The sequence below is a fragment of the Pseudomonas sp. UBA6753 genome, assembly GCF_002453565.1.
In the GTDB taxonomy this organism is placed as follows: Bacteria; Pseudomonadota; Gammaproteobacteria; order Pseudomonadales; family Pseudomonadaceae; genus Aquipseudomonas; species Aquipseudomonas putida_Z.
In genome coordinates this window covers 146,344-197,117 of sequence record NZ_DKHD01000006.1, presented here as the reverse complement: position 1 = coordinate 197,117, position 50,774 = coordinate 146,344, and the positions used below count along the sequence as shown (strand labels likewise).

At 64.7% G+C, this 50,774-nt stretch carries 45 protein-coding genes and 1 riboswitch; of the genes, 22 read left to right on the top strand and 23 right to left on the bottom strand.

Translation table 11 applies throughout. The annotated features are described in order from the left end of the window. Positions 1 to 52: 52 nt before the first annotated feature. The 9 genes from B2790_RS04340 to tkt all read right to left on the bottom strand — a co-directional run bounded on the left by B2790_RS04340 (position 53) and on the right by tkt (position 9,634). Entirely contained in the window at positions 53 to 349 is a 297-nt protein-coding gene (locus B2790_RS04340; protein WP_075046570.1) for a winged helix-turn-helix domain-containing protein, read from the bottom strand. A gap of 12 nt (positions 350 to 361) precedes the next feature. Further along, positions 362 to 862: a M48 family metallopeptidase gene (locus B2790_RS04335; RefSeq protein WP_084785286.1), complete on the bottom strand. Its 501-nt coding sequence runs from the start codon at positions 860 to 862 to the stop codon at positions 362 to 364. 39 nt (positions 863 to 901) lie between these two features. Further along, complete coding sequence (locus B2790_RS04330) at positions 902 to 3,034, bottom strand: putative bifunctional diguanylate cyclase/phosphodiesterase (protein WP_286918331.1); 2,133 nt, start codon at positions 3,032 to 3,034, stop codon at positions 902 to 904. Positions 3,035 to 3,342: 308 nt separating this feature from the next. Continuing rightward, complete coding sequence (fba, locus tag B2790_RS04325; protein ID WP_016712383.1) at positions 3,343 to 4,407, bottom strand: class II fructose-bisphosphate aldolase; 1,065 nt, start codon at positions 4,405 to 4,407, stop codon at positions 3,343 to 3,345. 100 nt (positions 4,408 to 4,507) lie between these two features. Beyond that, positions 4,508 to 4,837, bottom strand: a complete 330-nt coding sequence (locus B2790_RS04320; protein WP_013974499.1) for an MliC family protein — start codon at positions 4,835 to 4,837, stop codon at positions 4,508 to 4,510. Between the two features lie 160 nt (positions 4,838 to 4,997). Next, positions 4,998 to 5,249 (bottom strand): hypothetical protein, encoded by a 252-nt coding sequence (locus B2790_RS04315; RefSeq protein ID WP_286918330.1) that lies wholly within the window; start codon positions 5,247 to 5,249, stop codon positions 4,998 to 5,000. Further along, positions 5,249 to 6,412 carry a phosphoglycerate kinase gene (locus tag B2790_RS04310; RefSeq protein ID WP_075046574.1) on the bottom strand — a complete coding sequence of 388 codons (1,164 nt, stop codon included), beginning with the start codon at positions 6,410 to 6,412 and terminating at the stop codon, positions 5,249 to 5,251. Before B2790_RS04310 ends, B2790_RS04315 begins: the two co-directional genes overlap by 1 nt. A gap of 12 nt (positions 6,413 to 6,424) precedes the next feature. Next, positions 6,425 to 7,486 (bottom strand): erythrose-4-phosphate dehydrogenase, encoded by a 1,062-nt coding sequence (epd, locus tag B2790_RS04305; protein WP_013974502.1) that lies wholly within the window; start codon positions 7,484 to 7,486, stop codon positions 6,425 to 6,427. Between the two features lie 150 nt (positions 7,487 to 7,636). Beyond that, on the bottom strand, positions 7,637 to 9,634 hold the full coding sequence (gene tkt, locus B2790_RS04300) for a transketolase (RefSeq protein ID WP_286918329.1): 1,998 nt from the start codon (positions 9,632 to 9,634) through the stop codon (positions 7,637 to 7,639). A gap of 345 nt (positions 9,635 to 9,979) precedes the next feature. On the opposite strand from tkt, the gene B2790_RS04295 reads away from it, so the two are divergent. The 4 genes from B2790_RS04295 (at position 9,980) to B2790_RS04280 (ending at position 14,552) form a co-directional block, all read left to right on the top strand. Further along, positions 9,980 to 10,972, top strand: coding sequence for an ArsR/SmtB family transcription factor (locus tag B2790_RS04295; RefSeq protein WP_025340884.1), 993 nt, complete (start codon positions 9,980 to 9,982; stop codon positions 10,970 to 10,972). Positions 10,973 to 10,990: 18 nt separating this feature from the next. Further along, positions 10,991 to 12,181, top strand: a complete 1,191-nt coding sequence (gene metK / locus B2790_RS04290; RefSeq protein ID WP_015272060.1) for a methionine adenosyltransferase — start codon at positions 10,991 to 10,993, stop codon at positions 12,179 to 12,181. Positions 12,182 to 12,326: 145 nt separating this feature from the next. Next, on the top strand, positions 12,327 to 14,027 hold the full coding sequence (gene ligB, locus B2790_RS04285; protein ID WP_286918328.1) for an NAD-dependent DNA ligase LigB: 1,701 nt from the start codon (positions 12,327 to 12,329) through the stop codon (positions 14,025 to 14,027). A 132-nt stretch (positions 14,028 to 14,159) separates the two neighbouring features. Then, positions 14,160 to 14,552 (top strand): DUF1090 domain-containing protein, encoded by a 393-nt coding sequence (locus tag B2790_RS04280; protein WP_085614684.1) that lies wholly within the window; start codon positions 14,160 to 14,162, stop codon positions 14,550 to 14,552. A gap of 135 nt (positions 14,553 to 14,687) precedes the next feature. Here the strand turns inward: B2790_RS04280 and B2790_RS04275 are convergent, their stop codons facing one another. Next, complete coding sequence (locus B2790_RS04275; protein ID WP_084785287.1) at positions 14,688 to 15,134, bottom strand: c-type cytochrome; 447 nt, start codon at positions 15,132 to 15,134, stop codon at positions 14,688 to 14,690. 119 nt (positions 15,135 to 15,253) lie between these two features. On the opposite strand from B2790_RS04275, the gene B2790_RS04270 reads away from it, so the two are divergent. Beyond that, positions 15,254 to 16,405 (top strand): murein transglycosylase A, encoded by a 1,152-nt coding sequence (locus B2790_RS04270; protein WP_286918327.1) that lies wholly within the window; start codon positions 15,254 to 15,256, stop codon positions 16,403 to 16,405. 49 nt (positions 16,406 to 16,454) lie between these two features. Here B2790_RS04270 and B2790_RS04265 read toward each other — a convergent pair whose 3' ends face one another. Together B2790_RS04265 and B2790_RS04260 are read right to left on the bottom strand one after the other, a co-directional pair. After that, the gene (locus tag B2790_RS04265) at positions 16,455 to 16,841 is read right to left on the bottom strand and encodes an MAPEG family protein (RefSeq protein WP_025340889.1); all 387 of its coding nucleotides are present in this window, start codon (positions 16,839 to 16,841) and stop codon (positions 16,455 to 16,457) included. A gap of 28 nt (positions 16,842 to 16,869) precedes the next feature. Then, a complete protein-coding gene (locus B2790_RS04260) occupies positions 16,870 to 17,703 on the bottom strand; it encodes an EamA family transporter (RefSeq protein ID WP_286918326.1) in 834 nt (277 codons plus the stop codon). Between the two features lie 320 nt (positions 17,704 to 18,023). On the opposite strand from B2790_RS04260, the gene B2790_RS04255 reads away from it, so the two are divergent. Continuing rightward, on the top strand, positions 18,024 to 19,259 hold the full coding sequence (locus B2790_RS04255) for a cation:proton antiporter (protein WP_025340891.1): 1,236 nt from the start codon (positions 18,024 to 18,026) through the stop codon (positions 19,257 to 19,259). Between the two features lie 32 nt (positions 19,260 to 19,291). Here the strand turns inward: B2790_RS04255 and B2790_RS04250 are convergent, their stop codons facing one another. Continuing rightward, positions 19,292 to 19,693 (bottom strand): acyl-CoA thioesterase, encoded by a 402-nt coding sequence (locus B2790_RS04250; protein WP_003257757.1) that lies wholly within the window; start codon positions 19,691 to 19,693, stop codon positions 19,292 to 19,294. A gap of 178 nt (positions 19,694 to 19,871) precedes the next feature. Then, a riboswitch (S-adenosyl-L-homocysteine riboswitch) is annotated at positions 19,872 to 19,968 on the top strand. A gap of 20 nt (positions 19,969 to 19,988) precedes the next feature. Here B2790_RS04250 and ahcY point away from each other — a divergent pair. The 5 genes from ahcY to B2790_RS04225 all read left to right on the top strand — a co-directional run bounded on the left by ahcY (position 19,989) and on the right by B2790_RS04225 (position 26,694). Further along, the gene (gene ahcY, locus B2790_RS04245; RefSeq protein ID WP_025340892.1) at positions 19,989 to 21,398 is read left to right on the top strand and encodes an adenosylhomocysteinase; all 1,410 of its coding nucleotides are present in this window, start codon (positions 19,989 to 19,991) and stop codon (positions 21,396 to 21,398) included. A gap of 165 nt (positions 21,399 to 21,563) precedes the next feature. Then, positions 21,564 to 22,409, top strand: a complete 846-nt coding sequence (gene metF, locus B2790_RS04240) for a methylenetetrahydrofolate reductase [NAD(P)H] (protein ID WP_025340893.1) — start codon at positions 21,564 to 21,566, stop codon at positions 22,407 to 22,409. A 92-nt stretch (positions 22,410 to 22,501) separates the two neighbouring features. Next, positions 22,502 to 23,572, top strand: coding sequence for a hypothetical protein (locus B2790_RS04235; RefSeq protein WP_286918325.1), 1,071 nt, complete (start codon positions 22,502 to 22,504; stop codon positions 23,570 to 23,572). Between the two features lie 227 nt (positions 23,573 to 23,799). Next, a complete protein-coding gene (locus B2790_RS04230) occupies positions 23,800 to 24,588 on the top strand; it encodes a substrate-binding periplasmic protein (RefSeq protein ID WP_286918324.1) in 789 nt (262 codons plus the stop codon). A gap of 219 nt (positions 24,589 to 24,807) precedes the next feature. Then, positions 24,808 to 26,694: a DEAD/DEAH box helicase gene (locus tag B2790_RS04225; RefSeq protein WP_286918323.1), complete on the top strand. Its 1,887-nt coding sequence runs from the start codon at positions 24,808 to 24,810 to the stop codon at positions 26,692 to 26,694. Between the two features lie 158 nt (positions 26,695 to 26,852). On the opposite strand, the gene B2790_RS04220 is transcribed toward B2790_RS04225, so the two are convergent. From B2790_RS04220 to B2790_RS04210, 3 genes are all read right to left on the bottom strand, one after another. Continuing rightward, positions 26,853 to 27,431, bottom strand: coding sequence for a YceI family protein (locus B2790_RS04220; protein ID WP_286918322.1), 579 nt, complete (start codon positions 27,429 to 27,431; stop codon positions 26,853 to 26,855). A 34-nt stretch (positions 27,432 to 27,465) separates the two neighbouring features. Then, a complete protein-coding gene (locus tag B2790_RS04215; RefSeq protein WP_025340898.1) occupies positions 27,466 to 28,017 on the bottom strand; it encodes a cytochrome b in 552 nt (183 codons plus the stop codon). A gap of 273 nt (positions 28,018 to 28,290) precedes the next feature. Next, positions 28,291 to 30,144 (bottom strand): flavin monoamine oxidase family protein, encoded by a 1,854-nt coding sequence (locus B2790_RS04210; RefSeq protein WP_286918321.1) that lies wholly within the window; start codon positions 30,142 to 30,144, stop codon positions 28,291 to 28,293. Positions 30,145 to 30,409: 265 nt separating this feature from the next. Here B2790_RS04210 and B2790_RS04205 point away from each other — a divergent pair, with 265 nt between their 5' ends. Together B2790_RS04205 and B2790_RS04200 are read left to right on the top strand one after the other, a co-directional pair. Beyond that, positions 30,410 to 31,816: an adenosylmethionine--8-amino-7-oxononanoate transaminase gene (locus B2790_RS04205; RefSeq protein ID WP_286918320.1), complete on the top strand. Its 1,407-nt coding sequence runs from the start codon at positions 30,410 to 30,412 to the stop codon at positions 31,814 to 31,816. A 148-nt stretch (positions 31,817 to 31,964) separates the two neighbouring features. Then, on the top strand, positions 31,965 to 32,684 hold the full coding sequence (locus B2790_RS04200) for a 16S rRNA (uracil(1498)-N(3))-methyltransferase (RefSeq protein WP_085691403.1): 720 nt from the start codon (positions 31,965 to 31,967) through the stop codon (positions 32,682 to 32,684). On the opposite strand, the gene trhA is transcribed toward B2790_RS04200, so the two are convergent. From trhA to B2790_RS04165, 7 genes are all read right to left on the bottom strand, one after another. Beyond that, entirely contained in the window at positions 32,685 to 33,302 is a 618-nt protein-coding gene (gene trhA, locus B2790_RS04195) for a PAQR family membrane homeostasis protein TrhA (protein ID WP_286918319.1), read from the bottom strand. It lies immediately after the preceding gene. 157 nt (positions 33,303 to 33,459) lie between these two features. Then, a complete protein-coding gene (locus B2790_RS04190; RefSeq protein ID WP_039612487.1) occupies positions 33,460 to 33,933 on the bottom strand; it encodes a chemotaxis protein CheW in 474 nt (157 codons plus the stop codon). Continuing rightward, positions 33,926 to 38,878 carry an Hpt domain-containing protein gene (locus B2790_RS04185; RefSeq protein WP_286918318.1) on the bottom strand — a complete coding sequence of 1,651 codons (4,953 nt, stop codon included), beginning with the start codon at positions 38,876 to 38,878 and terminating at the stop codon, positions 33,926 to 33,928. The genes B2790_RS04190 and B2790_RS04185 overlap by 8 nt, the downstream gene beginning before the upstream one ends. Before the next feature lie 48 nt (positions 38,879 to 38,926). Then, positions 38,927 to 40,981: a methyl-accepting chemotaxis protein gene (locus tag B2790_RS04180; RefSeq protein WP_025340904.1), complete on the bottom strand. Its 2,055-nt coding sequence runs from the start codon at positions 40,979 to 40,981 to the stop codon at positions 38,927 to 38,929. An 11-nt stretch (positions 40,982 to 40,992) separates the two neighbouring features. Then, positions 40,993 to 41,547: a chemotaxis protein CheW gene (locus B2790_RS04175; RefSeq protein ID WP_025340905.1), complete on the bottom strand. Its 555-nt coding sequence runs from the start codon at positions 41,545 to 41,547 to the stop codon at positions 40,993 to 40,995. Then, positions 41,544 to 41,909 (bottom strand): twitching motility response regulator PilH, encoded by a 366-nt coding sequence (gene pilH, locus B2790_RS04170; protein WP_025340906.1) that lies wholly within the window; start codon positions 41,907 to 41,909, stop codon positions 41,544 to 41,546. The genes B2790_RS04175 and pilH overlap by 4 nt, the downstream gene beginning before the upstream one ends. Positions 41,910 to 41,956: 47 nt before the next feature. Further along, the gene (locus tag B2790_RS04165) at positions 41,957 to 42,358 is read right to left on the bottom strand and encodes a response regulator (protein ID WP_003257770.1); all 402 of its coding nucleotides are present in this window, start codon (positions 42,356 to 42,358) and stop codon (positions 41,957 to 41,959) included. A gap of 239 nt (positions 42,359 to 42,597) precedes the next feature. On the opposite strand from B2790_RS04165, the gene gshB reads away from it, so the two are divergent. The 9 genes from gshB (at position 42,598) to hslU (ending at position 50,741) form a co-directional block, all read left to right on the top strand. Further along, complete coding sequence (gene gshB / locus B2790_RS04160; RefSeq protein WP_025340907.1) at positions 42,598 to 43,551, top strand: glutathione synthase; 954 nt, start codon at positions 42,598 to 42,600, stop codon at positions 43,549 to 43,551. 91 nt (positions 43,552 to 43,642) lie between these two features. Then, positions 43,643 to 44,548: an energy transducer TonB gene (locus B2790_RS04155; RefSeq protein ID WP_286918317.1), complete on the top strand. Its 906-nt coding sequence runs from the start codon at positions 43,643 to 43,645 to the stop codon at positions 44,546 to 44,548. A 169-nt stretch (positions 44,549 to 44,717) separates the two neighbouring features. Then, the gene (locus B2790_RS04150) at positions 44,718 to 45,287 is read left to right on the top strand and encodes a YqgE/AlgH family protein (RefSeq protein WP_286918316.1); all 570 of its coding nucleotides are present in this window, start codon (positions 44,718 to 44,720) and stop codon (positions 45,285 to 45,287) included. Beyond that, complete coding sequence (gene ruvX / locus B2790_RS04145; protein ID WP_013974530.1) at positions 45,287 to 45,724, top strand: Holliday junction resolvase RuvX; 438 nt, start codon at positions 45,287 to 45,289, stop codon at positions 45,722 to 45,724. Before B2790_RS04150 ends, ruvX begins: the two co-directional genes overlap by 1 nt. 49 nt (positions 45,725 to 45,773) lie before the next feature. Next, positions 45,774 to 46,292: a bifunctional pyr operon transcriptional regulator/uracil phosphoribosyltransferase PyrR gene (gene pyrR / locus B2790_RS04140; protein WP_025340908.1), complete on the top strand. Its 519-nt coding sequence runs from the start codon at positions 45,774 to 45,776 to the stop codon at positions 46,290 to 46,292. 12 nt (positions 46,293 to 46,304) lie between these two features. Continuing rightward, positions 46,305 to 47,309 carry an aspartate carbamoyltransferase catalytic subunit gene (locus tag B2790_RS04135; protein ID WP_003257774.1) on the top strand — a complete coding sequence of 335 codons (1,005 nt, stop codon included), beginning with the start codon at positions 46,305 to 46,307 and terminating at the stop codon, positions 47,307 to 47,309. Further along, the gene (locus tag B2790_RS04130; protein WP_015272083.1) at positions 47,306 to 48,577 is read left to right on the top strand and encodes a dihydroorotase; all 1,272 of its coding nucleotides are present in this window, start codon (positions 47,306 to 47,308) and stop codon (positions 48,575 to 48,577) included. The genes B2790_RS04135 and B2790_RS04130 overlap by 4 nt, the downstream gene beginning before the upstream one ends. Positions 48,578 to 48,790: 213 nt before the next feature. After that, positions 48,791 to 49,321, top strand: a complete 531-nt coding sequence (hslV, locus tag B2790_RS04125; protein WP_003249309.1) for an ATP-dependent protease subunit HslV — start codon at positions 48,791 to 48,793, stop codon at positions 49,319 to 49,321. A gap of 76 nt (positions 49,322 to 49,397) precedes the next feature. Further along, positions 49,398 to 50,741 carry an ATP-dependent protease ATPase subunit HslU gene (hslU, locus tag B2790_RS04120; RefSeq protein WP_015272084.1) on the top strand — a complete coding sequence of 448 codons (1,344 nt, stop codon included), beginning with the start codon at positions 49,398 to 49,400 and terminating at the stop codon, positions 50,739 to 50,741. Positions 50,742 to 50,774 lie beyond the last annotated feature (33 nt).

Below are 50,774 nucleotides of genomic sequence, written 5' to 3'. Positions count from 1 at the left end.
GTCAAGACGGTATCTACAAGGGAACGCGATTACCTGTAGCAGCCCCAGTGGATCAGGGATACCCCAGCACTTCGCGAACCTGCCGCAGGTGCCGGATGATCCACTGCTTGTCGATCGCTCCCCAGTCATGAATGCGGTAATGCCCGGCGTGGTTGCGCGCGCCTTCCTGCTGTTCGAACTCGCAGACGATATCCAGGTCGGCTAGCGCCGCAATGGTGTCCTGGGCGGTGCGCCGGGGCATGCCGGTGGCCTCCATCAGGGCCGGCACGCTGGTCGCGGTCTGGCTGTCGATCAGCCAGGCCACGTACAGGCGGCGGTAGAAGCTGCTCTTGGTCTTGCTCACTTCCATGCTGCGTGGTCCTTAACAGTTGCCCGGCAGCTCCCGATAGGTCAGGTAGACGCGCAGGTCGAATTCCAGTTGGTGGTAGTCCGGCTCCATGTGCTGGCAGAGCTGGTAGAACGCCTTGTTGTGGTCGCGCTCGCGCAGGTGTGCCAGTTCGTGCACCACGATCATGCGCAAGAATTGCGGCGCGGCCTCCTTGAACAGCGAGGCAATGCGGATTTCCTTCTTCGCCTTGAGCTTGCCGCCCTGCACCCTTGATATCGCCGTATTCAGGCCCAGGGCCCGATGGGTCAGGTCGAGACGATTGTCGAACAGCACCTTGTCCAGGTTCGGCGCGCTGCGCAGGTACTGCTGGCGCAAATCCTGGGCATAGCCGTACAACGCCTTGTCGTTCTGCACGTCATGGCGGTCGGGGTAGCGGCGCTGCAGGTACTCGCCCAGGCGGTCGCTGTCGATCATCTCCCGCACCTGCTGCTGCAGGTGCGGGGGGTAGGCTTGCAAGTATCGTAATACGGTCATGGCGCTGTATTCGGTGTAACGAATGCCGATTCTAGCCAATCATGGCCCCGGCCAGGAGAAAATCACCGGGAAGCTGCTGGCATCCGTGGCGGTCATCGGGTATGCCACCAGGAACCCCTGCACATACTCACAGCCATTGGCCTTGAGCCAGGCCGCCTGGGCCGGGGTTTCAACCCCCTCGGCGATCACCGTGATGCTGTAGTCGGCGCACAGGCCGATGACGCTGCGCACCAGCGCGGCATCCACCGCCGAGTCGGGCAGGCGCGCGACCAGGTGGCGGTCGAGCTTGAGGGTATCGATCGGCAGGTCGCGCAACATGCGCAACGAGCAGTCGCCCGCACCAAAGTCATCCAGCGCCACCCGCACACCCAACTCGCGCAAGCGGTGTATCTGTTTCACCGCCGCATCGATGTTGTACATCAGCGAGGTTTCCGCCACCTCCACTTCCAACTGCGCCGGGTCCAGCTGGTAAAGCTGGATGACCCGGTGCAGTTCTTCGACCAGGCTGGGCATGGCGAACTGCGCGCGGCTCAGGCTGATACCCAGCACCAGGTCCGCCGGGAAACGCTGGCACCAGGCCTGCCGCTGAGCCGCGCCCTGGCGGTAGATCCAGCTGGCCAGGCGGTTGATCAGGCGCGCCTCTTCCAGCAACGGGATGAACAGCCCCGGCGGAACGTCGCCGACACTGGGATGCTGCCAACGCAGCAAGGCCTCGAAGCCGCGCAGGCGGCCATCGTTGAAGCCAACCTGCGGCTGGTAAACCAGAGTGAAGTCTTGCTGCTCCACCGCCGTGCGTACGCTGTCCTCGAGCATCAGTCGCGAACGCGCCCGGCCGTTGAGCTCCTGATCGTAGAAGCGATACTGCTGGCGCCCCGCCTGCTTGGCCGCGTACATCGCCGCATCGGCCGCACGCAAGAGGCCTTCGACATTGGCGCCGCAATCCGGATAAGTGGCGATGCCGATGCTCACCCCAAGGCTCACATCCAGCCCTTCCACCTGGTGGCTGATGGAAATGCGTTCCAGCAACCGCTCGGCATAGCGCCCGGCCTGCTCCGGGTAAGGCAGGCTGTCGAACAGTGCGGTGAACTCGTCCCCGCCCATGCGCGCCAGCAGCGCTTCACTGCCCAGGCAATCCTTGAGCTGTTCGGCTACCCAGTGCAGCACCCGGTCGCCCGCGTCGTGGCCGAGCGAGTCGTTGATGCGCTTGAAGCCATCCAGGTCCATGTACATCAGCGCCTGCGCCTTGTCCGAACGCTCGTTGCGCAGCAGCGCACCTTCGGCGGCCTGGTAGAACCCGCGGCGGTTGAGCAGGCCGGTAAGCGGGTCGGTGACGGCCTGGTACTCCAGCTGCTGGTGCAGGTTGCGCACCACCGACATGTCCAGCACGGTGACCACCATGGCCTGCTGCTCGGCCGGCAGTGGCGCACAGGACAACGCCACCGGCACCAGCTCGCCGCCAAGGGTACGCAGCTGGGCATCGTGCACGCGGAAGATGCGCCGCCCCAGGTAGGCCTGGTAGAAGTCCGATTCGTTCCACAGGCTGGCACTGGTCAGTTGCACCAGGTCGAGCAGATGGGCGCCCTGCAACTCCTGCACCGGCGCTGACAACAAACGGGAAATGGCCGGGTTGGCAAAGCTGATGATGCCCTGGGCATCCACCACCAGAATGCCCTCGGCGGCGTTCTCCAGGATCGATGCGTTGAAGGCCCTGGCCGCTTCCAGCTCGCGGGTCAGCCGCTGCAGCATGCGCCGGTTGCGCTGCTGGTCGAGCAGGGCCTGGACCTTGGGCTTGAGGATTTGCGGGTCGAACGGTTTGAACATGTAGTCCACGGCGCCGCTGGCGTAGCCCTTGAGCACGGCCGCTTCGGACTGTTCGTTGGCGGTGAGGAAAATGATCGGGGTCAGCCGGGTACGCTGGCTGCCGCGCATCAGCCGGGCGACTTCGAAGCCGTCCATCTCCGGCATCTGTACATCCAACAGGACCAGGTCGACATCGTGCTCGAGCAACGCGCTCAGGGCTTCCATCCCCGAGCTTGCCGTCAGCACCTGCCAATCCTGACGGGCCAGCAATGCCCGCATGCTGATGAGGTTTTCGGGGTAATCGTCTACCACCAGAAGAACCGAGCTGCCATCCAGTGGCTGAGGTTGGGGGTGAGGGTGAGCGCCATCCATGCTGCTTCTCTATTATGTGACCGACTTCAAGATACGGTTGGATCCACTAGTACTCTAGACCTGAGCGGATAACACGCAATGCAATCAGAACGCTATCAGTGCCTCAACTATACGGTAGCCGACTAACGGTCGCTTTGCCGGGAATATGTGCCGGCCTCTTCGCGGGCATGCCCGCTCCCACATGGACGGTTTGCATGCGCCCTGTGGGAGCGGGCGTGCCCGCGAAGAGGCCATCACAGATGCAAGGTTCTAACACCAAAAAATGAAAAAACCCGCATTTCTGCGGGTTTCTTGTGTAGCCAGTGCGATCAGTTGACCTTGGCGGCCAGCTCACCTTTCAGGTAGCGCTGGTACATGCCTTCCAGGGAGATCGGCTTGATCTTCGAGGCATTGCCAGCGGTGCCGAAGGCTTCGTAACGGGCGATGCACACGTCACGCATGGCCTTGACGGTTTCACCGAAGAACTTGCGCGGGTCGAACTCGCTCGGGTTCTGCGCCATCAGGCGGCGCATGGCACCGGTGGAAGCCAGACGCAGGTCGGTGTCGATGTTGACCTTGCGCACACCGTACTTGATACCTTCGACGATTTCCTCGACCGGTACACCGTAGGTTTCCTTGATGTCGCCGCCGTACTGGTTGATGATCGCCAGCCACTCTTGCGGTACCGAGGACGAACCGTGCATCACCAGGTGGGTGTTGGGGATGCGCTTGTGGATTTCCTTGATGCGGTCGATGGCCAGCACGTCACCGGTTGGTGGCTTGGTGAACTTGTAGGCACCGTGGCTGGTACCGATGGCGATCGCCAGGGCGTCGACCTGGGTCTTCTTGACGAAGTCGGCAGCCTCTTCCGGGTCGGTCAGCATCTGGCTGTGGTCCAGCACGCCTTCGGCGCCGATGCCGTCTTCTTCACCGGCCATGCCGGTTTCCAGCGAACCCAGGCAGCCCAGTTCACCCTCTACCGAAACGCCGCAGGCGTGGGCCATGGCAACGGTCTGCTGGGTAACGCGGACGTTGTACTCGTAGTCGGTCGGGGTCTTGCCGTCTTCACCCAGCGAGCCGTCCATCATCACCGAGCTGAAGCCCAGCTGGATCGAGCGCTGGCAGACGTCAGGGCTGGTGCCGTGGTCCTGGTGCATGCACACCGGGATATGCGGGAATTCTTCGATGGCCGCCAGGATCAGGTGACGCAGGAACGGGGCACCGGCGTATTTGCGGGCACCGGCCGAAGCCTGGACGATCACCGGGGAGTCGGTCTTGTCGGCCGCTTCCATGATGGCGCGCATCTGCTCGAGGTTGTTGACGTTGAAAGCTGGTACGCCGTAACCGAACTCGGCGGCGTGGTCCAGCATCTGGCGCATGCTAATGAGTGCCATTGTGTATCTCTCTCCCGACAAGCGTCGTTTGTTTCGTGCAAGCCTGCCGCAGGGGCGGTTGCTGTTCAAGTAGTGTGGGCCACCCTCGCGGCCCGGCCAGTCACGGTGCCTTGCAGCCCCGCCCAATCAGATCGTTGGTTGCCACCCAGTACACCAGGCCTTCTTCGCCCTTGGTATGGAAGGCCAGCATGCCATCGCTGTACAGCGCACCCGAGGCACCCGGCTCGGCCTTGAGCCGGTAGACCTGGTCGCCGCCACCAAGGCGCACATCGACCTGGTCGCGCTGCGCATCGGCGAAGCGCCACAGCACTTCAGCCTGTGTGTCGCAGACCCAACGGGTCCAGTCGTCTGCCGGGGCGGGTTGCGCCGGCTTCAGCAGCGAGCATCCTGCCAGTGTCGCCAGGGCCGTCACGGCCAAAAGCGCTTTCATTCAGTTTCCTCGATTGGGGGCTGCTGTGCAGCCCTTCGCGGGCTTGCCCGCTCCCACAGGTCAAGCGCCGTACCTGTGGGAGCGGGCAAGCCCGCGAAGGGCCGCACAGCGGCCCCTACCTCAAGACCACAAATCAGCCTTCAGGTTGCCTGTTACCCGATCAAGGGCAACCCGGCGCCTTGCGCTGGTGGTCTTCGTCGTACTTTTCCAGGCCTTCCGGGCCCACGCGCTTGCTGATGACCGGCACGGTCTCGGCCTGCCACTCGGACTGGTAGCAACCGCCCTTGGGCGGCTGCGCCGGGTCGGCATCCGAGGCCGGGCCGCCGGCGCATGCGCTCAGCAGGCCAGCCAGCATCATCACAGGCAATTGCTTGACCATCAGGCCGCTCCCTTTGCCAAGCGCCGACGTCATCAGGCCTTGGCCCGCTCTTCCAGGATTGCCACGGCCGGCAGGACCTTGCCCTCGACGAACTCGAGGAAGGCGCCACCACCGGTAGAAATGTAGGAGATATCGGCGCCAACGCCATATTTGTCGATGGCTGCCAGGGTGTCACCGCCACCGGCGATGGAGAACGCGGCGCTGTCGGCGATGGCCTTGGCCAGCACCTTGGTGCCGTTGCCGAACTGGTCGAATTCGAACACGCCGACCGGGCCGTTCCACAGGATGGTCTTCGACGACTTCAGCAGCTCGGCGAAATTGGCTGCGGTTTGCGGACCGATGTCCAGGATCATGTCGTCAGCGGCAACGTCGGCAATGGCCTTGACGGTGGCTTCGGCGCTCTCGGCGAACTCCTTGGCGACCACCACGTCGACCGGCAGAGGCACGCTGACCTTGGCGGCGATGGCCTTGGCGGTGTCGACCAGGTCAGGCTCGTACAGCGACTTGCCCACCGGGTGGCCGGCTGCGGCCAGGAAGGTGTTGGCAATGCCGCCACCGACGATCAGCTGGTCGCAGACCGAGCTCAGGCTGTTCAGCACGTCCAGCTTGGTGGAGACCTTGGAGCCGGCAACGATGGCTGCCATCGGCTTGGCCGGGGCCTTCAGGGCCTTGCCCAGGGCATCCAGCTCGGCTGCCAGCAGCGGGCCGGCAGCAGCGACTTTGGCGAACTTGGCAACGCCATGGGTCGAACCTTCGGCACGGTGGGCAGTACCGAAAGCGTCCATGACGAACACGTCGCAGAGGGCGGCGTATTTCTGCGCCAGCTCGTCGGCGTTCTTCTTCTCGCCCTTGTTGAAGCGCACGTTCTCGAACAGCACCAGGTCACCAGCCTTGACCTCGACACCGTCCAGGTAGTCGGCAACCAGCGGCACCTCGCGGCCCAGGGCCTTGCTCAGGTAGTCGGCGACCGGCTTGAGGCTGTTCTCGGCAGAGAACTCACCCTCGGTCGGGCGGCCCAGGTGCGAGCAGACCATTACCGCCGCGCCCTTCTCCAGGGCCAGCTTGATGGTCGGCAGCGCTGCCAGGATACGCGCGTCGCTGGCTACCACACCGTCCTTCACAGGCACGTTGAGGTCTTCGCGGATCAGTACGCGCTTACCTTGCAGGTCGAGGTCGGTCATCTTCAACACGGTCATGAATGCAGTCCTTCAGGGCTGTTTGTTGCGGGTTGGGTGGACGACGTGCAGATAGTGTTCGGCAACGTCGAGCATACGGTTGGCGAACCCCCATTCGTTGTCGAACCAGGCCAGCAGGTTCACCAGCCGAGGGCCGGAAACACGGGTCTGGCTGGCATCGACGATCGCCGAATGCGGGTCATGGTTGAAATCACAGCTGGCGTGGGGCAACTCGGTGTAGGCCAGCAAGCCTTTCAGCGGGCCTTCCAGCGCCGCCTCGCGCAGCACCCGGTTGACTTCGGCCGCGCTGGTATCGCGGGCGGTCTGCAGGGTGATGTCCAGGCACGAGACGTTGACGGTCGGTACGCGTACCGCTTTGGCCTGGATTCGTCCGGCAAGTTCCGGAAGCAGGCGCTCGATGCCACGCGCCAGACCAGTGGACACCGGGATCACCGACTGGAAGGCCGAACGCGTGCGGCGCAGGTCTTCGTGGTGGTAGGCGTCGATCACCGGCTGGTCGTTCATCGCCGAGTGGATGGTGGTGATCTGCACGTACTCGATGCCGAATGCCTGGTCCAGCACGCGCAGCAGCGGCACGCCGCAGTTGGTGGTGCACGATGCGTTGGACACCAGGCGCTCGTTGCCGGTCAGGCAGGCCTGGTTGACGCCGTAGACCACCGTGGCATCGACGTCGGCCTCGCTGGCCATTGGCTGCGAGAACAGCACCCGCGGCGCGCCGGCGTCGAGGAAACGCTGGCCATCGGCGCGGGTGTGGTAGGCGCCGGAGCACTCCAGCACCAGGTCGATGTCCAGGGCGGCCCAGTCGATGCCTTCGGGGGTGGCACTGCGCATCACCTTCACGCAGTCGCCATTGATATGCAGACAGTCGCCATCGACCTTCACCTCACCGGGGAAACGCCCGTGGGTGGAGTCGAAGCGTGTCAGGTATTCCAGGCTGGCCTGGTCGGCCAGGTCGTTCAGCGCAACGATCTCGAAACCGGCTTTTGCCCCCCGCTCGAACAGCGCGCGCAGGACACAGCGGCCGATACGGCCATAACCGTTGAGTGCAACTTTGTAGGGACGCAGGTGGGGCATTCGTTGGCTCGCTAACGCATGATGGCTGTTGGGGCCGCGTTGCGGCCCATCGCGACGCAAGGCCGCTCCCACAGGGAACGCGTACGCAGTACCTTGTGGGAGCGGCCTTGTGTCGCGAAACGAGGGCGAAGCCCTCGCCTTACGCCTGTATCAGTCTTCCAGCAGCTCTTCGGCAGTACCGAGGATGTTCTCCAGGGTGAAGCCGAACTCTTCGAACAGTGCCGAAGCCGGCGCCGACTCACCGTAGGTGGTCATGCCGATGATACGACCTTCCAGGCCGACGTACTTGTACCAGAAGTCGGCGTGAGCGGCTTCGATGGCGATACGCGCACCTACTTCCAGCGGCAGCACGGACTGCTTGTAGGCAGCGTCCTGGGCATCGAACACGCTGGTGCACGGCATGGAAACCACGCGCACCTTGCGGCCTTGTTCGGTCAGCTTGGCGTGCGCCTGAACAGCCAGGCCCACTTCGGAACCGGTGGCGATCAGGATCAGCTCAGGCTCGCCGGCGCAGTCCTTGAGCACGTAGCCACCGCGGCTGATGTCGGCGATCTGCTGGGCATCGCGGTCCTGATGCTGCAGGTTCTGGCGCGAGAAGATCAGCGCCGAAGGGCCGTCCTTGCGCTCCAGGGCGTTTTTCCAGGACACGGCGGATTCCACCGCGTCGGCTGGGCGCCAGGTGTCCAGGTTCGGCGTGCTGCGCAGGCTGGTCAGTTGCTCGATCGGCTGGTGAGTCGGGCCGTCTTCGCCCAGGCCGATGGAGTCGTGGGTGTAGACGTGGATCACGCGCTGCTTCATCAGTGCCGACATGCGCACTGCGTTGCGGGCGTACTCCATGAACATCAGGAAGGTCGCGCCGTAAGGCACCAGGCCACCGTGCAGGGCAACGCCGTTCATGATGGCGGTCATGCCGAACTCGCGCACGCCGTAGAACACGTAGTTGCCGCTGGCGTCGTTGGCTTCGACACCCTTGCAGCCCTTCCACAGGGTCAGGTTGGAACCGGCCAGGTCGGCCGAACCGCCGAGGAACTCTGGCAGCAGCGGGCCGAAGGCGTTCAGGGCGTTCTGGCTGGCCTTGCGGCTGGCGATGGTTTCGCCCTTGGCGGCCACTTCGTTGATGTAGGCCTGGGCCTTCTCGCTGAAGTCGGCCGGCAGCTCGCCGCTGTCACGGCGCTTGAACTCGGCAGCCAGCTCCGGGTAGGCCTTGGCGTAGGCGTCGAAGCGCTGGTTCCAGTCGGCTTCGGCCTTGGCACCGGCAGCCTTGGCGTCCCACTCGGCGTAGATCTCGGCCGGGATTTCGAACGGGCCGTGGTTCCAGTTCAGTTCCTTGCGGGCCAGGGCGATTTCGTCGTTGCCCAGCGGTGCGCCGTGGCAGTCTTCCTTGCCCTGCTTGTTCGGCGAGCCGAAACCGATGATGGTCTTGCAGCAGATCAGGGTCGGGCGATCGCTCTTGCGAGCGGTCTCGATGGCGATCTTGATCTCGTCGGCGTCATGGCCGTCGACGTTGCGGATCACCTGCCAGTTGTAGGCTTCGAAGCGCGCCGGGGTGTTGTCGGTGAACCAGCCGTGCACTTCGCCGTCGATGGAAATGCCGTTGTCGTCGTAGAAGGCGATCAGCTTGTTCAGGCCCAGGGTGCCGGCCAGCGAGGCGACTTCGTGGGAGATACCTTCCATCATGCAGCCGTCGCCGAGGAACACGTAGGTGTTGTGGTCGACGATGTTGTGGCCGTCACGGTTGAACTGGGCGGCAAGCACTTTTTCGGCCAGGGCGAAGCCCACGGCGTTGGCGATACCCTGGCCGAGCGGGCCGGTGGTGGTCTCGACGCCTGGGGTGTAGCCGTATTCCGGGTGGCCCGGGGTGCGGCTGTGCAACTGGCGGAAGCCTTTGATGTCATCGATGGTGACGTCGTAGCCGGTCAGGTGCAGCAGCGAGTAGATCAGCATCGAGCCGTGGCCGTTGGACAGCACGAAGCGGTCACGGTCGGCGAAACTCGGGTTGCTCGGGTTGTGCTTCAGATAGTCGCGCCAAAGCACTTCGGCGATATCCGCCATGCCCATGGGGGCACCTGGGTGGCCGCTGTTGGCCTTTTGCACGGCATCCATGCTAAGGGCACGAATGGCGTTGGCACGTTCACGACGGCTGGGCATCGCTGATCTCCTGGGGGGCTTGAATAGGTGGTGTCACGAAAAAAGGCGGCCATTTTCGCCCACTGGGGGGGCTTGGGGCAATGACGTATGGTCGCAGTCGGGGGATTTTCCTCTGATTGGCACTGATTTCGGGTAAAAATCCGGGGAACGGTGCTGGCTTCTTCGCGGGCTCGCCCGCTCCCACAGATTCATCACGGGGCTTGGGAGCTGTGCCGAACCTGTGGGAGCGGGCGAGCCCGCGAAGAAGCCAGCAATGGCAACCCCGCACTCCGCCCATCAGCCAATATCAAAACTTTTTGATATTGGCCTTGCTAGGGCAACGATGCCTGTCTAGACTGCCGCACCATGAACCTCCGTGCGCAATCGATCCCCGAGCAACGCGAAGCATTGGCAGCCCTGTGCAAAGCCAGTGGCGACGAGTTGCGCCTGAACGTATTGCGCGCCTTGGCCAACGATTCGTTCGGCGTGCTGGAGCTGGCGCAGATCTTCGACGTGGGCCAGTCGGGCATGAGCCACCACCTGAAGGTGCTGGCCCAGGCCGAGCTGGTGGCGACCCGCCGCGAGGGCAATGCCATCTTCTACCGCCGCGCCCTGCCCGACAGCCTGCGCCTGGGCGGTCGGCTGCACGCGGCGCTGCTCGAAGAAGTGGACGACCTGGCCCTGCCGCCTGACGTGCAGGCGCGCATCGCCCAGGTACAGCAACGCCGCGCAGCCACCAGCCAGGACTTCTTCCTGCGTGTGGAAGAGAAATTCCGCGCCCAGCAAGACCTGATCGCCGGCCTGCCGCAGTACCGCGAAAGCCTGCTGGCGCTGCTCGACAAACTGAATTTCGACCCGGCCGCCAGCGCCCTGGAGGTCGGCCCCGGTGACGGTGGCTTCCTGCCCGACCTGGCCCGGCGCTTCGCCCAGGTCACCGCCCTGGACAACAGCCCGACCATGCTCGAACTGGCGCGCCAGGTGTGCCAGCGCGAAGGGCTCGACAACGTGAACCTGCAGTTGGCCGATGCACTGGGTGCAACGGATGTGGCCGCCGACTGCGTTGTGCTGAACATGGTGCTGCACCATTTCAGCGACCCGGCCCTGGCCTTGCGCCAGCTGGCCAAACGGGTGAAGGCAGGCGGCAGCCTGCTGGTAACCGAACTGTGCAGCCATGACCAGGGGTGGGCGCGCGAAGCCTGCGGCGACCTGTGGCTTGGCTTCGAACAGGACGACCTGGCCCGTTGGGCCAACGCCGCCGGGCTGGCCCCCGGGGACAGCCTGTACGTGGGCTTGCGTAACGGTTTCCAGATCCAGGTCCGCCATTTCCAGCGGACGGCTGGCGACATACAACATCGGTAAATTTCAGGAACCTTCGAGATGAGCGAATACTCCCTTTTCACCTCCGAGTCCGTGTCCGAAGGGCATCCGGACAAGATCGCCGACCAGATTTCGGACGCCGTCCTTGATGCCATCATCGCCCAGGACAAATACGCCCGCGTAGCCTGCGAAACCCTGGTCAAGACCGGTGTCGCCATCATCGCCGGCGAAGTCACCACCTCCGCCTGGGTCGACCTGGAAGAGCTGGTGCGCAAGGTCATCATCGACATCGGCTACAACAGCTCCGACGTCGGTTTCGACGGCGCCACCTGCGCCGTGATGAACATCATCGGCAAGCAGTCGGTGGACATCGCCCAGGGCGTCGACCGCTCCCGCCCGGAAGACCAGGGCGCCGGTGACCAGGGCCTGATGTTCGGCTACGCCAGCAACGAGACCGACGTGCTGATGCCGGCACCGATCTGCTTCTCGCACCGTCTGGTCGAGCGCCAGGCCGAAGCGCGCAAATCGAAGCTGCTGCCATGGCTGCGCCCGGACGCCAAGTCACAGGTCACCTGCCGTTACGAAAATGGCAAGGTGGTCGGTATCGACGCCGTGGTGCTGTCGACCCAGCACAACCCTGAGGTTTCGCAGAAAGACCTGCAGGAAGCCGTGATGGAGCTGATCGTCAAGCACACCCTGCCTGCCGAACTGCTGCACAAGGGCACCCAGTACCACATCAACCCGACCGGCAACTTCATCATCGGTGGCCCGGTGGGTGACTGCGGCCTGACCGGGCGCAAGATCATCGTCGACTCCTACGGCGGCATGGCCCGCCATGGTGGTGGCGCGTTCTCCGGCAAGGACCCGTCCAAGGTCGACCGTTCCGCCGCCTACGCCGGCCGCTACGTGGCCAAGAACATCGTCGCCGCCGGCCTGGCCGAGCGTTGCGAGATCCAGGTTTCGTACGCCATCGGCGTGGCCCAGCCGACCTCCATCTCGATCAACACCTTCGGTACCGGCAAGGTCTCCGACGACAAGATCATCCAGCTGGTGCGCGAGTGCTTCGACCTGCGTCCTTACGCCATCACCACCATGCTCGACCTGCTGCACCCGATGTACCAGGAAACCGCTGCCTACGGCCACTTCGGCCGTACCCCGCAGCAGAAGACGGTCGGCGACGACACCTTCACCACCTTCACCTGGGAGCGCACTGACCGCGCCCAGTCGCTGCGTGACGCTGCCGGCCTGTAAGTTTCCTACGGCGCTGGACGAAAGCCCCTGCCGAGCAATCGGCAGGGGCTTTTTTGTGACATATGGGCTGACAAACGCTGCATGGCGACCCGCACGCTACCTGCCTAGGCTGAGGGCTCCCACCCGCCATGCAAGGATGCTGGCCATGCCGCTCATGCTGTTGTTCGCCGTACTGCTCGCACTCCAGGCCCCACTGATTTGGGCCGGCCAATGCCCCAAGTGGAACCCGCAACAAGTTGAAACTGAAGTGGCCCAACTGCGTGCCACGCTCGCCCACTGGGACGACCACTACCATCGCCAGGGCATTGCGCTCGTACCCGATGAACTCTATGACCAGAGCCGCCAGCGCCTGGCGCACCTGCAGCAATGCTTTGGCATTGCGACCACCCCGTCCCCGCTGGCCAGCGCTGGCGGGCCAATCCCGCATCCGGTGCCACATACCGGCGTCGACAAGCTGGCCGACCGCCTGGCTGTAGAACGCTGGCTGGCCGGCAAGGCCGATGTCTGGGTGCAGCCAAAGGTCGATGGCGTAGCGGTATCCCTCATCTACCGACAGGGCCGGCTGGTGCAGTTGATCAGCCGGGGGGACGGCGTGCAGGGGCACGACTGGAGCCGCCACATCCCCCTGCTCGACGCAATCGACCGGCAGCTGCCCCAGGCCATCGACCTGCAACTGCAGGGCGAACTTTACCTGCGCCTGGATGCGCATGTGCAAGCCCAGGCAGGCAGCGCCAACGCCCGAGGGACGGTAGCCGGGCTGCTGGCTCGCAAGCAGCTGAGTGGTGAGCAAGGCGAGCGCATCGGCCTGTTCGTGTGGGACTGGCCGCAAGGCCCCGAGCAGCTGGCCGAACGCCTCGCGAAGCTGGCGGAACTGGGTTTTGCGCACAGCCAGGATTACAGCGTCGCCATAGAAACAGCGGACGATGCCGCGCACTGGCGTGAGTACTGGTACCGCTCACCCCTGCCCTTCGCCACCGATGGCGTGGTGTTGCGCCAAGGCGTCCGGCCGCCGGCCGAGCGCTGGCAGGCCAAGGCACCCTACTGGATCGCGGCGTGGAAGCACCCGTACACGCAGGCCCTGGCTGAAGTGCGCGAAGTACGCTTCCGCGTTGGCCGCACAGGCAGGGTCACGCCAGTGTTGCACGTGCTGCCGGTTACCCTGGACGACCGGCGAATCACCCAGGTGAGCCTGGGCTCGCTGGCACGCTGGCTCAAGCTCGACATCCGCCCCGGTGACCAGGTGGCCGTCAGCCTTGCCGGGCTGACCATCCCACGCCTGGAGCAAGTGGTGCACCGCGCCGCCGAGCGCCAACCGGTAACCGCACCAGCGCCCGGCCAACATCATGCCCACAGTTGCTGGCAGGCCAGCGAAGGCTGCGAGGACCAGTTCATCGCCCGCCTCACCTGGCTCAGCGGCAAGCAGGGGCTGGCCCTGCCGCGCACCGGCCCCGGCACCTGGCGCCGACTGGTGGCTGCCGGGCTGGTGACCTCGATGACCGACTGGCTGCATCTGGATGCCGAGCGCCTGAGCCAGGTAGCCGGTATCAGTGACGCAACGGCTGCGCAGTTGCTGGGCAGTTTCGAGCAAGCCCGCTCACGACCCTTTGCCCAATGGCTGCGCGGGCTGGGCACACCCACGCCCACCGGCATGCAGGTGACAGGCGACTGGCTGGAGCTTGCTGCCCGCACAACCCTTGAATGGCAAGCCATGCCCGGTATCGGCGAAAAGCGCGGGCAACAGCTTGCTGGATTTTTTGCAACCACCGAGGTTCAAGCCATTGCAACGCAACTGGCGACGGCAGGGATCGACGGATTCCGGATCGACAGGCAAAGCATCGAGCAATGATTATTTACCAATTTACCCGTAGGAAAATCCCGAGATTAAGCCGGAAAACCCCAACAAGGGTTTCTAAATGGACAAAACCAAGGCAGGATTTCCCCCAACTTTTGCTGCCCCGCCCCGTCAAGGAGGCTTTTAATGAAACGTATTTCGACCCTTTTCCTGCTCGCGACACTGGGCCTGGCCGCTGGCGCCGTACAAGCCGCCCAGCCGGATGCCGGCCTGACCGGTTGCGCCGCCAAGCGTAGCGCCATCGAGAACCAGTTGAAGATTGCCCGTGACCACGGCAACAACGATCAGGCCGCGGGGCTTGAAGAGGCGCTGCGAGGGGTCGACAACTGCACCGATGCCGGCCTGCGCAAGGAACGTGAGCAGAAGGTGCTCGACGCCCGTCACGAAGTGGCACAGCGGGAAAAGGACTTGAAGAAAGCCGAGAAGAAAGGCGATTCGGAGAAGATCAACAAGCGCAAGGACAAGCTGGCCGAGTCGCGCAAGGAGCTGCAGGAAGCGGTGGAAGATCTGGATCGCTGACAGAGATTCGAATACTGCGTTGCCTTTACTGGCCTCATCGCCGGCAAGCCGGCTCCCACAGGTACTGCATTGCACTCAAGGGCAGCGTGATACCTGTGGGAGCTGGCTTGCCGGCGATGAGGCCGCAACAGGCCATCAATGATTACGAAACTCAGAATGACAGGCCTTGCAAGCCGCTTCGACCTTGTCCATCGGCGCCTTCAGCTGCGCAGCGTCCAGCGGCTGGCCGCGGGTGACATCGACCAGTTCGCCAGTGACGCCTTCCAGCTGCCGGGCCAGGTCATGAAAGCGTGCCTGACGTTCCCATACCTCGGCACGCGCGCTACTGTCGCCACCATCACGCGCCTGTGGGAAGTGCTGCCAGGGCTGGTGCGAAAGGTTGTCCAGCTTCAGCGCACCGTCGGCAAACTTCACCCCGTCGAACGGCAACCGCCCACGCAACATGCCGCCCAGGTCTTCGCTGGTCTTGAGCATGTCCTTGAAGATCACCTTGCGCTTGCCCAGCGGGGAGTTCGGGTCAACCCGGTCACAACCACCCAGGGCCAGTGCTGCCAGCAGAACAACGGTCAATCGCTTCAACATCACGGTCACTTCGGCCTACGCAAATGGGCGGCCAGTATCGCTGCCCAGCGGCCAAAGACCAATAGCCACATAAAAAACAGGGGCGAATATCCGTGTTCACCCATGACAGGAACGTACTCATGAAATCTGCCCTGCGCCATCTGGCCTGGACACTCCCGGCGCTGGCCCTGCTGGCCGGCTGCAACGGTGGCGAAAGCGCCAAACCCGAGCCCCATGCCATCGCCACCTACGCCAATGCCACCTGGCAGGACCTGCCTGCCGTCAGCGACAGCGACCTGGTGGCGGGCTTCCAGGCCTGGCGCAACGGCTGTGAAAAGCTCAAGCGCGACAGCGTCTGGGCCAGCACCTGCGAAGCAGCCGCCAGCGTGCCCGACAATGCCTTGCAAGTGCGCGCCTTCCTGCAACAGAACCTGCAGGTATACGGCCTGCGTTCGGCCGAAAACAATGCCAACGGCCTGATCACCGGTTACTACGAACCGGTCTACCCTGGCAGCCTGAGCCAATCGACAACCAACCACGTGGCGGTCTACGGCATTCCCGACGACATGATCGTGGTCGACCTGGCCAGCGTGTACCCCGAACTCAAGGGCAAGCGCCTGCGCGGTCGCCTCGATGGCCGGGTGCTAAAGCCTTACGACACCGCCGAGGTGATCAACCGTGACGGCGTCAAGGCACCGGTGCTGGCCTGGCTGACCGACCCGATGGACCTGCAGTTCCTGCAGATCCAGGGTTCCGGCCGGGTACAACTGGAAGATGGCCGCCAACTGCGCCTGGGTTACGCCGACCAGAACGGCCACCCCTACCGGCCGATCGGGCGCTGGCTGGTGGAACAAGGCCAGTTGAAGAAGGAAGAAGTGAGCATGGGCGCCATTCATGCCTGGGCCCAGGCCAACCCGCAGCGGGTGCCGGAACTGCTCGCCAGCAACCCCAGCTACGTGTTCTTCAGCACACGCCCGGACAGCAACGAAGGGCCGCGGGGCTCGCTGAACGTGCCGCTGACCGCTGGCTACAGCGTGGCCATCGACCGCAAGGTGATTCCGCTGGGCAGCTTGCTGTGGCTGTCCACCACTCGCCCGGACGGTACGCCGGTGGTACGCCCGGTGGGGGCTCAGGATACCGGTGGGGCAATTACTGGCGAGGTGCGCGCCGACCTGTTCTGGGGCACTGGGCCGGAAGCTGGAGAACTGGCCGGGAACATGAAGCAGCAGGGGCAGATCTGGATGCTGTGGCCCAAGGGCAAGCCGCTGCCCGAGGTGCCGAAAGTGCCTTGATCGGCGGGCGATTCTTCGCGGGCTCGCCCGCGAAGAAGGCGACGCGATCTCAGATGGAAACCACGAAGAAGGCCACGATCATCGCCATCCCGGCAAACCACACCAGCGATCGCAGCATGGCCCAGTCGGCCAGGTAACAGATGATGTAGAGCAACCGGCTGGTGATGTACATCACCCCCAGCACATCCTGGGTCACCTGCTCGGCATTGCCGACGATATCCGCCACCAGCACCGCCGCGGCAAATGCCGGGAAGGCCTCGAAACTGTTCTGCTGGGCAGCATGCGCGCGCCGCGGCAACCCGGACAGGGTATCCAGGAACGCGCGCGGGTCGTGGTTGTCACGCAAGCGGAAGCGGCCACTACCGACTTTGGCGATCAACGCACACAGTGGCGGCAAGAACAGCGCGATCAGGATGCACCACAGGGCAACAGTCATGGACAGGACTCCTTGTTCAGTCTTCGGGTCAAAGCTTCATTACCAGCATGCCGGCCAACACCAGCCCGCAAGCTAGGAGTCTCGGTCCGCCAAAAGGTTCTTTCAGGTAGCGCATGCCCAGCAGCACCACCAGGATCACGCTCAACTCCCGCAACGCCGCCGCTTCGGCCACCGACCCCAGGTGCATGGCCCACAGCACCAACGCGTAACTGAGCAATACACACAGCCCAACCGCCAGCCCCAGGCGCCACTGCAGGCGCCAGAACAACACGAACGGCGTACGCCGCGTCACGCTGGCAAGCAACGGGAAGGGCCAGGCACTGAGCAAGGTCAGCCACACCAGGTAATCCCAGGGTTTGCCCCACAAGCGCACGGCCTGGCCGTCGAACCAGGTGTAGCAGCCAATGCATAGGCCGATCAGGGCAACCACCGGCAGCATCGACCAGGGCAGCCGGTCACCGCCACCGCCCTGCCACAACAGGCAGGCCATGCCACAGGGGATCAGCAGGATGCCGATGATCTGCTGCTGGCTCAGCGATTCGCCGGCAAAGGCCAGGGTCAGCCCCAGCACCACCAGCGGCGACAGCCCGCGCATCAGAGGATAGACCAGCCCCAGGTCGCCCACGCGGTAGGCCTGGATCAACAGGAAGCGATATAGCTGCTCAGCCAGCGCCGACGCCAGCAGCCAGGGCCAGATGTTGGCCGGCGGTACCTCGACGAAGGGCACCGCCAGCACCGCGAAGGCCAACGCCACCGTATCCATGCTGGCGATCACCAGCAGGCGCTCGCCGCTGAATTTGATCAGGGTATTCCAGGTCGCATGCAGCAGGGCAGCGACCAACACCAGGGAAGTTGCCAGCACGCCTTCTTATCCTTGTGGCTTTTTATGTTGGTGAATATACAGCGCTCGAGGGGACCATTGTGGGAGCGGGCATGCCCGCGAAGAAAGCAACTTGGTGCATGTCACCGGCTTTGCCGGTGTTCGCGGGCATGCCCGCTCCCACAGAGACCGCGCCAGCCTTCGGGTTTTGCACAAGCCAGGGTATGCGATACAACCTTCTGGATGGGAACGTTTCAAACGAATCCGGTCAAACCCTGTGTCCCGAACCCCGCGCCAGGTCATCAAAGAACTGCTCGAGCCATTCGGGTTACGACTTGGAAGCCACTGTTACAGGATTCGGGATGCTTGAACTAGTTGCCGCGTTTATCTGCCTTACCACCCTCCTCACCTATGTAAATTACCGTTTCATCGGCCTGCCCCCTGCCATCGGCGTGATGGTCACGGCGCTGCTGTTTTCCCTGATGCTGCAGGGCTTGAGCCTGATCGGCTTCCCTGGCCTGGAAGCGCGCGTCGAAGGGCTGATGAACCAGATCGACTTCAACGACCTGCTGATGCACTGGATGCTGGCGTTCCTGCTGTTCGCCGGCGCCTTGCACGTCAACCTCTCCGACCTGCGCAGCTACCGCTGGCCCATCGGCCTGCTGGCCACCGTCGGCGTACTGATTGCCACCGTGGTCATCGGCTACCTGTCGCACTGGGTGTTCGCCCTGTTCGGCTGGCAGGTGCCGCTGATCTACTGCCTGCTGTTCGGTGCGCTGATCTCGCCCACCGACCCGATTGCCGTGCTGGGCGCGCTACGTACAGCCAATGCCTCCAAACCGCTGAAAACCACTATCGTCGGCGAGTCGCTGTTCAACGACGGCACTGCGGTGGTGGTGTTCACCGTGTTGCTGGGCATCATCCAGCTGGGCGAGACGCCGAGCATGACCGACACCGCGATCCTGTTCGCCCGCGAGGCCATCGGCGGCGTGGTGTTTGGCGGCCTGATCGGCTACGCCACCTACCGCATGATCAAGAGCGTCGAGCAATATCAGGTGGAAGTGATGCTGACCCTGGCGCTGGTCATTGGCGGCTCGGCGATGTGCTACGAGCTGCACGTTTCGGCGCCGATCGCCATGGTGGTGGCCGGGCTGATCATCGGCAACCTGGGGCGCAACCTGGCAATGAACGACATGACCCGTCGCTACATGGACGGCTTCTGGGAACTGATCGACGACATGCTCAACGCACTGCTGTTCGCGTTGATCGGCCTGGAACTGTTGCTGCTGCCATTCAACTGGATGCACCTGGCGGCCGGCAGCGTGCTGGCGCTGGCGGTGCTGCTGTCGCGGCTGCTGACCGTGGCCCCGGCGATCGTGCTGCTGCGCCGCTGGCGCCCGGTGCCCAAGGGCACGGTACGGGTGCTGACCTGGGGTGGCCTGCGCGGTGGGGTGTCGGTTGCCCTGGCACTGTCGCTGCCACTGGGCGAGGAACGTGACCTGCTGCTGTCGATCACCTACATCGTGGTGCTGTCGTCGATCCTGGTGCAGGGGTTGAGCATTGGGCGAGTGGTGCGCAAGGTGAGCGCTCAGCCTTGAGATCCTGGGGCCGCTTTGCGGCCCCAGAATGCTCACTCCACTGCCGAATCCGGGAACTGGTCCTGGATGTACTTGATCTCGGTCCGCCCATGCGCCGCCGGCAACCCATCCTCGCCAAGGTTGACGAAGACCATCTTGTCGACTGTGAGGATGGCCTTGCGGGTGATCTTGTTGCGCACTTCGCACTTGAGTGTGATCGAGGTGCGGCCGAACTCGGTGGCGGTGATGCCCAGCTCGATGATGTCGCCCTGGCGCGAGGCACTGACGAAGTTGATTTCCGATATGTACTTGGTCACCACGCGCTGGTTGCCCAGCTGGACGATGGCATAGATCGCCGCCTCTTCGTCGATCCAGCGCAACAGGCTGCCACCGAACAAAGTGCCGTTTGGGTTGAGGTCTTCGGGTTTAACCCACTTGCGGGTATGAAAGTTCATCTGTACTCCTGACCTGCTTGGCTAACGTGTAGCAATGATGGCAGAGCGGCCGCTGTCGCTCCATTGAACATCGACTATCGTCGCGATTAATCGACAGAAAACCTTGGGCAAGCCGGCGGGCGCGGCTATAATCTCCGCCGCTTCACATGGCCGCCCACAGCGGCGCCATGCCCGCCACCCGTCCGAGGGGCGCTGCAGCAGGCTAGGCCTGTCAGGCTCGGATGGGGCGTTGCTCGCTCTCGCGGGCGCTTAACGCACAACGGCGCCCATTCGCACACTACGAATGGAGGCTCTCATGAGCGCTGCAAACATGCCTGCTGGTTTTACCGATTACAAAGTCGCCGACATCTCCCTGGCCGCCTGGGGTCGTCGCGAAACCATCATCGCCGAATCGGAAATGCCTGCACTGATGGGCCTGCGTCGCAAGTACCTGGCCGAGCAACCGCTCAAGGGTGCGAAGATCCTGGGCTGCATCCACATGACCATCCAGACCGCCGTGCTGATCGAAACCCTGGTTGCCCTGGGTGCCGAAGTGCGCTGGTCGTCCTGCAACATCTTCTCCACCCAGGACCAGGCCGCCGCGTCCATCGCCGCCGCCGGTATCCCGGTGTTCGCCTGGAAAGGTGAAACCGAGCAAGAGTACGAGTGGTGCCTGGAGCAGACCATCCTCAAGGATGGCCAGCCATGGGACGCCAACATGGTCCTCGACGACGGTGGCGACCTGACCGAGCTGCTGCACAAGAAGTACCCGCAAGTGCTGGAGCGCGTGCACGGCGTGACCGAAGAGACCACCACCGGCGTGCACCGCCTGCTGGACATGCTGGCCAAGGGCGAGCTGAAAGTCCCGGCGATCAACGTCAACGACTCGGTTACCAAGAGCAAGAACGACAACAAGTACGGCTGCCGTCACAGCCTGAACGACGCCATCAAGCGTGGTACCGACCACCTGCTGTCGGGCAAGCAGGCCCTGGTGATCGGCTACGGTGACGTGGGCAAGGGCTCGGCCCAGTCCCTGCGTCAGGAAGGCATGATCGTCAAGGTCACCGAAGTAGACCCGATCTGCGCCATGCAGGCCTGCATGGACGGTTTCGAAGTGGTTTCGCCGTTCATCGACGGTATCAACAACGGCACCGAAGCCAGCATCGACAAGGCCCTGCTGGGCAAGATCGACCTGATCGTGACCACCACCGGTAACGTCAACGTCTGCGACGCCAACATGCTCAAGGCGCTGAAGAAGCGTGCCGTGGTGTGCAACATCGGCCACTTCGACAACGAGATCGACACCGCCTTCATGCGCAAGAACTGGGCCTGGGAAGAGGTCAAGCCGCAGGTGCACAAGATCCACCGCACCGGCGCTGGCAGCTTCGACCCGCAGAACGATGACTACCTGATCCTGCTGGCCGAAGGCCGCCTGGTAAACCTGGGTAACGCCACTGGCCACCCAAGCCGCATCATGGACGGTTCGTTCGCCAACCAGGTACTGGCGCAGATCTTCCTGTTCGAGCAGAAGTTCGCCGACCTGTCGGCCGAAAAGAAAGCCGAGCGCCTGACCGTTGAAGTACTGCCGAAGAAGCTCGACGAAGAAGTGGCCCTGGAAATGGTCCGCGGCTTCGGCGGCGTGGTCACTCAGCTGACCAAGCAGCAGGCCGACTACATCGGTGTCACCGTCGAAGGCCCGTTCAAGCCGCACGCCTACCGCTACTAAGCGGCAGCTTGAAGCTCCAAGCGGCAATCAAAGGCAGACCATGCCGTTGCCGCTTGCAGCTCAAGCATAAAGGATCTTGAACGATGCCCAAGCCAGGCCGGCCATAACCGATCTGGCTTTTACTTGCAGCCTGCCGCTTGAAGCTTGCTGCCAGAGGAACGCCTGATGTCCCAGGAACGCCGTTACAGTTTCGAGTTCTTCCCGACCAAGACCGATGCCGGTCACGAAAAGCTGATGGGCGTCGCCCGCCAGCTGGCCGCCTACAACCCGGACTTCTTCTCCTGCACCTACGGTGCCGGTGGCTCGACCCGCGACCGCACGCTGAACACCGTGCTGCAGCTGGAAAGCGAAGTGAAGGTACCTGCCGCACCGCACCTGTCGTGCGTAGGCGACACCAAGGCCGAACTGCGCGCCCTGCTGGCCGAATACAAGGCTGCAGGCATCAAGCGCATCGTCGCCCTGCGTGGCGACCTGCCATCGGGCATGGGCATGGCCAGTGGCGAACTGCGCTACGCCAGCGACCTGGTCGAATTCATTCGCCAGGAAACTGCCGATCACTTCCACCTGGAAGTGGCCGCCTACCCGGAGATGCACCCCCAGGCCCGCAACTTCGAGGCTGACCTGGCCAACTTCGTGCACAAGGTCAAGGCCGGTGCCGACAGCGCCATTACCCAGTACTTCTTCAACGCCGACAGCTACTTCTACTTCGTCGAGCGCGCGCAGAAGCTGGGCGTGGACATCCCGGTGGTACCCGGCATCATGCCGATCACCAACTACAGCAAGCTGGCGCGCTTCTCCGACGCCTGTGGCGCCGAGATCCCGCGCTGGATCCGCAAGCAGCTGGAAGCCTATGCCGACGACACCGCCAGCATCCAGGCATTCGGCGAAGAAGTGATCACCCGCATGTGCGAACAGCTGCTGCAAGGCGGCGCACCGGGCCTGCACTTCTACACCTTGAACCAGGCCGAGCCGAGCCTGGCGATCTGGAACAATCTGAAGCTGCCGCGCTGAAATTTTTTGCAAAATCTGTTTAAGATTTGATTAAGGCTTTGGTCATAGACTAAAGCCTTATTCATTTTCCGGTTACACAGGTCTTGCCTGCCATGCAGCCCCTCCAGCCATCGCGTCCACAGCTCGTCTACCTGGCTTTTGGCCCGGCAACCTACCATCAGGAAGCTTGCTTCAGCATCATCAGCGCCCTCGCCCATCTAGGCACGGGCGAAGCCATGGACATTCAGGTTTACACCGACAACCCACAGCCCTATGCCGGTCTGCCGGTCACCGTACACCTGCTGGACGAAGCCACACGCCAGGCATGGAACGCGCCTCACGGTTATCACTTTCGCAGCAAGCATGTGCTGTTGCGCCAGGTGCTGCAGCAACATCCGCTGGCAGTGCTGATCGACACCGACACCTTCTTCCGCAAGTCGCCGCTGGAGCTGTTCGCCCGGGTGGCCCCAGGCCGCCTGCTGTGCAATGCCATCGGCGCGCGCTACGGCAGCAACCAGAAGTGTCTGCTGTACAAGAACCTGCTGGCCATACTCGAGTCCAGGGGCCTGGCCGATTGCCAGATGCCACTGGTCAACTCCGGGGTCATCGGCCTCACCGCAGAAGACGCCGGCACCCTGGACCGCTCCATCGCCATGATGGACGAGTTCCACCCCCTGGCTCGCGAGGCCTATACCCTCGAGGAGTTCTGCCTGGCAGTGGCGGCCTACCGCACGCTGGAACTGGCCGAATGCACAGATGTCATCCACCACTACTGGAGCCGCAAGGCGCAGTTCCGCGCCAAGATCCAGGCCTGGCTGCGCAAGCACGGCGATGACCCGCTGAGCCACGCGGCGCTGGCCGACGTGTCCCTGGTCAATGACCAGCTGCCACGGCCGCCGACCCTGCAACGCCTGGGTTACAAGGCGCTGAGCATGACCCTGCCCAGCCACGAGCGCCAGTTCGCCCGCGAGCTGCTTTATGGCTGCTACCCCTACCCCAATGAGTTCGACCGCGCCTGCGCGCCGGCCTGGTGGGACAAGGCCCTGGAAAACCTCAACGCCCGCCATGGCCAGGTGGAGCCCGAGCAACTGCGCCAGTGCCTGCGTCACCCGGGGTTGCGCCTGTCGCTGGGCGAGCGGCGCAAGGATATCGAGGCGCATCTGCTGCGCACCTCCCAAGGCTGAGGTACCCGCAAAACCACTGCCTTGTGCAATTCCTGTGGGAGATTGCCCAGCCCTTTGGGCTGCGCTGTCGCGCAGAGAACTCAGTGCGCAAGCGGTCCGCGTACCGTGTGGGAGNNCCCCCCCCCCCCCACAGGGGCCGCGCATGCCTTTCAGTATTCGATCATGGCAATTGCCACGTTCAATCTCGGGCTCTGGCCATGCAACGGCCGAGCGCGTAATCTCCGGCCATGCCACACGTCGCCCGTCTGTTCTGGATCCTGTTGCTCGCCTGCCTGAGCCCGCTGGCCCTGGGCGAGCGCCTGCGCCTGGTGACCGACGACTGGGCACCCTATGCGTACCAGCACGACGGCCAGCCGCGCGGCATCGACTACGAAGTCACCACCCTGGTGTTCGAACGCCTTGGCGTCGAGGTGGAGTGGGAGTTCCTGCCATGGAAGCGCTGCCTGGCAATGATCGAGCAGGGCTCGGCCGACGGCATCATGGACATCTTCCAGACCGAGTCGCGCCAGCCCTACCTGGTGTACGCCCCCGAGCCCATGTCGGAGGTCGAGTTCGTCCTGTTCCAGGCCCGCGCACGTCGCCATGCCGTCAAGGCGCTGGATGACCTTGCCGGCCTCACCGTCGGCACCTCACCCGGCTACGCCTATGGTGCCGCGTTCAACGAGGCCGTACATTTCAGGCGCGAAGCAGCGCCTACCCATGAAGCCAACTTCGGCAAACTGATGCTGGGCCGCATCGACCTGGCAATCACCGACCGCAGGGTCGGACACTACCTGCTGCGGCATCTGGGCCTGCAACAGCAGGTCGAGGAGCTGCCGCTGGTGATAAGCCGCCAGGCGCAGTACCTGGGGCTGGCGCGCAAGCCGGGGCGGGAGGCATTGGCCCAGGCCTTCGCCGTGGAACTGCGGCGCTTCAAGCAGGAACCGGCCTATGCAGCGATCAGCAACCGCTACACAGGCGACATCGGAAACATTCTCAACGCCGTTGAGCAGCAGGAAAGCAGCACAGCACGATAGCTCTGTTATACTCGGGCCTTCCCGCCCGGCTCACGCCCGGACGCTCGGCCTCGCAACAGGCATCCCGATCGGCATCGACGCGCCTTCGCGTCCACCCTCCGCTAACCGGATGTGCAGTGAAAGCCCAGCTGGACCGGACGCGATCGCATCCCACCGATGCCCGTCGCGCCAGGCAGAACATCCCAAACGGGCCCAGCCCACACGAGAACAGGATTGCCCATGTCCTTTGCTTCCCTCGGTCTCTCCGAGGCTCTTGTCCGCGCTATCGAGGCTGCGGGCTACACCCAGCCGACCCCCGTGCAACAGCGGGCGATTCCCGCCGTGTTGCAAGGCCGCGACCTGATGGTCGCCGCACAGACAGGTACTGGTAAAACCGGCGGCTTCGCCCTGCCGATCCTCGAGCGCCTGTTCCCGGCCGGCCACCCCGACAAGTCGCAGCGCCATGGCCCGCGCCAACCTCGCGTGCTGGTCCTGACCCCGACCCGCGAACTGGCAGCCCAGGTGCATGACAGCTTCAAGGTCTATGCCCGTGACCTGCCACTGGTCAGCGCCTGCATTTTCGGCGGCGTCGGCATGAACCCGCAGATCCAGGCCATTGCCAAGGGTGTGGACGTGCTGGTCGCCTGCCCGGGCCGCCTGCTCGACCTGGCCGGCCAAGGCAAGGTTGACCTGGCCCACGTGGAAATCCTGGTGCTGGACGAAGCCGACCGCATGCTCGACATGGGCTTCATCCATGACGTCAAGAAGGTCCTCGCCCGTCTGCCGGCCAAGCGCCAGAACCTGTTGTTCTCGGCCACCTTCTCCAAGGACATCACCGACCTCGCCGACAAGCTCCTGCACAACCCGGAGCGTATCGAGGTCACCCCGCCGAACACTACCGTCGAGCGTATCGAGCAGCGCGTCTACCGCCTGCCCGCCAGCCACAAGCGCGCGCTGCTGGCGCACCTGATCACCCAGGGTGCCTGGGAACAGGTACTGGTGTTCACCCGCACCAAGCACGGCGCCAACCGCCTGGCCGAGTACCTGGAAAAGCACGGCCTGACCGCCGCTGCGATCCACGGCAACAAGAGCCAGAACGCCCGCACCAAGGCTCTGGCCGACTTCAAGGCCAACAGCGTGCGCGTGCTGGTCGCCACCGACATCGCCGCCCGTGGCCTGGACATCGACCAGTTGCCGCACGTGGTCAACTTCGAGTTGCCGAACGTCGAGGAAGACTACGTCCACCGTATCGGCCGTACCGGCCGTGCCGGGCGTTCGGGCGAGGCCATTTCCATGGTCGCGCCGGATGAAGAGAAGCTGCTCAAGAGCATCGAGCGGGTGACCAGGCAGAAGATCCCGGACGGCGACCTGATGGGCTTCGACGCCAGCCAGGTAGAGGCCGAGAAGCCTGAAGTACGCGAACGCCAGCAGAACAACGGCCGTGGTGGCCGCAACCAGCAGGCCCGCGGCGAAGGCGGCAAAGACGCCAACGGCGGCCGCAAGGACAAGGGCAAGGATAAAGGCAAGGCCAAGCAACAGGCTGCTGACAAGCCGGCCGACAAGGAAAAGAGCGGCGACAAGCAACAGCAGCAACGCAAGCCGCGTGACAAGAAGCCGCGCCAGCAGCAACAGCAGGCCAGCAACAGCAGCGCGCCGAAAGTGCCTGTCGACCGTGATCCGGAAGAGTTCCTGGACGACGATATCGACAACTTCGGCAACCGTGCCGACTATGTCAGCCCGTACCAGGGCAAGAACCAGGGCCGCAATCGCCGCCCGGGTGGCAGTGCCGGCCAAGGTCAGGGCCAGGGTAATGGCCAGCGCAGCAACGCCGGTGGCCAGGGTCGCAATAGCGGCCAGCCGCGCAGCAGCGGTGGCGGCGAGAAACGTCCGGCCCGCGCCAACAATGGTGGCGGCGCCCGTCGTGATGGTGGTGGCCGTGGGCGCCCGGCCCGTGACGATGCTGCCCGGCAGGAACCGGCCGTGCGCAACCCGCGCCAGCCGGAAAAACAGCCAGTGATCATCCGCAAGGAATCCAAGCTCGACCGTTATCCGACGCCAGAGCAACTGGATGACCTGCCGAGCCGCCCTCGCGGTGAGCGCCCGGCGCTGCTGACCCGCAAGGGCTGACAAAAAGTATGAGGGGGCCGCTTTGCGGCCCTTTCGCGACACAAGGCCGCTCCCACAGGTATTGCGCAGATTTCACTTGCAGCGCAATACCTGTGGGAGCGGCCTTGTGTCGCGAAAGGGCTGCGAAGCAGCCCCCTCGGTACTTCAGCTAAAGCAAATTACTTCTGCTTCACGCCTTCAACACTGATATCCAGGTCCAGGGTCTGCGAGGTAGCGCCCGGGCCCTTGATGCCGAAGTCGTTCAGGTTCAGCGTGGTGGTGGCGTTGAAACCAGCGCGCTCGCCGCCCCATGGGTCCTTGCCTTCACCGTTGAAGGTGGCCTTGAAGGTGACCGGCTTGGTCACACCGTGCATGGTCAGGTTGCCAGTCACGTCAGCAGTCTTGTCGCCAGTCGACTTGACGCTGGTGGAGACGAACTTGGCTTCCGGGTACTTCTTCACATCGAGGAAGTCGGCGCTGGAAATGTGCTTGTCACGCTCGGCGTGGTTCGACCACAGGCTGGCGGTTTTCAGGTCGACGTTGATCTTGCTGGCTTCAGGCTTGGCGCTGTCCCAGGTGAAGTTGCCGTCGAAGTCCTTGAAGGTACCGTGAATGAAGCTGTAGCCCAGGTGGCTGATCTTCCAGTCAACGAACGCGTGCTGGCCTTCCTTGTCGATCTTGTACTCGGCAGCCGTGGCCTGGCCGGCGGAGAGCAGAGCGGTACCGAGCGCCAGAGCGGCAAAAGTCTTTTTCAACATCCTTACTTCCTTCCTATGCAATTGAGGTTGAGAGTCAAGCTTTGCGGCCCAGCATGCGGGTCAGGGTCGCGTCACGGTCGATGAAATGGTGCTTGAGCGCTGCCAAGCCATGCAGCACGGCAAAAATCACCAAGCCCCAGGCCAGCCAAAGATGAATCACGCCAGCCAGGTCTGCCTGGTCGGGCAGGTCGCTGACCAGTGCCGGCACTTCGAACAGGCCGAACACCGGAATGCCGACACCGTCGGCGGTAGAAATCAGGTAACCGGCAATCATTACCGCGAACAGCCCCAGGTACAGGGCCAGGTGGCCCAACTTGGCTGCCAGGCGGGTAAGTGCGCCGTGGTTGGCCGGTGCCGGTGGTGGCGGGCTGATGAAGCGCCAGACCACCCGCAGCAGCATCACCGCCAGCAGCACCAGGCCGATGCTCTTGTGCAGGTCCGGGCCGGCCTTGCGCCAAGGGCTATAGTAGTCGAGGCCGACCATCCACAGGCCCAGGCCGAACAGGCCGAAGACTGCCAGAGCCACGCCCCAGTGCAGGACGATGCTGACCACGCCGTAGCGAGAAGATGAATTGCGCAGTTGCATGTTGACGTGTTTCCCCGTGAAAGCTGTGCACAGACTAACGCGTAATGCATCGAATAAAAGCGTAAAAAATTGCTTTGGATTATCGAGAAATCCGATATGTATTCTGTAAGCTTCCCATTAAGGAAACATTAACGATAGTTGGGTAATCAGCGGTTGCCAGTGCCGGCCCTATCGCCGGCAAGCCAGCTCCCACAGGTATTGCACAGGCCTTCGAACCTATGATGATCCTGTGGGAGCTGGCTTGCCGGCGATAGGGCCAGCAAAGTCAACAAATCAACCAGCCTTGGCCTGGGTATTGGCCACAGCTTTCTTGGCCGGTTCGGACTTGGCAGTCGCCTTTTTGGTCTGGGCTGGCTTGTGCTTCGGTGCACGCTTGGCAGGTGCAGCCTTGGTAGCAGCAGGCTTGGCCGCCGCTTCCTTGACCACAGGCGCTGGCGCAACCGGGGCCGGTGCGGCTTGCGGCGCTGGCGCAGGTGCCGGCGCCACTTCCTCGGCCTTGGCAATCGGCTCGGCCTTCACCTCAGGCTTGTCCGACCCGCCAAACAGGCGCTTGAAGAAGCCCGGCTTGTCCTGCTTGGCCTCATCGACCGGCTTCGGCTCGGCCTTGACCGGGGCCTTGTCAGCCTTGTCGCCCTTGTCGGAAGAACCACCGAACATGTTGGAGAAGAACCCGCCCTTGCTCTCCTTGGCCGCCACGGCGCCTGCAGCTGCTGCCGCCGCCACCGGTGCCGCCTTGGCCGGGTCGAACGACTTGCCGGCCAGCAGGTCCTGCACCTGGCTGGCCGCGCGCTGGCCACTGCGCAGGGCGCCTTCCAGGGTGCCTGGGTAGAGGGCGTCGGTATGCTCACCGGCAAAGGTGATGCGCTGCACCGGGCGCTCCCACAGGCGCCAGTACTTGCTGATCTGGCCCGGGCCATAGGCCAGGTAGGCGCCGCCGGTACCGGCGTCGGTGCTGTAGCGCTTGACCTCGTAGCCGGTGAACGAGCCACGGGCCTGTGGGTAGAACGCATGCAGGCGGATCAGCACCTGATCGACCATCTGCTTGTCGCCGAACGCCTGCAGCAGACGGGCGTTGTCGCCCGACAGGTTGATCACCACGTTGGCGCCACCCTTGAGCGCGGGTTCGATCCACAACATGCCCAAGCCTGCGTTACTGAAGATTTCGCCCGACATGCGCGCGCGGCTTTCCCACACCGGCTTCTTGAACTTAAGCATCAGCTGGTCGCGCCAGCCATAGTTGGTGCCCTTCAACGCCGCCAGGTGCTGGCTGTCCAGGCCCGGGGTCATCTGGATCTTGGCCAAGGCGCGCAGGGGCACGGCCATGACCAGGTAATCCGCCTGGTAGCCGACGCTGCCGACCTTGACCGTGACACCATCCTTGTCCTGAACGATGGAGGTCACAGGCGAACTGGTCTTGATGGTCTTCAGTTGCTTGACGAAGGCCTGGGCCAGCACCGGGCTGCCGCCGGGCAGGCGCGCGGCACGCAGGTCACGGTCGCTGACGCCACGATACACGCGGTTCTGCTGGGCAAAATACAGCAGCGACAGGCGCGATGGCTCATCGTAGCGGGTACGGATCTGCTGGTTGACCAGCTGACGGGCGGTGGTCGGCAGTTGCAGCTTGTCCAGCCAGGTAGAGACGTTGATCTGGTCGAGGGCGAACAGCGTGCTGTTGGCTTGCGGGTTCAGCGGGTCGTCGATCGAACGGGCCAGGTCATCGAGGGTTTTCTCGTAACGTTTGAGCGCATCGGCAGTAGCCGGCTGCTTGGTGGCCAGGTCGGTGGCGCTGAAATACTCGCCGTCGATCAGGTAACCGGGAGTACGCACAAACTCCGGTGCCGGCAGTGTTTCAAGTTTGAAACGGTCGAGGTACTGGTTGAGCACCGGCTGCGCCTTGGCGTTGCCGATCCACTCGCTGGTGGCCAGGCCCGAGCGCCCGCCCATGCCCGCCTTGGCTTCCAGCAGCGTCACCTGCCAGCCTTTATTCTGCAGCTCGTAGGCGGCCGTCAGGCCCGCCAGGCCGCCACCCACGACGATCGCCGAAGGTGTCTTGTCCTTTGCCAGCGCGGCGCCGCTGGACACACCAATCAATACCAACGCGCACAGGCGCACCCAAGCAGCAGCCATGTCGGCGAACTCCGAGTCAGGGGGTTACAGAAACGGGGAGAGGCAGGAATGCCCCGGGAGAGATGCGTTAAGAATACGTCAGGTCCGCCGACCCTGCCAGCGCAGTGACATCAAGTCCTTTTCGCCACTGACATTTTTGCCTGCAGCGATTCCACGCGGTGGCAAGCTCAGCTGGCAAGCCGATGAAAAGCGGCGGTTGTCCTGCCCTGCGGCATTGCTTAGGCTTACGCGGTCGAACCAAGCCGCAAAGCCAGGAGAAGTGCCCATGGGCCTCAATGATCAGTGGATGCAACGCGACCTCAAGGTCCTGTGGCACCCCTGCACCCAGATGAAAGACCACGAGCAGCTGCCGCTGATCCCGATCAGGCGCGGCGAAGGCGTGTGGCTGGAAGACTTCGAAGGCAAGCGCTACCTGGATGCGGTGAGCAGCTGGTGGGTCAACGTGTTTGGCCACGCCAACCCGCGTATCAACCAGCGCATCAAGGACCAGGTCGACCAGCTGGAGCACGTGATCCTGGCCGGTTTCAGCCACCAGCCGGTGATCGAGCTGTCCGAGCGCCTTGTAGCCATGACCCCCGCCGGCCTCGACCGGGTGTTCTATGCCGACAACGGTTCGTCGTGCATCGAAGTCGCGCTGAAGATGAGCTTCCACTACTGGCAGAACGTCGGCAAACCGGGCAAGAAGCGCTTCGTCACCCTGACCAACAGCTACCACGGCGAAACCATCGCCGCCATGTCGGTCGGTGATGTGCCGCTGTTTACCGAAACCTACAAGGCGCTGCTGCTCGACACCCTCAAGGTGCCCAGCCCCGACTGCTACCTGCGCCCCGAGGGCACGAGCTGGGAAGAGCACTCGCGCACCATGTTCCAGGCCATGGAACAGACCCTGGCCGAGCACCACGCCTCGATCAGCGCGGTGATCGTCGAACCGATGATCCAGGGTGCCGGCGGCATGCGCATGTACCACCCGGTGTACCTCAAGCTGCTGCGCGAGGCCTGCGACCGCTACGACGTGCACCTGATCCACGACGAAATCGCCGTGGGCTTCGGCCGCACCGGCACCATGTTCGCCTGTGAACAGGCCGGCATTCGCCCGGACTTCCTGTGCCTGTCCAAGGCCCTGACCGGCGGTTACTTGCCGCTGGCCGCCTGCCTGACCACCGACAAGGTGTACCAGGCGTTCTACGACGACTACCCGACCCTGCGCGCGTTCCTCCACTCGCACAGCTACACCGGCAACCCGCTGGCCTGCGCCGCGGCGCTGGCGACCCTGGACATCTTCGAGCAGGACAACGTGATCGAGGCCAACAAGGCCCTGGCCACCCGCATGGCCAGCGCCACCGCGCACCTGGCCGACCACGCGCATGTGGCCGAGATTCGCCAGACCGGCATGGCCCTGGCCATCGAAATGGTCCAGGACAAGGCCGGCAAGGTTGCCTACCCGTGGCAAGAGCGTCGTGGCCTGAAAGTGTTCGAGCATGCCCTGACGCGTGGCGCCCTGCTGCGCCCGCTGGGCAGCGTGGTGTACTTCCTGCCGCCGTATGTGATTACGCCAGAGCAGATCGACTTCCTGGCAGAAGTGGCCAGCGAAGGCATCGACATTGCCACCCGCGATAGCGTCAGCGTGGCCGTACCGGCCAACTTCCACCCCGACTTCCGCGACCCGGGCTAAGCCCGGACAGTTAGCCATACCATGTTCCCTGTGGGAGCGGGCATGCCCGCGAACAAGGGCGAAGCCCTTGCCATGCACCGCGGTGCCTGCTTCGCGGGCACGCCCGCTCCCACAGGGGGTCTGCGTCTCTCTTCTACCGAGCAAACCCATGAGACTGTCCCGCTTTTTCATCGACGCCCCCCTGAGCCTTGGCGAGCATGACCTGCCCGAAGCCCAGGCCCACTACATCGGCCGCGTACTGCGCATGGCCCCCGGCGACGCCGTGCAGCTGTTCGACGGCAGTGGCCAGGAATACCGCGGCCAGTTGCTCGAAGTGGGCAAGAAAACCGTGCGCGTCAGCCTCGACCAGGCCCTCGCCGGCCAAGCCGATTCACCACTGCACGTGCACCTCGGCCAAGGCCTGTCCCGTGGCGAGCGCATGGACTGGGCGATCCAGAAAGCCACCGAACTGGGCGCCAACGAAATCACCCCGATCGTCAGCGAACGCTGCGAAGTGCGGCTGAAGGACGAGCGCGCCGACAAGCGCCTGGCCCACTGGCGCCAAGTGGCCATCAGCGCCTGCGAACAATGCGGCCGCTCGACCTTGCCGGTCATCCACCCGCCAGTGACCCTGGCCGAGTGGCTGAACAGTGCCAAGGCCGACCTGAAACTGGTCCTGCACCCGGTGGCCGAACCGCTCACCAGCCATGCCAAGCCGGCCACGCTGGCCTTCCTGATCGGCCCCGAAGGCGGCCTGAGCGAGGCGGAGGTCGACCAGGCCAAGGCTGCCGGTTTCCACGCAGCACGCCTGGGCCCACGCGTGCTGCGCACCGAAACCGCACCGGTGGTGGCACTGTCGGTGGCACAGCAACTATGGGGCGACTTTTAACTAGCGCACGTAGAACGACACCGCCACGAAGTGCATGAGGCTGCCGGCGATCACGAACAGGTGCCAGATACCATGCCAGTGGCGGAAGCGGCTGTCGAAGGCGAAGAAGATGATGCCGACGGTGTAGAACACCCCGCCGGCGGCCAGCCAGGCAAAGCCTGCGCTGCCGAGCGAGTGCAGCAATGGCTTGACCGCCACCAGCACGATCCAGCCCATCACCGCATAGATGATGATCGACAGGATGCGCGCCTCGGAGCGCGGCTTGATCTCCTGCAGCATGCCGATCACCGCCAGCCCCCAGACCACCCCGAACAGGCTCCAGCCCCAGGGTCCGCGCAGGCTGACCAGGCAGAACGGCGTGTAGCTGCCGGCGATCAGCAGGTAGATCGACAGGTGATCGAGCTTGCGCATGATCACCTTCGCCCGCCCGCGAGTGCTGTGGTACAGGGTAGAAATGCTGTACAGCAACAGCAAGGTGCCGCCGTAGATGGAGAAACTGACGATCTTCCAAGGGTCGCCCTGCAGGCCCGCGACCACGATCAGCCAGATGGCACCGATACAGGCCAGGACGGCACCGACCAGGTGGGTCCAGGCGTTGAAGCGTTCACCGTAGTACATGCAAACACAGACCTCCTGAGGTGGGCTGGGTTCCTGATGTGATGCTGATGGCCTCTTCGCGGGCATGCCCGCTCCCACAGGTTATCTACTTGCCTTGAAGTGTATGTTTTTCCTGTGGGAGCGGGCGCGCCCGCGAAAGGGCCCTGTGCGTTGCATCCTACCCAAGCTCAGGTTGCAGTTCCGCGTCACGCACCAGCCGTTCCAGCCCGACCAGGTCCGGCACCCGTGCCACCTGCTCACCCACCTGCACCGCCGCCAGCTCCAGGCGGCCCAGCGCCACGTCCACGTAGTTCAGCTGGCTGTCGAGCTTGCACGAGCGCGGTATGTCCTGCAGCAACAACGCCAGGTAGCGCAGGCCGGTATCACCCAGGGCATTGAGCACCACCACGCGGGCCCGCTCGCCGCAGGGGGTCTCGCCACCGCACGCGGCTTCGAAGCCGATCAGCGGCAGGCGCTGCTGGCGCCAGTCGATCCAGCCCAGGTGCCAGGCCGGCTCGCCGCGTTGGCACACCAGGTTGCGCTGGCCACTCAGTTCGGCCACCGCCACGTTGGGCAACACCAGGGTACGGTCGCCCAACGGCAGCAAAAGCCCGGTCAGGCTGCTGCGCTGGCCGGCGATCAGTTCAAGCATGGGTCTGGCTCCAGTGGGCAATGCTCTGCAACAGGACCGACTCCTGGTACGGCTTGCCCAGGTATTCGTTGACGCCGATGGCCATGGCACGGTCGCGGTGCTTCTGCCCGGTGCGCGAGGTGATCATGATGATCGGCAAGTCTTTCAAGCGCTCGTCACGGCGGATGCGTGTGGCCACCTCGAAGCCGTCCATGCGCGGCATCTCGATGTCCAGCAGCAACACATCGGGGCGGTGTTCTTCCAGCAGTGCCATGGCATCGACCCCGTCCTTGGCCGTCAGCACACTCATGCCGTGGCGCTCCAGCAGGCGGCTGGTGACCTTGCGCACGGTCACCGAATCGTCCACCACCATTACCAGCAACGCCCGCCGTGGCGCCGGGCCGAACACCTGGCGCCGGGCCGCACCGCCGCCCGGCAGGCGCGCCAGGCGCCGCTGCTGGCCACGCAACTGGCCCAGCAGGTCGAGAATCAGTACCACCCGGCCATCGCCCAGCAGCGTCGCCCCCGATAACCCGGCAACCGCGGCAAACTGCGGCCCCAGGCTCTTCACCACGATCTCGCGGCTGGGCGACAGGCTGTCGGCCTGGATGGCGAACGACTGCTCCTGGGAATGCACCAGCAGCACCGGCAGCGGCACGCTCTGCCCGAGCAATGCCGGGCGCGGCATGCCCTGCAGCAGCTCACCCAGGTAGCGCAGCTCGTATTCGTGGCCGGCGTACACATAACGCGGGGCGTCCAGCTGGTAGCACGCCGCCAGTTCGGCCGGCGGCACGCGAACTATGCCCTCGATGGTGTTCAGCGGAATGGCGTACTGCTCTTCGCCCAGGTGCACCATCAGCGCACGGTTGACCGACACGGTGAACGGCAGGCGGATCAGGAAGCGCGCGCCCTTGCCCTGGGCCGACTCGATACTCATCGAGCCACCCAGTTGCTTGACCTCTTCGTGTACCACGTCCATGCCCAGGCCACGCCCGGAAATCTGGGTGATCTTCTCGGCAGTGGAAAAGCCCGGGCGCAGGATGAACTGGAGGATCTCGTGATCGCTCAACTGCGCCTGCGGGTCCAGCAGGCCGCGCTTGATGGCCTTGCGGCGCACCGCTTCCAGTGGCACGCCGGCACCGTCGTCGGTCATTTCGATAACGATGTCCGCGCCTTCGTGCAGCAGATTCAGGTGAATGGTGCCCTGCTCCGGCTTGCCGGCGGCCAGGCGCATTTCGCGGCTTTCCAGGCCATGGTCGACGGCGTTGCGCAGCATGTGCTCCAGCGGCGCCACCATACGTTCGAGCACGCTGCGGTCCAGTTCGCCCTCGGCATTGCCCACCACCAGCTCCACCTGCTTGCCCAATTCGCTGGCCACCTGCCGTACCACGCGCTGCAAGCGTGGCACCAGGCGCTCGAAGGGCACCATCAGGGTCGCGGTCAGGCCTTCCTGCAACTGGCTGTTCACCCGCGCCTGCTGCTGCAGCAGGCTGTAGGCCTCCTGGGCGCGCTGTGCCAGGGTTTCCTTGAGGTCGAGCAAGTCCGAGGCAGACTCGAACAGGGCCCGCGACAGCTGCTGCAGTTGCGAGTGGCGGTCCATTTCCAGCGGGTCGAAGTCGTCATAGGCATCGCCTTCGAACTGCTGCCGGCTGGACATCCGCCCTTGGGTCTCGATATCCAGGCGCAGCAACTGGTCGCGCATGCGCTCGAGGGTGGTTTCCATCTCGTTGAGGGTGAACTGCGCATCGTTGACCTGCTGCTCGATGCGCCCACGGATGATCGAGTGCTCACCGGCCAGGTTGCCCAGTTCGTCGAGCAACTCGGCATCGACCTTGACCATGTCGCCCGGCGCCCGCTCCGGCGCCGCCGCCGGCGCCTCACTGATCGCGGCCTCGACCGGCCCCTGGCCAGCGGCGCTGTCGGCCAGGGCCGAGAAGCTGAAGTTGCGGATGTAGTCGATCAGCGCAGTGGCGGCATGCAACGGCTGCCCCAGGCGCACGGCATCGAGCATGTGCGCCAGCCGGTCATGGCAGTTCTGCAGCAAGGCGAACAGTGGCGCGCTCGGCGGCATACGGCCTGCGGCCAGCAGCTCGTAGAGGAACTCCAGTTCGTGGGCCAGATCGCCGATCGGCGCAATTTCGACCATGCGTGCCACACCCTTGAGGGTGTGCAGGTCGCGCATCAGGTTGTCCACCTCGACGCTGTTGCGCGGGTCGGCCTGCCAGCGCGCCAGGGCTGCGGCGGCACTCTCGACGATGTCCGAGCTTTCTTCGAGGAAGACTTCCAGCAGCTCTTCGCCTGGGCTTTCCGGCTCTTCGACCAGCGGCTCGGCCACAGCCGGCAGCAAAGGGTTGTGCGCCGCCCCCAGGCCAAGGGTGTCGGCCAGGTCCATGTCCGGGTGCAGCGGCGTGACCGTGTCGATGCCTACCAGGCCAGTGGCCTCCGGTGCCAGAGCCTGGCCCAGCAGGTTGCGCAGGCTGTCGACCAGCTCCGGCCTTGGCGGGATGTCCTGCCCCGCCGCCACTTCGTCGAGCATGTCCAGCAGGGCTTCATGGGCCCGCTGCACGTGGGCGAAGAAGCGCGCATCGGCGGGCAGGCTGCCCTCCTCCACGGCGCCGTACAGGTCGAGCAAGGCCTCGCACACGTCATCCATCTGCCACAGGTCGGCCAAGTGTGCGGCGTGGCCCAGGGTGGTCAGCTCGTCGAGCAGGGTGTCCAGCGCATCGCGCTGGCCGGGCTGTTCCTGCCAGCGCGACAGCAACGACTCGGCATCCAGCAGGATATCCATGGCCTGGGCCAGGAAACTGGCGATCAACTGCGGGTCGCGCTTGCTGCGCCGCGCATGCTGCGGGTCGCCATGCAAGCTGGCCAGGTGCGCGTCCACAGCCTGGCCGACCTGCTCGATCAGCTCCGCGGCACCGGGGATGGCCGCCAGCGGCGTGCTGTCGAGTTGCGCCAGGCCAAGGTGGAACAGCGAGCGAGCAGCTTCCAGCCATTCGATCTCGGCCATTTGCAGGGGCAGCTGGTGGCCCTTGTATTCACGAGCCAGGCGGTCGAAGGCGGTGGCCAGTTCGGCGACCGGCAACACCCCGGCCATGGCGGCACTGCCCTTGAGCGTATGCAGGGCGCGCTGCAGGCCATCGCTGACCTGCGTATCGTGGCCGTCGGCGCCCTGCAGGAAAGCATCCAGGCTGGCCAGGTGGCCCTGCGCCTCGCTGCGGAAGATGTCGAGCAATTGCGGGTCGAGGCCGTCGATGTCGGCCGCCACCGGGGCATCGTTTTCGGCCAGGGCATGCAGGTGCCCGGCCAGCTGCTCGATTTCCGTCAGTTGTGGCAGCTGGCCGGCGGCAAAGTCGGCCAGCAGGTCGGGCAGGTAGACGAATGCCTGCTGCAGGGCCACCACGCCTTCCGGGCTGAGCACGCTGCGGCCCTCGAGTACCCGGTTCAGCAGGTGCTCGGCGCCCCAGGCCAGCTCGGCCACCGCCTCGGCATGCACCATGCGGCCGCTGCCCTTGAGCGTATGCAAGGCGCGGCGCACTTCTCCCAGTGCCTCGCGCTGCTGGTTGTCGGCACGCCAGCGCAGCCAGTGGCGCTCGATTTCCGGCAGCAGCTCACCAGCCTCGTCGAGAAACACTTCACGCAACTCGTCATCGATGCCATCAGCGCTGCCATCGTGACCTGCGGTGGCCTCGACCAGCGAGCAGTGCACACCCAGCGTCGCCAGGCTGGCGCGCGCCATGTCGATGAAGGGCTGGCCATCCGCCAATGGGTCCGCCACCCGCCATTGCAGGTAGCATTCGGCAGCGCTCAGGGCCTCGGCCAGGTGCGTCAGATCGTCGGCAGGCGGCTCCACTTCCAGGTGCTGCAGCCAACGCTGCACATAGCTGGCGCAACCGGCAAACAGCTCGGCCACGGCCGGCAGCATCAACATCGCCAGCGCACCGCGAATCTGCTGCAACAGCCCTGGCAAGGGTTGCAGGCGTTGCCGCGGCCAGCCGGACTCCAGGCAATCACCGATCAGGTCCTTGGCTTGCTGCAGCACGTTCAGCGACTCGTTCAACACCAGCTGGCGGATTTCGGCCAGGTCCGAGCCCGGCAGGCCGCCCTGGCCGTTTTCCTCCAGCGGGCCGACCATGCCATTGAGCGTGGCCTCCACGTACAGCAGGGCCCCCGCTACATCCATCAACACCGCGTCGTCCACGGCCCGCTCGCCCTGGGCCAGGGCCTGCAACGCCAGCACCTGGTCGATGATCACCCGGCGTGGCTGCTGGAAGCCCAGCACCGCCAGGGTGTCGGCCACGTGGCGCAGCGGTGCCAGCAGGGCATCGAGCTGCTCGCTGTGCTGGCGGTCGCCACGCACGAACTGGTCCAGGCGCTCCTTGATGCGCATCAGGTCGTCGCACAGCGCGGTCACCACCGAGCGCAGGGCATCGCGGCCCGGCCCGGCCTGCAACTGCTCGCGCCAGTTGCCCAGCGACAGGTCGAGGTTGGCCAGGTCGTCGGCACCGGCAAAGCGTTGGGTGGCACCGCTGATCAGGCTGGCCTGGGCCAGCGGCTCCTCGCCACGGCAGGCACGCAGCTGGTTGAGCAGCGGCAGCATCACCAGTGGCAGGTCGTGGCGGGCGCCGCGCAGGCGCTCCAGATACGACGGCAATTGCTCCAGGCCGCGGAACAACGCGCCCAGGCAATCACCGCGGGGGCTGACCTGGCCATCGGCCAGGGCCCTGGCGAACAGCTCCAGTTCTTCAGCCAGGCGCGTGGCGCCGCGCAGTTCGAGCATGCGCAGGCAGCCGTGCACCTGGTGCAGGTTGTCGACCACGAATGCCAGCATCGACAGGTCGCCAGGCTCGCCGGCAAAGCGCTCCAACGCCTGGCGCGCCTGGCCCAGGCAGTCGAGGATGGCGGCCTTGGTCCAGGACAGCGCCACTGTGTCGTGGCGCTCGGGGCTTACTGCAGCTACAGCCATGGGCACTCCTCGGCGCGGCTTTTCAGTAGAGCTCATCAGTAGGGCTCTTCACTTGGGCTCTGCTGGCGGCGGCAGGGTGAACCCGGACACCGAACGGCGCATCTCGCTGGCCATGCGTGCCAGGTGGCGGATGCTGTCGGCGGTGGCGCCGGAGCCGGCGGAGGTCTGCGCGGTAATCTGCTGGATGACTGCCATGGTGTGGGAGATCTGCCCGGCAGACGAAGTCTGCAGCTGGGCGGCATCGGAGATGCTGTGGATAAGGTCGGCGAGGTTCTGCGATACGCCTTCGATCTCGGCCAGCGCCACCCCGGCATCCTGGGCCAGGCGGGCACCGCGCACCACTTCGGCGGTGGTCTGCTCCATGGAGATCACCGCCTCGTTGGTGTCGGCCTGGATGGTGCGCACCAGCGCCTCGATCTGCCGGGTGGCCGACGACGAGCGCTCGGCCAGGCGCTGCACTTCGTCGGCGACCACGGCGAACCCACGGCCGGCCTCGCCGGCCAGCGAGGCCTGAATCGCCGCGTTGAGGGCGAGGATGTTGGTCTGGTCGGCAATGTCGTCGATCAGGCTGACGATATCGCCGATTTCCTGGGAAGACTCACCAAGGCGCTTGATCCGTTTGGCGGTATCCTGGATCTGCTCGCGAATGTTGTCCATGCCGTTGATGGTGTTGTGCACCACCTCGTTCCCCTTGTTGGCGATCGCCACCGAGCGCTCGGCAACCTTGGCCGACTCGTAGGCATGTGCCGAAACCCGGTCGATCGACTCGACCATGTCGCCGACCGCCTCGGATGCCTCGCTGATCTGCTCGGCCTGGTGTTCAGAGGCCTTGGCCAGCTGGCGTGCGGTGTTCTGTGTGTCCTGTACGGCGGCAGCGACCTGCACGGCGCTGTGGTTGATGGTGGCAACCAGGTCGCGCAATTGGTCCACGGAATAGTTGATCGAATCGGCAATGGCGCCGGTGAAGTCTTCGGTCACCGATACGGTCACGGTCAGGTCACCGTCAGCCAGCTCTTCGATTTCGTCGAGCAGGCGCATGATCGCCTGCTGGTTGCGTTCGTTCTTTTCCGCCGTCTCGCGCAGCTGTCGGTTGGTGGTGCGCACCATGACCAGGCCGATGAGGATGATCGAAGCCAACGCCAGCAGGCCCAGGACATAGCCGCCGACAGTGTCGAGGGTGCGCCCGCCGGCCAGGTTCTCGAAACCGTTGGCCAGGTGCGAGGCCTCGTCGAGCAGGGTCTGCGACAGGCTGAAGATATTGCCGGCAGCCTCGCGCACGCGGAACAGTTCCGGCGAGGTTTCGAGGATTTCATCCACCGAGCCGGCAACGAACTGGAACAGCTCGGCAATTTCAGCCAGGCGCGCACGGGCGTCGGCGTCCTCGACACGCGTCACCTGAATCGCCGCGCTGCCACTGAGCATGCCTTCCAGCACCTGGCCGAAGCGCCCGGCATCACGGCCAAAGGCATCCGCCGCCTGGGCCGCGGTGTCGTCACCGGCCAGCACAGTGTTGACCGACCCAAGGATGCGTTCGGCCAGCAGCAACTGGCGCTGGGCCACCGCCACCTGGCTGGCCGGGGCGCCGCTCTGCAGCAGGATCTCGACCACTTTCTCGTATTCCACCTGCAATTGCGGCACGGTCTCGGCCAGGGTCGCCGCCACCTGGTGCAGCGACAGCACGGTCTGCTCGCTTGCCAGGATGGTATCGGTGTTCTTGCGCAGGTTTTCCCAGTCGCGGCGTACCGCTTCCATCTCGTCCCGCACCATGGGCGGCGCGGGTGGCAGGCCGGTGGACTTGTCACCTTCACGCAGGTAGCCCCAGCGCCGTTCGAAATCGTTGCGCGCGTCCGACAGCAGCTTGAAGGCCAGGGCCTTGCCGGTGGCGGCTTCGGTGGCGTTCTTGGCGATGCGCTGCGACAGCACCCGCAGTTCGCCGGCGTGGCCGATGTACTGCTTGTCGTAGTTCGACTGGGTGTTCAGGTAGGCAAAGTTGGCGAACAGCAGGATGATCGACAGGATCAGGATCAGGAACAGCACGGTGATCTGCGCGATGCTGCGGGTACGTGGGGTCACGGTGGTGACGGGGGTGGCAGGCTTGTTCACGTTCGCAGGTCCTATAACGCCACATCGAGAAAGCCCGGCGCCTGGGCCAGGGCGAAGGGGCTGAAGATCGCCCAGTTGCGTTCACGCGGGAAGTGCCCCTGCACGAAACGTGCAGCGGCGCGAATCAGCGGCTGTGGTGGCGACAGTTGCAGGCTGTCCAGGGCAAAGTGCTGCAGGCCCAGCACCTCGTCCACCAGCAGGCCGACGAACAGGTCCTCGTGGTCCAGCACCAGCACCCGCCGCTGCTTGCCCGGGGCGGCGTGGCCCAGGCCGAAGAAGCTGCTCAGGTCCATCACCGGCAACAGCCGGCCGCGCAGGTTGGCTACCCCGCACACCCACGGCTGCACACCGGGGACGCGGCTGCTGCGCGGTTCGCGCAGCACCTCGGCCACCTCGCCCATGGGCGCGACGAACCATTGCCCGGCAATACGAAAGCCGATGCCGCTCCACTGTTGCAGGCGGTTGTCCTGCGGCGGCTGGTCGGCGACCAGCAGGCGGCAGCGCCGGTCGATGTCCAGCAACAACTCGAAGGCGGTCAGCGACGCGCCCTGCGGGCGGGTGGTCAAGCCCCCAGCACTTCTTTGAGCTTGGCGATCAGCGCGTCCTCTTCCACCGGTTTGGTCAGGAAGTCACGAGCGCCCTGGCGCGTGGCCCAGATACGGTCGGTTTCCTGGTCCTTGGTGGTGACCACGATCACCGGGATGGCGCTGGTTTCCGGGTCCTTGCTGAGCTGGCGGGTGGCCTGGAAGCCATTCATGCCGGGCATGACGATATCCATCAGCACCGCGTCGGGCTTGTCCTGCCGGGCCAGGGCCACGCCATCGGCACCGTTGTTGGCCTTGAGCACCTGGTAGCCGTGCTTTTCCAGCCATTCGGTCAATCGGTACATCTCTGTCGGCGAGTCGTCGACAATCAGAACTCGGGCCATGCTGGTTCCCCATCAGGAAAGAAAGACCGTGCCATGGCGGGGCGCGGTCAGGGTGCGTGTTGTTGGGCTGCGGCAAAACCGGGCACGTGGGCGCGGATCGCGTCGAGCAGTTCTTCCTTGCTGAACGGTTTGGTCAGGAACTGGTCGGAGCCGACCACCCGGCCGCGGGCCTTGTCGAACAGGCCGTCACGTGACGACAGCAGAATGACCGGGGTGTCCTTGAAGGCACTGTTGTGCTTGATCACCGCGCAGGTCTGGTAGCCGTCCAGGCGCGGCATCAACACATCGACGAAGATGATGCTGGGCTGGTGGTCGACGATCTTGGCCAGGGCATCGAAGCCATCGCTGGCAGTGATCACCTCGCAGCCCGCTTCACCGAGCAACATCTGCGCGGTGCGGCGGATCGTGCGCGAATCGTCGATCACCATCACCTTCAGGGGTTGTTCCATCTGTTGGGCTACCATTTGCCGAAATCCTGGGGCCGTTGTGGGAGCGGCCTTGCGTCGCGATAAGGGCTGCGCAGCAGCCCCCATGGGCCTGTCATTCAGCGCTATGACTGGCATTTTTAGCACACTCCGGGTGGCCGTTCCATCTGCGGCGCCCCTTGACCGGCGGCGTTCACGGCGCCACCCTGAGCCACTTTTCTTTCGATCCATCGCGGCCACGCGCCGCCAAGAGGAACCACCCCATGAGCGTTCGCCTCGGCATTGTCATGGACCCCATCGCGTCCATCTCCTACAAGAAGGACAGCTCGCTGGCCATGCTGCTGGCCGCCCAGGCACGCGGCTGGAGCCTGTTCTACATGGAACAGCGCGATATGTACCTGGGCGCCGGCCAGGCGCGTGCGCAAATGCGCCCGCTGAAAGTGTTCGCCGACCCGGCCCGCTGGTTCGAGCTGGGCGACGAGCAGGACAGCGCGCTGGCCGAGCTGGACGTGATCCTGATGCGCAAGGACCCGCCCTTCGACATGGAGTTCGTCTACAGCACCTACCTGCTGGAGCAGGCCGAGCGCGAAGGCGTGCTGGTGGTCAACCGCCCGCAGAGCCTGCGCGACTGCAACGAAAAACTGTTCGCCACCCAGTTCCCGCAGTGCATGGCGCCGACCCTGGTCAGCCGCCGCGTCGACATCCTGCGCGAGTTCGCCAACAGCCGTGGTGACGTGATCCTCAAGCCGCTGGACGGCATGGGCGGTGCCTCGGTGTTCCGCCACCGCAAGGACGACCCGAACCTGTCGGTGATCCTGGAAACCCTGACCCAGCACGGCAACCAGCAGATCATGGCGCAGGAATACCTGCCGCAGATCGTCGACGGCGACAAGCGCATCCTGATGATCGACGGCGAGCCGGTGGACTACTGCCTGGCGCGTATCCCGGCCAGCGGCGAAACCCGTGGCAACCTGGCCGCCGGTGGCCGTGGCGAGGCACGCCCGCTGACCGACCGCGACCGCTGGATCGCCGCCCAGGTCGGCCCGACCCTGCGCGAGAAGGGCCTGATGTTCGTGGGCCTGGACGTGATCGGCGACTACCTCACCGAAATCAACGTCACCAGCCCCACCTGCATCCGCGAGATCGATGCCGCCTACAACACCGATATCGGCGGGCAATTGATGGATGCCATTGATCGCCAGCTGAAGGCGCGCTGACCGCCGACGCACGGCAACAACCCAGAGTGGGGTATGATGCGGGTCCTTTTGGCCTGGCCTGCTACCCCGCCCTGCGGTTGCTGGAAACCTGATGACGCTGCCCGCTGACATCCCCGCCGACCTGCTGCCCCCCCGTGTTCGCCCGGTGGACCGGCTCGGCTTTACCCTGTTCCTGGCTGTCCTGGTGCACCTGGCGCTGATCCTCGGCGTCGGCTTCAGCGTGGTCAAGCCTGCCGAAATCCGCCACACCATGGACATCACCCTGGCCACCTTCAAGAGCGAGAAACCGCCGGAGAAGGCCGATTTCCAGGCCCAGGACAACCAGCAGGGCAGCGGCACCCTGGACAAGAAAGCGGTGCCCAAGACCACCGAACTGGCACCCTTCCAGGACAGCAAGATCAACAAGATCACCCCGCCACCCGCCGCGAAGCCCGAGGTGGTACCGCCCCCTGTACCGCAGAAGTCGGCGGTAGTGACCACGGCGCCCAAGCCGCAGAAGGTCGAGCCCAAACCCAAGGAAAGCAAGCCGCAGCCCAAGCCGGCAGCCCCGGCACCGGACTTCGACAGCTCGCAGTTGTCCAGCCAGATCGCCAGCCTGGAGGCGGAGCTGTCCAACGAACAGCAGATGTACGCCAAGCGCCCGCGCATCCATCGGCTCAATGCTGCCTCGACCATGCGCGACAAAGGTGCCTGGTACAAGGAAGAGTGGCGCAAGAAGGTCGAGCGGGTTGGCAACCTGAACTACCCCGACGAAGCGCGCCGGCAACAGATCTACGGCAACCTGCGCATGATGGTGTCGATCAACCGCGATGGCTCGCTGTACGAGGTGCTGGTGCTGGAGTCGTCCGGGCAACCGGTGCTGGACCAGGCGGCGCAGCGCATCGTACGGCTGGCGGCGCCGTTTGCGCCGTTTACCGGGGACCTGGCCGAGTTTGACCGGCTGGAGATCATCCGCACCTGGCGCTTTGCCCGTGGGGACCGTTTGTCCAGTAACTGATTTGCTGGCTTACCGGCCCTTTCGCGGGCATGCCCGCTCCCACAGGATCTCCGCTGGGTTCAGCTAATGTGAGGTTCCTGTGGGAGCGGGCGTGCCCGCGAAGAGGCCGGCACGATCGACACAAAACCGCACCTTGTCAGCCTCGCCACCTGGCGCCACACTATCCCCCATGAAAACCCTCACGCCGAGCTACCTCAAGCATCAGTTCCTGATCGCCATGCCGCACATGGCCGATCCGAACTTCGCCCAGACCCTCACGTACATCGTCGAGCACAACGCCCATGGCGCCATGGGCCTGGTGGTCAACCGGCCGCAGGAGCTGAACCTGGCCGACATCCTCGAGCAGCTGCGCCCGGACGAAATGCCACCGGCCAGCACCTTGCAGGTGCCGATCTACCAAGGTGGCCCGGTACAGACCGACCGTGGCTTCGTGCTGCACAGCAGCGAATGCAGTTTCCAGGCCACCGTGGCGCTGGAAGGGCTGTCGCTGACCACCTCGCAGGATATATTGCTTGCCATCGCCGCCGGGGTAGGCCCGAAACAGAGCCTGATCACCCTGGGTTATGCCGGCTGGGAAGCGGGCCAACTGGAAGCGGAGCTTGCCGACAACGCCTGGCTCAACTGCCCGTTCGACCCGGAAATCATCTTCGGCCGGACCAGCGACCTGCGCCTGGAAGCCGCCGCTGCCAGCCTGGGGATCAACCTGAACCTGCTGACCAGCCAGGCGGGCCACGCCTGATGGCCGAACTGCACCCTGAACTGCGTCTGCTGCTGGGCTTCGACTACGGCAGCAAACAGATCGGCGTAGCCGTCGGCCAGGTGGTCACCGGCCAGGCCCGCGAGCTTTGCACCCTGAAGGCACAGAACGGCGTGCCGGACTGGGCCCAGGTGGAAAAGCTGATTGCCGAATGGAAGCCCGACGCCATCGTCGTCGGCCTGCCGCTGAACATGGACGGCACCCCCAGCGAAATGAGCGCCCGCGCAGAAAAGTTCGCCCGCCGCCTGAACGGCCGCTTCAACCTGCCCGTGCACACCCACGACGAACGCCTGACCACCTTCGAGGCCAAGGGCGAGCGCATGGCCCGTGGCGGCCAGCGCGGCAGCTACCGCGACAACCCGGTCGATGCCATCGCCGCCGCCCTGTTGCTGCAAGGCTGGCTGGAGGCCAATACCTGATCATCTTTGCCGCCGGGCCCGCCCGGCGCACCCTTCCGAGGAGCCTGCAATGAGCCTACCCGATCCAGCCGAACTGATTCGGCAGATGGCCGTCGACCTTCGCGCCCACCTGGCCCGCCGGGCAATTACCGAACCGCGCTACATCGGCATCCGCACCGGCGGCGTCTGGGTTGCCCAGGCCCTGCAGGAAGCCATGGGCGACACCAGCCCCATGGGCACTCTGGACGTGTCGTTCTATCGCGACGACTTCAGCCAGAACGGCCTGCACCCGCAAGTGCGCCCGTCCGAGCTGCCGTTCGAGGTCGAGGGCCAGCACCTGGTGCTGGTGGATGACGTGCTGATGAGCGGCCGCACGGTGCGCGCCGCGCTCAACGAACTGTTCGATTATGGCCGCCCGGCCAGCGTCACCCTGGTCTGCCTGCTGGACCTGGATGCCGGCGAACTGCCAATCCGCCCGAATGTACTCGGCGCCACCCTGTCGCTGGCCGCCCATGAACGGGTAAAATTGACCGGACCCGCACCGCTCGCCCTCGAGCGCCAGGACCTCGCCTCCGCTTCCGCCCTTTAAGAGTCCCCCGCGATGACGCCAATCGACGCCAAGCGCCCGCTGCAGCTCAATGATCAGGGCCAGCTGCGCCACTTCCTCTCGCTCGACGGTTTGCCCCGCGAACTGCTCACCGAGATCCTCGACACCGCCGACTCCTTCCTGGAAGTCGGTGCCCGGGCCGTGAAGAAAGTCCCGTTGCTGCGCGGCAAGACCGTGTGCAACGTGTTCTTCGAGAACTCCACCCGTACCCGTACCACCTTCGAACTGGCGGCCCAGCGCCTGTCGGCCGACGTGATCAGCCTGAACGTGTCGACCTCCTCGACCAGCAAGGGCGAGACCCTGTTCGACACCCTGCGCAACCTCGAAGCCATGGCCGCCGACATGTTCGTGGTGCGCCACTCCGATTCCGGGGCCGCGCACTTCATCGCCGAGCACGTGTGCCCGGAAGTTGCCGTGATCAACGGTGGTGACGGCCGCCATGCGCACCCGACCCAGGGCATGCTCGACATGCTCACCATCCGCCGCCACAAGGGCAGCTTCGAGAACCTGTCGGTGGCCATCGTCGGCGACATCCTGCACTCGCGCGTGGCCCGCTCCGACATGCTGGCGCTGAAAGCGCTGGGCTGCCCGGACATCCGCGTGATCGGCCCGAAAACCCTGATCCCGATCGGTATCGAGCAGTACGGCGTGAAGGTTTACACCGACCTCGCCGAAGGCCTGAAGGATGTCGACGTGGTGATCATGCTGCGCCTGCAGCGTGAGCGCATGGCCGGTGGCCTGCTGCCCAGCGAAGGCGAGTTCTACCGCCTGTTCGGCCTGACCACCGCGCGCCTGGCCGGGGCCAAGCCCGACGCCATCGTCATGCACCCGGGCCCGATCAACCGCGGCGTGGAAATCGAGTCGGCGGTGGCCGACGGCAAGCACTCGGTGATCCTCAACCAGGTCACCTACGGCATCGCCGTGCGCATGGCCGTGCTGTCCATGGCCATGAGCGGGCAGAACGCGCAACGTCAATTCGACCAGGAGAACGCCCAGTGACCATCAGTATTCTCGGCGCCCGGGTCATCGACCCCAACAGCGGCCTGGACCAGGTCACCGACCTGCACCTGGACGGCGGCCGTATTGCCGCCATCGGTGCAGCCCCGGCCGGTTTCAGCGCCAGCCGCACGATCCAGGCTGATGGCCTGGTCGCCGCACCCGGCCTGGTCGACCTCGGCGTGTCCCTGCGCGAGCCGGGCTACAGCCGCAAAGGCAACATCGCCAGTGAAACCCGCGCCGCCGTCGCCGGCGGTGTCACCAGCCTGTGCTGCCCGCCGCAGACCAAGCCGGTGCTGGACACCTCGGCCGTGGCCGAACTGATCCTCGACCGCGCCCGCGAGGCCGCCAACAGCAAGGTCTACCCGATCGGCGCCCTGACCAAGGGCCTGGAAGGCGAGCAACTGGCCGAGCTGGTGGCCCTGCGCGACACCGGCTGCGTGGCCTTCGGCAATGGCCTGAAGGAAATCCCCAACAACCGTACCTTGGCCCGCGCCCTGGAATACGCCGCCACCTTCGACCTGACCGTGGTGTTCCACTCCCAGGACCGCGACCTGGCCCAGGGTGGCCTGGCCCACGAAGGTGCCATGGCCAGCTTCCTCGGCCTGCCGGGCATTCCGGAAACCGCCGAGACCGTGGCCCTGGCGCGCAACCTGCTGCTGGTGGAACAGACCGGCGTGCGTGCGCACTTCACCCAGATCACCAGCGCCCGCGGCGCGCGGCTGATCGAGCAAGCCCAGCAGCTTGGCCTGCCGGTGACCGCCGATGTGGCGCTGTACCAACTGATCCTTACCGACGAGTCGCTGCGTGAGTTCTCCAGCCTGTACCACGTGCAGCCACCGCTGCGCACCGCCGCCGACCGTGACGGCCTGCGTGCGGCGGTGAAGTCGGGCGTGATCCAGGCGATCTCCAGCCATCACCAGCCACACGAGCGCGACGCCAAGCTGGCCCCGTTCGGCGCCACCGAGCCGGGCATCAGCAGCGTCGAGCTGCTGCTGCCGCTGGCCATGACCCTGGTACAGGACGGCCTGCTCGACCTGCCAACCTTGCTGGCCCGCCTGAGCAGCGGCCCGGCGGCGGCCCTGCGCCTGCCGGCCGGCGAGCTGAAAGTGGGTGGCGCGGCCGACCTGGTGCTGTTCGACCCGCAAGCCTCGACCGTGGCCGGCGAGCAGTGGTTCTCGCGCGGCGAGAACTGCCCGTTCATCGGCCACTGCCTGCCGGGTGCGGTGCGTTATACCTTGGTCGATGGGCATGTCTGCCACGAGGCCTGAGTAACCCTCACTGGCCTCATCGCCGGCAAGCCAGCTCCCACAGGAAATCACTGCCCTCAAGGCCTGTGATATCCCTGTGGGAGCTGGCTTGCCGGCGATGAGGCCAGTGCAAGGGAACACCTACCATTCATCCCCCACGGTTGAAATCCTTCCCCCCACCCCCATATGAGTCTGCATCAGGCACTTTCGCCCCGCTGCGTGGAGACTCTCCCCTTGACCACCATCGTTTCTGTCCGCCGTAACGGCAAAGTCGTCATGGGCGGCGACGGCCAGGTATCCCTCGGCAACACCGTGATGAAAGGCAACGCCAAGAAGGTGCGCCGCCTGTACCACGGCCAGGTCATCGCGGGCTTCGCCGGCGCCACCGCCGATGCGTTCACCCTGTTCGAGCGCTTTGAAGGCCAGCTCGAGAAACATCAGGGCCACCTGGTCCGCGCTGCCGTGGAGCTGGCCAAGGAATGGCGTACCGATCGTTCCCTGAGCCGCCTGGAGGCCATGCTGGCCGTGGCCAACAAGGACGCCTCCCTGATCATCACTGGCAACGGCGACGTGGTCGAACCCGAAGACGGCCTGATCGCCATGGGTTCCGGCGGCGCCTACGCCCAGGCCGCAGCCCGCGCCCTGCTGAACAAGACCGACCTCTCGGCCCGTGAAATCGCCGAGACCGCCCTGAACATCGCCGGCGACATCTGCGTGTTCACCAACCACAACCTGACCATCGAGGAGCAGGACCTGGCCGACTGATCAGCTGTTCTGGCGCCTCATCCCGGTGATGGGGTTTTTCCACGCTGATTCATTCCGCCCGAGGACCATTTTCATCATGTCCATGACCCCCCGCGAGATCGTCCACGAACTCAACCGCCACATCATCGGCCAGGACGACGCCAAGCGCGCCGTGGCCATCGCCCTGCGCAACCGCTGGCGGCGCATGCAGCTCCCCGCCGAGCTGCGCGCCGAAGTGACCCCGAAGAACATCCTGATGATCGGCCCTACCGGCGTCGGCAAGACCGAAATCGCCCGCCGCCTGGCCAAGCTGGCCAACGCGCCGTTCCTCAAGGTCGAAGCCACCAAGTTCACCGAAGTGGGCTACGTGGGCCGCGACGTCGAGTCGATCATCCGTGACCTGGCCGATGCAGCATTGAAGATGCTGCGTGAGCAAGAGATCATCCGCGTGCGCCACCGCGCCGAAGACGCCGCCGAAGACCGCATTCTCGACGCCCTGCTGCCGCAGGCGCGGGTCAGCAGCTTCGCCGAGGAAGCCGCGCAGACCAGCACCGATTCCAACACCCGCCAGCTGTTCCGCAAGCGCCTGCGCGAAGGCCAGCTGGACGACAAGGAAATCGAGATCGAAGTGGCCGATGCCGTGGGCGTCGAAATTGCCGCGCCGCCCGGCATGGAAGAAATGACCAACCAGCTGCAGAGCCTGTTCGCCAACATGGGCAAAGGCAAGCGCAAGGCGCGCAAGCTGAAGGTTAAAGAGGCGCTGAAGATGGTTCGCGATGAAGAAGCGAGCCGCCTGGTCAACGAGGAAGAGCTCAAGGCCAAGGCCCTGGAAGCTGTCGAGCAGCACGGCATCGTGTTCATCGACGAAATCGACAAGGTTGCCAAGCGCGGCAACGTTGGCGGCGCCGACGTGTCCCGTGAAGGCGTGCAGCGCGACCTGCTGCCGCTGATCGAAGGCTGCACTGTCAACACCAAGCTGGGCATGGTCAAGACCGACCACATCCTGTTCATTGCCTCGGGTGCGTTCCACCTGAGCAAGCCGAGCGACCTGGTGCCCGAGCTGCAAGGCCGCCTGCCGATCCGTGTGGAACTCAAGGCCCTGACCCCGGAAGACTTCGAGCGCATCCTGCAGGAGCCGCACGCGTCGCTGACCGAACAGTACCAGGCCCTGCTCAAGACCGAAGGCCTGAACATCGAATTCCTCGCCGACGGTATCAAGCGCCTGGCCGAGATTGCCTACCAGGTCAACGAGAAGACCGAGAACATCGGTGCCCGCCGCCTGCACACCCTTCTCGAGCGTTTGCTCGAAGAGGTGTCGTTCAGTGCTGGCGACCTGGCCAGCACCCATGACGAAGCGCCGATCCAGATCGACGCGGCGTATGTGAACAGCCACCTGGGTGAGCTGGCGCAGAACGAAGACCTGTCGCGTTACATCCTGTAAAACCGGCGTCGACAGCTTCGCGGGCACGCCCGC

Excerpts from the sequence above, each read along its gene's own strand:
- ruvX (WP_013974530.1), top strand. The coding sequence starts at position 45,287 with ATGGCCGAACTGCACCCTGAACTGCGTCTGCTGCTGGGCTTCGACTAC.
- B2790_RS04270 (WP_286918327.1), top strand. The coding sequence starts at position 15,254 with ATGAAATCTGCCCTGCGCCATCTGGCCTGGACACTCCCGGCGCTGGCC.
- trhA (WP_286918319.1), bottom strand. The coding sequence starts at position 33,302 with ATGTACTACGGTGAACGCTTCAACGCCTGGACCCACCTGGTCGGTGCC.
- gshB (WP_025340907.1), top strand. The coding sequence starts at position 42,598 with ATGAGCGTTCGCCTCGGCATTGTCATGGACCCCATCGCGTCCATCTCC.
- B2790_RS04215 (WP_025340898.1), bottom strand. The coding sequence starts at position 28,017 with ATGCAACTGCGCAATTCATCTTCTCGCTACGGCGTGGTCAGCATCGTC.
- B2790_RS04255 (WP_025340891.1), top strand. The coding sequence starts at position 18,024 with ATGCTTGAACTAGTTGCCGCGTTTATCTGCCTTACCACCCTCCTCACC.
- B2790_RS04265 (WP_025340889.1), bottom strand. The coding sequence starts at position 16,841 with ATGACTGTTGCCCTGTGGTGCATCCTGATCGCGCTGTTCTTGCCGCCA.
- tkt (WP_286918329.1), bottom strand. The coding sequence starts at position 9,634 with ATGCCCAGCCGTCGTGAACGTGCCAACGCCATTCGTGCCCTTAGCATG.
- B2790_RS04330 (WP_286918331.1), bottom strand. The coding sequence starts at position 3,034 with ATGGATGGCGCTCACCCTCACCCCCAACCTCAGCCACTGGATGGCAGC.
- B2790_RS04235 (WP_286918325.1), top strand. The coding sequence starts at position 22,502 with ATGCAGCCCCTCCAGCCATCGCGTCCACAGCTCGTCTACCTGGCTTTT.
- B2790_RS04230 (WP_286918324.1), top strand. The coding sequence starts at position 23,800 with ATGCCACACGTCGCCCGTCTGTTCTGGATCCTGTTGCTCGCCTGCCTG.
- B2790_RS04200 (WP_085691403.1), top strand. The coding sequence starts at position 31,965 with ATGAGACTGTCCCGCTTTTTCATCGACGCCCCCCTGAGCCTTGGCGAG.
- B2790_RS04190 (WP_039612487.1), bottom strand. The coding sequence starts at position 33,933 with ATGCTTGAACTGATCGCCGGCCAGCGCAGCAGCCTGACCGGGCTTTTG.
- hslU (WP_015272084.1), top strand. The coding sequence starts at position 49,398 with ATGTCCATGACCCCCCGCGAGATCGTCCACGAACTCAACCGCCACATC.
- B2790_RS04295 (WP_025340884.1), top strand. The coding sequence starts at position 9,980 with ATGAACCTCCGTGCGCAATCGATCCCCGAGCAACGCGAAGCATTGGCA.
- B2790_RS04220 (WP_286918322.1), bottom strand. The coding sequence starts at position 27,431 with ATGTTGAAAAAGACTTTTGCCGCTCTGGCGCTCGGTACCGCTCTGCTC.
- B2790_RS04320 (WP_013974499.1), bottom strand. The coding sequence starts at position 4,837 with ATGAAAGCGCTTTTGGCCGTGACGGCCCTGGCGACACTGGCAGGATGC.
- B2790_RS04205 (WP_286918320.1), top strand. The coding sequence starts at position 30,410 with ATGGGCCTCAATGATCAGTGGATGCAACGCGACCTCAAGGTCCTGTGG.
- metF (WP_025340893.1), top strand. The coding sequence starts at position 21,564 with ATGTCCCAGGAACGCCGTTACAGTTTCGAGTTCTTCCCGACCAAGACC.
- B2790_RS04275 (WP_084785287.1), bottom strand. The coding sequence starts at position 15,134 with ATGTTGAAGCGATTGACCGTTGTTCTGCTGGCAGCACTGGCCCTGGGT.
- B2790_RS04150 (WP_286918316.1), top strand. The coding sequence starts at position 44,718 with ATGAAAACCCTCACGCCGAGCTACCTCAAGCATCAGTTCCTGATCGCC.
- epd (WP_013974502.1), bottom strand. The coding sequence starts at position 7,486 with ATGCCCCACCTGCGTCCCTACAAAGTTGCACTCAACGGTTATGGCCGT.
- ahcY (WP_025340892.1), top strand. The coding sequence starts at position 19,989 with ATGAGCGCTGCAAACATGCCTGCTGGTTTTACCGATTACAAAGTCGCC.
- metK (WP_015272060.1), top strand. The coding sequence starts at position 10,991 with ATGAGCGAATACTCCCTTTTCACCTCCGAGTCCGTGTCCGAAGGGCAT.
- B2790_RS04225 (WP_286918323.1), top strand. The coding sequence starts at position 24,808 with ATGTCCTTTGCTTCCCTCGGTCTCTCCGAGGCTCTTGTCCGCGCTATC.
- B2790_RS04135 (WP_003257774.1), top strand. The coding sequence starts at position 46,305 with ATGACGCCAATCGACGCCAAGCGCCCGCTGCAGCTCAATGATCAGGGC.
- B2790_RS04335 (WP_084785286.1), bottom strand. The coding sequence starts at position 862 with ATGACCGTATTACGATACTTGCAAGCCTACCCCCCGCACCTGCAGCAG.
- B2790_RS04185 (WP_286918318.1), bottom strand. The coding sequence starts at position 38,878 with ATGGCTGTAGCTGCAGTAAGCCCCGAGCGCCACGACACAGTGGCGCTG.
- B2790_RS04315 (WP_286918330.1), bottom strand. The coding sequence starts at position 5,249 with ATGACGTCGGCGCTTGGCAAAGGGAGCGGCCTGATGGTCAAGCAATTG.
- pilH (WP_025340906.1), bottom strand. The coding sequence starts at position 41,909 with ATGGCCCGAGTTCTGATTGTCGACGACTCGCCGACAGAGATGTACCGA.
- B2790_RS04340 (WP_075046570.1), bottom strand. The coding sequence starts at position 349 with ATGGAAGTGAGCAAGACCAAGAGCAGCTTCTACCGCCGCCTGTACGTG.
- pyrR (WP_025340908.1), top strand. The coding sequence starts at position 45,774 with ATGAGCCTACCCGATCCAGCCGAACTGATTCGGCAGATGGCCGTCGAC.
- ligB (WP_286918328.1), top strand. The coding sequence starts at position 12,327 with ATGCCGCTCATGCTGTTGTTCGCCGTACTGCTCGCACTCCAGGCCCCA.
- B2790_RS04155 (WP_286918317.1), top strand. The coding sequence starts at position 43,643 with ATGACGCTGCCCGCTGACATCCCCGCCGACCTGCTGCCCCCCCGTGTT.
- fba (WP_016712383.1), bottom strand. The coding sequence starts at position 4,407 with ATGGCACTCATTAGCATGCGCCAGATGCTGGACCACGCCGCCGAGTTC.
- B2790_RS04280 (WP_085614684.1), top strand. The coding sequence starts at position 14,160 with ATGAAACGTATTTCGACCCTTTTCCTGCTCGCGACACTGGGCCTGGCC.
- B2790_RS04210 (WP_286918321.1), bottom strand. The coding sequence starts at position 30,144 with ATGGCTGCTGCTTGGGTGCGCCTGTGCGCGTTGGTATTGATTGGTGTG.
- B2790_RS04250 (WP_003257757.1), bottom strand. The coding sequence starts at position 19,693 with ATGAACTTTCATACCCGCAAGTGGGTTAAACCCGAAGACCTCAACCCA.
- B2790_RS04310 (WP_075046574.1), bottom strand. The coding sequence starts at position 6,412 with ATGACCGTGTTGAAGATGACCGACCTCGACCTGCAAGGTAAGCGCGTA.
- B2790_RS04165 (WP_003257770.1), bottom strand. The coding sequence starts at position 42,358 with ATGGAACAACCCCTGAAGGTGATGGTGATCGACGATTCGCGCACGATC.